At 69.5% G+C, this 56,684-nt stretch carries 52 protein-coding genes (2 of these 52 running past the window's edge); 36 read left to right on the top strand and 16 right to left on the bottom strand.

Features of this window, described 5'->3' with window-relative positions; all coding sequences use genetic code 11:
• Positions 1-482, top strand: the 3' portion of a protein-coding gene (folP, locus tag ACZ6O0_RS27960; RefSeq protein ID WP_465767955.1) for a dihydropteroate synthase. The gene continues 322 nt to the left of window position 1, outside the view; the window shows 482 of its 804 coding nt (coding positions 323-804); its start codon lies off the left edge, out of view; its stop codon occupies positions 480-482.
• Between the two features lie 83 nt (positions 483-565).
• Here the strand turns inward: folP and ACZ6O0_RS27955 are convergent, their stop codons facing one another.
• Positions 566-4,942 (bottom strand): S8 family serine peptidase, encoded by a 4,377-nt coding sequence (locus ACZ6O0_RS27955; protein ID WP_465767954.1) that lies wholly within the window; start codon positions 4,940-4,942, stop codon positions 566-568.
• Between the two features lie 312 nt (positions 4,943-5,254).
• Here ACZ6O0_RS27955 and ACZ6O0_RS27950 point away from each other — a divergent pair, with 312 nt between their 5' ends.
• Positions 5,255-5,863, top strand: a complete 609-nt coding sequence (locus ACZ6O0_RS27950) for a winged helix-turn-helix domain-containing protein (protein WP_465767953.1) — start codon at positions 5,255-5,257, stop codon at positions 5,861-5,863.
• 11 nt (positions 5,864-5,874) lie between these two features.
• On the top strand, positions 5,875-7,044 hold the full coding sequence (locus tag ACZ6O0_RS27945; RefSeq protein ID WP_465767952.1) for a threonine synthase: 1,170 nt from the start codon (positions 5,875-5,877) through the stop codon (positions 7,042-7,044).
• A gap of 332 nt (positions 7,045-7,376) precedes the next feature.
• On the opposite strand, the gene ACZ6O0_RS27940 is transcribed toward ACZ6O0_RS27945, so the two are convergent.
• Entirely contained in the window at positions 7,377-9,365 is a 1,989-nt protein-coding gene (locus tag ACZ6O0_RS27940) for an alpha-1,4-glucan--maltose-1-phosphate maltosyltransferase (RefSeq protein WP_465767951.1), read from the bottom strand.
• 257 nt (positions 9,366-9,622) lie between these two features.
• On the opposite strand from ACZ6O0_RS27940, the gene glgP reads away from it, so the two are divergent.
• Positions 9,623-12,217, top strand: coding sequence for an alpha-glucan family phosphorylase (glgP, locus tag ACZ6O0_RS27935; RefSeq protein ID WP_465767950.1), 2,595 nt, complete (start codon positions 9,623-9,625; stop codon positions 12,215-12,217).
• Between the two features lie 84 nt (positions 12,218-12,301).
• Positions 12,302-13,171 carry an alpha/beta fold hydrolase gene (locus ACZ6O0_RS27930; protein WP_465767949.1) on the top strand — a complete coding sequence of 290 codons (870 nt, stop codon included), beginning with the start codon at positions 12,302-12,304 and terminating at the stop codon, positions 13,169-13,171.
• A gap of 5 nt (positions 13,172-13,176) precedes the next feature.
• Here the strand turns inward: ACZ6O0_RS27930 and ACZ6O0_RS27925 are convergent, their stop codons facing one another.
• Genes ACZ6O0_RS27925 through ACZ6O0_RS27910 form a run of 4 tightly spaced genes read right to left on the bottom strand, consistent with a single transcriptional unit; the run spans position 13,177 to position 15,710 of the window.
• Positions 13,177-14,052 carry a transglutaminase-like domain-containing protein gene (locus ACZ6O0_RS27925; RefSeq protein ID WP_465767948.1) on the bottom strand — a complete coding sequence of 292 codons (876 nt, stop codon included), beginning with the start codon at positions 14,050-14,052 and terminating at the stop codon, positions 13,177-13,179.
• On the bottom strand, positions 14,052-14,876 hold the full coding sequence (locus tag ACZ6O0_RS27920) for a MerR family transcriptional regulator (RefSeq protein ID WP_465767947.1): 825 nt from the start codon (positions 14,874-14,876) through the stop codon (positions 14,052-14,054). Before ACZ6O0_RS27920 ends, ACZ6O0_RS27925 begins: the two co-directional genes overlap by 1 nt.
• A gap of 40 nt (positions 14,877-14,916) precedes the next feature.
• Complete coding sequence (locus ACZ6O0_RS27915) at positions 14,917-15,303, bottom strand: hypothetical protein (protein ID WP_465767946.1); 387 nt, start codon at positions 15,301-15,303, stop codon at positions 14,917-14,919.
• On the bottom strand, positions 15,300-15,710 hold the full coding sequence (locus ACZ6O0_RS27910; protein ID WP_465767945.1) for a MarR family winged helix-turn-helix transcriptional regulator: 411 nt from the start codon (positions 15,708-15,710) through the stop codon (positions 15,300-15,302). Before ACZ6O0_RS27910 ends, ACZ6O0_RS27915 begins: the two co-directional genes overlap by 4 nt.
• Before the next feature lie 111 nt (positions 15,711-15,821).
• Here ACZ6O0_RS27910 and ACZ6O0_RS27905 point away from each other — a divergent pair, with 111 nt between their 5' ends.
• Positions 15,822-16,415, top strand: a complete 594-nt coding sequence (locus tag ACZ6O0_RS27905) for a PadR family transcriptional regulator (RefSeq protein WP_465767944.1) — start codon at positions 15,822-15,824, stop codon at positions 16,413-16,415.
• A 13-nt stretch (positions 16,416-16,428) separates the two neighbouring features.
• Here ACZ6O0_RS27905 and ACZ6O0_RS27900 read toward each other — a convergent pair whose 3' ends face one another.
• A complete protein-coding gene (locus ACZ6O0_RS27900; RefSeq protein ID WP_465767943.1) occupies positions 16,429-17,199 on the bottom strand; it encodes an SGNH/GDSL hydrolase family protein in 771 nt (256 codons plus the stop codon).
• A 63-nt stretch (positions 17,200-17,262) separates the two neighbouring features.
• Positions 17,263-19,359, bottom strand: a complete 2,097-nt coding sequence (glgX, locus tag ACZ6O0_RS27895) for a glycogen debranching protein GlgX (protein WP_465767942.1) — start codon at positions 19,357-19,359, stop codon at positions 17,263-17,265.
• A 146-nt stretch (positions 19,360-19,505) separates the two neighbouring features.
• Between glgX and ACZ6O0_RS27890 the strand changes: the two genes are divergently transcribed.
• Both ACZ6O0_RS27890 and ACZ6O0_RS27885 read left to right on the top strand, forming a co-directional pair.
• Positions 19,506-20,528 carry a Gfo/Idh/MocA family protein gene (locus ACZ6O0_RS27890; RefSeq protein ID WP_465767941.1) on the top strand — a complete coding sequence of 341 codons (1,023 nt, stop codon included), beginning with the start codon at positions 19,506-19,508 and terminating at the stop codon, positions 20,526-20,528.
• Complete coding sequence (locus ACZ6O0_RS27885) at positions 20,525-21,568, top strand: Gfo/Idh/MocA family protein (protein WP_465767940.1); 1,044 nt, start codon at positions 20,525-20,527, stop codon at positions 21,566-21,568. The genes ACZ6O0_RS27890 and ACZ6O0_RS27885 overlap by 4 nt, the downstream gene beginning before the upstream one ends.
• Before the next feature lie 37 nt (positions 21,569-21,605).
• Here the strand turns inward: ACZ6O0_RS27885 and ACZ6O0_RS27880 are convergent, their stop codons facing one another.
• Positions 21,606-22,241: a GntR family transcriptional regulator gene (locus ACZ6O0_RS27880; protein ID WP_465767939.1), complete on the bottom strand. Its 636-nt coding sequence runs from the start codon at positions 22,239-22,241 to the stop codon at positions 21,606-21,608.
• A gap of 208 nt (positions 22,242-22,449) precedes the next feature.
• Here ACZ6O0_RS27880 and ACZ6O0_RS27875 point away from each other — a divergent pair, with 208 nt between their 5' ends.
• From ACZ6O0_RS27875 to ACZ6O0_RS27820, 12 genes are all read left to right on the top strand, one after another.
• Positions 22,450-23,481: an ABC transporter substrate-binding protein gene (locus tag ACZ6O0_RS27875; protein WP_465767938.1), complete on the top strand. Its 1,032-nt coding sequence runs from the start codon at positions 22,450-22,452 to the stop codon at positions 23,479-23,481.
• Positions 23,478-24,434, top strand: coding sequence for an ABC transporter substrate-binding protein (locus ACZ6O0_RS27870; RefSeq protein WP_465767937.1), 957 nt, complete (start codon positions 23,478-23,480; stop codon positions 24,432-24,434). Before ACZ6O0_RS27875 ends, ACZ6O0_RS27870 begins: the two co-directional genes overlap by 4 nt.
• Positions 24,431-25,279 (top strand): amidohydrolase family protein, encoded by an 849-nt coding sequence (locus ACZ6O0_RS27865; protein WP_465767936.1) that lies wholly within the window; start codon positions 24,431-24,433, stop codon positions 25,277-25,279. Before ACZ6O0_RS27870 ends, ACZ6O0_RS27865 begins: the two co-directional genes overlap by 4 nt.
• Positions 25,276-26,103, top strand: a complete 828-nt coding sequence (locus ACZ6O0_RS27860) for a substrate-binding domain-containing protein (protein WP_465767935.1) — start codon at positions 25,276-25,278, stop codon at positions 26,101-26,103. The genes ACZ6O0_RS27865 and ACZ6O0_RS27860 overlap by 4 nt, the downstream gene beginning before the upstream one ends.
• Positions 26,100-26,900 carry an ABC transporter ATP-binding protein gene (locus ACZ6O0_RS27855; protein ID WP_465767934.1) on the top strand — a complete coding sequence of 267 codons (801 nt, stop codon included), beginning with the start codon at positions 26,100-26,102 and terminating at the stop codon, positions 26,898-26,900. Before ACZ6O0_RS27860 ends, ACZ6O0_RS27855 begins: the two co-directional genes overlap by 4 nt.
• Positions 26,887-27,717, top strand: a complete 831-nt coding sequence (locus tag ACZ6O0_RS27850; protein WP_465767933.1) for an ABC transporter permease — start codon at positions 26,887-26,889, stop codon at positions 27,715-27,717. The genes ACZ6O0_RS27855 and ACZ6O0_RS27850 overlap by 14 nt, the downstream gene beginning before the upstream one ends.
• Positions 27,696-28,727: an amidohydrolase family protein gene (locus tag ACZ6O0_RS27845; RefSeq protein WP_465767932.1), complete on the top strand. Its 1,032-nt coding sequence runs from the start codon at positions 27,696-27,698 to the stop codon at positions 28,725-28,727. The genes ACZ6O0_RS27850 and ACZ6O0_RS27845 overlap by 22 nt, the downstream gene beginning before the upstream one ends.
• Positions 28,717-29,400, top strand: a complete 684-nt coding sequence (locus ACZ6O0_RS27840) for a 4-carboxy-4-hydroxy-2-oxoadipate aldolase/oxaloacetate decarboxylase (protein WP_465767931.1) — start codon at positions 28,717-28,719, stop codon at positions 29,398-29,400. The genes ACZ6O0_RS27845 and ACZ6O0_RS27840 overlap by 11 nt, the downstream gene beginning before the upstream one ends.
• A gap of 81 nt (positions 29,401-29,481) precedes the next feature.
• Positions 29,482-30,261, top strand: a complete 780-nt coding sequence (locus tag ACZ6O0_RS27835) for an enoyl-CoA hydratase/isomerase family protein (RefSeq protein WP_465767930.1) — start codon at positions 29,482-29,484, stop codon at positions 30,259-30,261.
• Positions 30,261-31,208, top strand: a complete 948-nt coding sequence (locus ACZ6O0_RS27830; RefSeq protein ID WP_465767929.1) for a class I SAM-dependent methyltransferase — start codon at positions 30,261-30,263, stop codon at positions 31,206-31,208. The genes ACZ6O0_RS27835 and ACZ6O0_RS27830 overlap by 1 nt, the downstream gene beginning before the upstream one ends.
• Positions 31,209-31,217: 9 nt before the next feature.
• The gene (locus ACZ6O0_RS27825) at positions 31,218-32,147 is read left to right on the top strand and encodes an acyltransferase (protein ID WP_465767928.1); all 930 of its coding nucleotides are present in this window, start codon (positions 31,218-31,220) and stop codon (positions 32,145-32,147) included.
• Between the two features lie 190 nt (positions 32,148-32,337).
• Positions 32,338-33,282, top strand: coding sequence for a hypothetical protein (locus ACZ6O0_RS27820; protein WP_465767927.1), 945 nt, complete (start codon positions 32,338-32,340; stop codon positions 33,280-33,282).
• Here ACZ6O0_RS27820 and ACZ6O0_RS27815 read toward each other — a convergent pair.
• Positions 33,257-34,003, bottom strand: a complete 747-nt coding sequence (locus ACZ6O0_RS27815) for a class I SAM-dependent methyltransferase (RefSeq protein ID WP_465767926.1) — start codon at positions 34,001-34,003, stop codon at positions 33,257-33,259. The two genes, ACZ6O0_RS27820 and ACZ6O0_RS27815, sit on opposite strands and share 26 nt — an antisense overlap.
• A 191-nt stretch (positions 34,004-34,194) precedes the next feature.
• Here ACZ6O0_RS27815 and ACZ6O0_RS27810 point away from each other — a divergent pair, with 191 nt between their 5' ends.
• From ACZ6O0_RS27810 to ACZ6O0_RS27790, 5 genes are all read left to right on the top strand, one after another.
• On the top strand, positions 34,195-34,989 hold the full coding sequence (locus tag ACZ6O0_RS27810) for an electron transfer flavoprotein subunit beta/FixA family protein (protein WP_465767925.1): 795 nt from the start codon (positions 34,195-34,197) through the stop codon (positions 34,987-34,989).
• 14 nt (positions 34,990-35,003) lie between these two features.
• Positions 35,004-35,951 carry an electron transfer flavoprotein subunit alpha/FixB family protein gene (locus ACZ6O0_RS27805; protein ID WP_465767924.1) on the top strand — a complete coding sequence of 316 codons (948 nt, stop codon included), beginning with the start codon at positions 35,004-35,006 and terminating at the stop codon, positions 35,949-35,951.
• A 348-nt stretch (positions 35,952-36,299) separates the two neighbouring features.
• A complete protein-coding gene (locus tag ACZ6O0_RS27800) occupies positions 36,300-38,045 on the top strand; it encodes an epoxide hydrolase family protein (RefSeq protein WP_465767923.1) in 1,746 nt (581 codons plus the stop codon).
• Positions 38,046-38,099: 54 nt separating this feature from the next.
• A complete protein-coding gene (locus ACZ6O0_RS27795; RefSeq protein WP_465767922.1) occupies positions 38,100-38,894 on the top strand; it encodes an NAD-dependent epimerase/dehydratase family protein in 795 nt (264 codons plus the stop codon).
• Positions 38,864-39,553: a nucleotidyltransferase domain-containing protein gene (locus ACZ6O0_RS27790; RefSeq protein ID WP_465767921.1), complete on the top strand. Its 690-nt coding sequence runs from the start codon at positions 38,864-38,866 to the stop codon at positions 39,551-39,553. The genes ACZ6O0_RS27795 and ACZ6O0_RS27790 overlap by 31 nt, the downstream gene beginning before the upstream one ends.
• Positions 39,554-39,717: 164 nt before the next feature.
• Here ACZ6O0_RS27790 and ACZ6O0_RS27785 read toward each other — a convergent pair whose 3' ends face one another.
• Positions 39,718-40,194, bottom strand: a complete 477-nt coding sequence (locus ACZ6O0_RS27785; RefSeq protein ID WP_465767920.1) for a pyridoxamine 5'-phosphate oxidase family protein — start codon at positions 40,192-40,194, stop codon at positions 39,718-39,720.
• Positions 40,195-40,275: 81 nt separating this feature from the next.
• On the opposite strand from ACZ6O0_RS27785, the gene ACZ6O0_RS27780 reads away from it, so the two are divergent.
• The 6 genes from ACZ6O0_RS27780 to ligA all read left to right on the top strand — a co-directional run bounded on the left by ACZ6O0_RS27780 (position 40,276) and on the right by ligA (position 48,462).
• The gene (locus ACZ6O0_RS27780; protein ID WP_465767919.1) at positions 40,276-40,647 is read left to right on the top strand and encodes a response regulator transcription factor; all 372 of its coding nucleotides are present in this window, start codon (positions 40,276-40,278) and stop codon (positions 40,645-40,647) included.
• Between the two features lie 60 nt (positions 40,648-40,707).
• Positions 40,708-42,894, top strand: a complete 2,187-nt coding sequence (locus tag ACZ6O0_RS27775; protein ID WP_465767918.1) for an ATP-binding protein — start codon at positions 40,708-40,710, stop codon at positions 42,892-42,894.
• A 48-nt stretch (positions 42,895-42,942) separates the two neighbouring features.
• On the top strand, positions 42,943-44,145 hold the full coding sequence (locus ACZ6O0_RS27770) for a cysteine desulfurase family protein (protein ID WP_465767917.1): 1,203 nt from the start codon (positions 42,943-42,945) through the stop codon (positions 44,143-44,145).
• Positions 44,145-45,236, top strand: coding sequence for a tRNA 2-thiouridine(34) synthase MnmA (gene mnmA, locus ACZ6O0_RS27765; protein ID WP_465767916.1), 1,092 nt, complete (start codon positions 44,145-44,147; stop codon positions 45,234-45,236). The genes ACZ6O0_RS27770 and mnmA overlap by 1 nt, the downstream gene beginning before the upstream one ends.
• Positions 45,233-46,210: a uroporphyrinogen decarboxylase/cobalamine-independent methonine synthase family protein gene (locus ACZ6O0_RS27760; protein WP_465767915.1), complete on the top strand. Its 978-nt coding sequence runs from the start codon at positions 45,233-45,235 to the stop codon at positions 46,208-46,210. The genes mnmA and ACZ6O0_RS27760 overlap by 4 nt, the downstream gene beginning before the upstream one ends.
• A 122-nt stretch (positions 46,211-46,332) precedes the next feature.
• Entirely contained in the window at positions 46,333-48,462 is a 2,130-nt protein-coding gene (gene ligA / locus ACZ6O0_RS27755) for an NAD-dependent DNA ligase LigA (protein ID WP_465767914.1), read from the top strand.
• A gap of 98 nt (positions 48,463-48,560) precedes the next feature.
• Here ligA and ACZ6O0_RS27750 read toward each other — a convergent pair whose 3' ends face one another.
• Positions 48,561-48,980, bottom strand: a complete 420-nt coding sequence (locus tag ACZ6O0_RS27750; RefSeq protein WP_465767913.1) for a hypothetical protein — start codon at positions 48,978-48,980, stop codon at positions 48,561-48,563.
• Between the two features lie 87 nt (positions 48,981-49,067).
• Between ACZ6O0_RS27750 and ACZ6O0_RS27745 the strand changes: the two genes are divergently transcribed.
• Both ACZ6O0_RS27745 and ACZ6O0_RS27740 read left to right on the top strand, forming a co-directional pair.
• Entirely contained in the window at positions 49,068-50,042 is a 975-nt protein-coding gene (locus ACZ6O0_RS27745; protein ID WP_465767912.1) for a hypothetical protein, read from the top strand.
• A 24-nt stretch (positions 50,043-50,066) separates the two neighbouring features.
• Positions 50,067-50,291, top strand: coding sequence for a hypothetical protein (locus tag ACZ6O0_RS27740; protein WP_465767911.1), 225 nt, complete (start codon positions 50,067-50,069; stop codon positions 50,289-50,291).
• Positions 50,292-50,351: 60 nt separating this feature from the next.
• On the opposite strand, the gene ACZ6O0_RS27735 is transcribed toward ACZ6O0_RS27740, so the two are convergent.
• The gene (locus ACZ6O0_RS27735) at positions 50,352-50,996 is read right to left on the bottom strand and encodes an ACT domain-containing protein (protein WP_465767910.1); all 645 of its coding nucleotides are present in this window, start codon (positions 50,994-50,996) and stop codon (positions 50,352-50,354) included.
• Positions 50,997-51,231: 235 nt separating this feature from the next.
• On the opposite strand from ACZ6O0_RS27735, the gene gatC reads away from it, so the two are divergent.
• From gatC to gatB, 3 genes are read left to right on the top strand one after another with little or no spacing between them, the layout of a single operon-like run.
• A complete protein-coding gene (gatC, locus tag ACZ6O0_RS27730; protein WP_131355449.1) occupies positions 51,232-51,528 on the top strand; it encodes an Asp-tRNA(Asn)/Glu-tRNA(Gln) amidotransferase subunit GatC in 297 nt (98 codons plus the stop codon).
• Entirely contained in the window at positions 51,528-53,033 is a 1,506-nt protein-coding gene (gatA, locus tag ACZ6O0_RS27725; protein ID WP_465767909.1) for an Asp-tRNA(Asn)/Glu-tRNA(Gln) amidotransferase subunit GatA, read from the top strand. The genes gatC and gatA overlap by 1 nt, the downstream gene beginning before the upstream one ends.
• On the top strand, positions 53,030-54,526 hold the full coding sequence (gene gatB / locus ACZ6O0_RS27720) for an Asp-tRNA(Asn)/Glu-tRNA(Gln) amidotransferase subunit GatB (protein ID WP_465767908.1): 1,497 nt from the start codon (positions 53,030-53,032) through the stop codon (positions 54,524-54,526). Before gatA ends, gatB begins: the two co-directional genes overlap by 4 nt.
• A 55-nt stretch (positions 54,527-54,581) precedes the next feature.
• On the opposite strand, the gene ACZ6O0_RS27715 is transcribed toward gatB, so the two are convergent.
• From ACZ6O0_RS27715 to ACZ6O0_RS27705, 3 genes are all read right to left on the bottom strand, one after another.
• Positions 54,582-55,097 carry a hypothetical protein gene (locus ACZ6O0_RS27715; protein ID WP_465767907.1) on the bottom strand — a complete coding sequence of 172 codons (516 nt, stop codon included), beginning with the start codon at positions 55,095-55,097 and terminating at the stop codon, positions 54,582-54,584.
• Positions 55,098-55,222: 125 nt separating this feature from the next.
• Positions 55,223-56,176: a PQQ-dependent sugar dehydrogenase gene (locus tag ACZ6O0_RS27710; protein WP_465767906.1), complete on the bottom strand. Its 954-nt coding sequence runs from the start codon at positions 56,174-56,176 to the stop codon at positions 55,223-55,225.
• Between the two features lie 206 nt (positions 56,177-56,382).
• A protein-coding gene (locus tag ACZ6O0_RS27705; RefSeq protein WP_465767905.1) for a class I SAM-dependent methyltransferase crosses the window boundary here: on the bottom strand, positions 56,383-56,684 show its final stretch. The gene runs 985 nt beyond the window's last position; only the last 302 of its 1,287 coding nucleotides appear in the window; the start codon falls outside the window, past its right edge; the stop codon is at positions 56,383-56,385.

Genomic DNA, 56,684 nt, shown 5'->3' with positions numbered 1-56,684 from the left:
CCCGCGAGTACGACGAGTTGGTCGGCCTCAAGTGTCAGCTGGTGGTCATGCACTCGGTGCAGCGCCTCGGACCGGCAACCCGGGTCCGGACCGACCCACAGTCGATCTGGACGTGCATCGAGGACTTCTTCGACCAACGGATCGCCGCCCTCGAGTCCGCGGGCATCACCCGCGACCGACTGATCCTCGATCCAGGACTCGGCTACTTCCTGGGCAGCACCCCAGAGCCGTCGCTGGCGGTCCTTGCGAATCTCGGACGGCTGAAGGCCCGCTACGGGTTACCAGTCCTCGTCTCGCCCTCCAGAAAGTCGTTCCTGCGCGCGCTGACCGGCACCGACCTCAGTGCCATCGCACCGGCGACTCTGGCCGCGGAACTGCACGCGGCGGGCCAGGGCGCTGATTTCGTGCGCACCCATGACCCCGCCGCACTGGCAGACGCGTTGCTGGTTTCGGCGGCCCTGAGGCGTCGGTCGACGCACTGATCGACCAGCCCGCGTGGGCTCGACCCGGTACGTGGACCGGCCCCCGTCCGTGAAGGGCGGGGGCCGGCCTGGTTAGTGCGGGGTTACTTGATGGACTTCAGGGCGAAGTCTTCGGTGACAGGGGTGCCGGCTACCAGCTTGGTGGTGCGGGTCTGGGGCTTGTAGCCGTCCTTGGCGGCGATCAGGGTGAGTGGGTTGTTGCGGCGGTCCAGCCAGTAGGCGTACTGGCCGTTGTTGTCGGTGATGAAGGTGTAGGACTGGGCCCACGAGTCCACCTCGACGATCGCGCCGGCGAGCGGAGCGCTGACGCCGGACGAGCTGACGCCCGTGACGGTGCCCTGCAGCTTGCTCCAGGTGTTCGGCGGGGTGACGTTCATCGTCACGCCGACCGGTGCGACCGAGTAGGGGGTGTTCTCGCCGACCGTGACCGCCCCGGAGTACGTACCGGGCTGGTCGACGTTCGCGGTGAGCGTGACCTTGACCGTCGTCGACGCGCCCGGGGCCAGCGTGGCCTCGGTCTTGTCGATGGACAGCCAGCTCACGTCCGCCGACGACTCGGCGCAGTCCTCGAGACCCGGCAGGGCCTCACTGTCGACCGTGGCGGTGAAGCCACCGGACGAGCCACCGACCTTGTAGAAGCCGCAGGCCGCGCCACCGCGGTACCGCGGCAGGTTGGCGTTCGGCAGCGCGGTCCAGCTGTCCGACGACGGGTCGTACGAGAACCCGGCGTTGGTCACGGCACCGGCCTGCACACCGCCGACGATCAGCAGCTTGCCGCCGGCGACGGCGTACGACGCCGCCCAGTGGTCGGACGGGGCGTCCGCGACCGCGGTCCAGGAGTCGGCTCCCGGGTCGTAGACGTACGCCGACTTCAGCGAGTTCGTACCGTCGTTACCACCGGCGCAGTACACCTTGCCGTCGATGGCACCGCAGGACGCGAACGCGACCGACTTCGGGTAGTTCGCCAGCGTCTCCCACGCGTCGGCGGCCGGGTCGTACCGGACCACCGTGTTGCTCATCGGGAGGCAGCTGGCGGTCGTGCAGCCACCGACGGCGTACAGCTTGCCGTCCGCGACGGCCTGACCGGCCGCGGCCCGCGGGGCCGGGTTGGCGGCCGCCGGGGTCCAGGCGTTGGCGGCCGGGTCGTAGGCCCAGGTCGCCGCGTCCGGTCCGGAGGCACCCCAGCCGGAGCTGGCGATGATCTTGCCACCCACGGCGCCGACGGTGACGGCGTTGCGGGCGCCCGGCAGCGGGGCGATGGCGGTCCAGGCGAGGGCGGCCGGGTCGTACACGTAGCTGTTCCCGGTCGAGGCCGAACCGTTGCCACCGGCAATCGAGTAGATCTTGCCGTCGAGGTTGACCACCCGGTTGTCCATCACGGTCGACGGGTAGTCGGCGATGTCGGTCCACGGCGCCGCGAGCGGCTTCGCGGCGGCCGGCGTACCGGTCGTCTTGCCCGACAGCATCTTGGCGAACGAGGTCTGCACCGCGAGCCGCTGCAGCGGGGCACCGGTGCCGTTCAGCACCTGCGCCTGGGTGGTCTTGGTGCCGTTCGCGTTCTCCAGGACGAAGCCGCCGTCCTTCTCACCGAACTTCACCTCGACGTCCGCGCCACCGGTGTTGGTGACGGTGAACGACTTGGTGACCTTGCCGGTGGGCAGCTTCAGGTTGCCCGTCACGCTGCCCGGCGTGACGCTCAGCCGGCCGGCCTTCAGGGAGTAGTCGGCCACGGTGGTCCAGTCGGCCTCGACGCCCACGGTCGCCGTCGCGGTGACGTAGTTGCCGGCCTTGGCGGTGAAGCCCTGGTCGCCGTCCGCGGACGAGTACAGCCAGTAGAAGCCGTCGTTCAGGCCGGTGTCCTCGGGCGTCGCCACGGTGGTCGCGGACTCGGAGCTGCCGTCACGGGTGACGACCGCGCCGTTCACGAAACCGTTCGTGTTGGCGTCCTTGACGTTGCCGACGACGATGCCGCCGCCGGTCGGCACACAGGTGACCTGGCTGCCGATCAGCACGCTGTCGACGATCCACCACCACTCGTACGAGGCGTCGTAGTAGTGGAACCGCACCTGTACGGCGGACTTGCCGGCCGCCTGCGGGATCGCGACCTCCTTGACCCCACGGACGTCCGTGGCCTGGGCCAGCACGTTGGACCAGGTGGCCCCGCCGTCGATCGACAGGTCCACGTCCGCCTTCTCGCCGCCGAGCCAGTTGAGGTCCTGGTTGAACCGGATCACCGGAGCGGTGACCGAGCTCAGGTCCACGACCGGGCTGACCAGCGAGGTGTCCTGGGATCCACCCGGACCGTAGTTGTCGCTGTCGATGACCGCGAACTTGCCGCCGCCACCGGACAGGTTGCCCCGGTTGCCGGGGTCGTCGAACTTCCAGACCTGGCCGTTGCTCTTGTTGTCGACCACGGTCCAGCCGCTCGGGACCGCACCGGAGTCGAACGTCTCGTACACACCGTCGGAGCCGTACTTGTAGCCCGGCGCCGTGGTGCAGGAGTCGGTCAGGACCGGTACTGCGATGTTCTTGGTCAGGTTGCCCGAGCCGACCGTGATCGGCTGGCTGACCGTCTGGTAGCCCGGGTACTGCGACTCGACCTTGAGCGAGTACGCGGCACCGGCCGGAACCTTCAGGCTGTAGCGGCCGTTGCTGGGCGTGGTGTAGTCGAACACACCGCCCGGACCCTCGACGCTCACCTTCGCGTACAGCGGCCAGCCGTGGCCGGAGCCGTCCGAGATGGTGCCGCCGACGCTCACCTGCGGCGTGCTCACCAAGGCGAAGTCCTTGGTGGTGGTCTGACCGGTGGTGATGGTGACCGTGGCCGTCTGGGTCTGGTACCCGAACGACGCCACCGTCAGGTCGTAGCTCCCGGCCTGCAGGACCGACGAGAACGTGCCGGTGCTGCTGGTGGTCAGGACCTTGTCGGGCTGGCCGGCCGCCTTCACCGTGACGCTGGCGCCGGCGATCGCGGCACCACCGGTGGCGGCGGTGACCTTGCCGGTCAGGGTGCCGGTGTCGCCGATCGGCGCGGCGTTCAGCAGTGCGAGCGCGTCGAGACGGCCCTGACCGAAGACGTTGTTGTTCTCCGGGGTGCCGCCGCACTGGCTGTTCGGCGTGTCGATCGCGGTCTGGTTCAGCAGCGCCCGCGTCGCGTTCACGTCACCCTTGAGGGCCGGCGAGGCCGACCAGAGCAGCGCGATCGTGGCCGCGAGGTGCGGGGTGGCCATCGACGTACCGTTGAAGCTGCCGTAGGTGTTGCCGGGCAGGCTGGAGCGGACGTTGACGCCGGGGGCCGAGATGTTCGGCTTGATCGTGCCGTTCTGACCGACACCACGGCCGGAGAACGACGCGATGTTGTTGTTGATGTCGTAGGCGCCGGCCGAGTAGTTGCTGGTCAGGCTGCCCGGAGAACCGGAGGTGTTGCAGCCGCCCTCACCACTGTTGCCGTTGGCGAACGCACCGAAGATCCCGGACGCGGTCCAGGCCAGGGTGATGTCCTCCATGAACGGGTCGTTCGACGGCAGCGTCGAGCCCCACGAGTTGTTGATGACGTTCGGCCGCTTGCTCGCGTCCGGGTTCTGCCCGGCGAGGTTGGTCGGCTCGAGCATCCACTGGCCGGAGCTGATCAGTGCCTCGTCGCTCGGGCAGCAGCCGTTCGCGGCGATCCACTTCACGCCCGGCGCGACACCGACCTGGTTGCCCGCGCCGTCGTCGCCGACCATGGTGCCCATCGTGTGGGTGCCGTGGCCGTTGCCGTCGGCCGGCTGGGTCGGCGAGGTGCCGGCCGCGTCGAACCAGTTGTAGTTGTGGTCGAAGGTGCCGTCGCCGTTGTTGCCGCGGTACTGCTTCACCAGCGCCGGGTGGTCGAACTGCACCCCGGTGTCGATGCTGGCGACGACGATGCCCTCACCCTTGTCGCCGTACTGCGACCACACCTGGTCGGCCTTGATGTTGGCGATGCCCCACTCGACCGCGTTGATCTCGTGCTCGGTCGTGCCCTGGGTGACTTTGGGCACCTCGATCGCGACCGGGGCGTACAGGCCCTCGACCTCGGTGTGGGTGGCCAGGTTCTGGGCCAGTGTGAGCGACCCGCTCTGGATGCGGATCGCGTTCGTACCCCAGAACGCGGTGTACTTCACGTGCTGTGCGTCCAGTTCGGCGCGGATCTTCGCCTGGCTGTCCGCGGCGGTCTTGCGCAGCGCGGCGGCCACGGCGGTGCCGCGCTCGTTCCAGTCGGTGATCTTGCTGGCGGCGGTCAGATCGGCCTTCGGTGCGAACCGGACCCAGTAGTCCGTCGCGGCCTTGGCGTCCTTGCCCTCCAGCTTCGCCATCAGTTCCGGCTTGATCTTGGCGGCCGGTTCCGGCGTGGCTTGAGGTTTGGTGGGTGGCGACGCCTGCGCCTGGCCGGCGGCTGCCAGCCCGGTCGCCAGCACGGCCACCGTCGCCAGGGCACCCACCAGAGATCTGGCGAGTCCCCTTCGTGGTTGATGTGACATCTCTGCAGCCCCTCACTTGGAAGACCCCGAGTCGACTCCCCCGAGTCATGCGTGCAGAGGTGCATGGGGGTTCGCGTTGGGCGAACGCTCCGTGCCCCCCAGGTCGCGGCGTGTGACACCGCGAGCCTGACGTGGAGCCTATGTGTCAGAACAACGTGGTAACAAGCACAGTTGGTGAGCAGGATGTGACTATCTGTCGCACGGATCGAGGCAACGTGGTCAAACGTTGGCAGTCCGTTGACGATCCCGGGCAGAGGTTGACATCGTGATCGGATGGTCACCGCCCGTGTCCCCGCCCCAGCGGACGTCGATCTGACCACGACCGGTCCCGAGCCGTTCCCGCTGCTGATCGCGGTCGCGGCCTCGGCCGAGCAGCGTGTCCGGCTCGCCGAGCTCGTCGACGACGTCGCGCCGCTGCTGCTGGTCTCCAGTCTCGACGAACTTCGCAAGCTGCTCGTGCCCGTGCAGCAGCCACCGCCCGCCGCCCCCGAACACCCCGAGCCACCCGAGCCCGACGCGGTCGATGCCGCCGCGGCCCGGACCCCGGGGGAGCAGCCGGAGGCCGACGTCCTGACGATCGACCGGGCCCGCTCGGTCGCCCGCTGGCGCGGCCGCGAGATCCAGCTCACCGAGCTCGAGCACGACCTGCTCACCCGGCTGATGTCCGTGCCCGTGCGGGTCTGGACGTACGACGCTCTGCACCACACCGTGTGGCGCAACCGCGACCTCCGCGGCACAGCCGACGTGCACTCGGTGGTGAAGCGCCTGCGCCGCAAACTCGACGAGCTCGGCACCACAGTCACCATCGACGCGGTCCGCGGCATCGGGTTCCGTCTCACGGATCACCAGCGCCCGGCGATCACCAGTCTCCGGGCGGGGTAGTTTCTGCAGGTGTGACGTTCTCTGCGCTGAGCCATCTCGAGTGCCCTCGTTGTGGATCCGTCCACGACGCCGACCAGATCATCGGTCTCTGCCCGTGCGGATCGCCCCTGCTCGCCAGGTACGACGCCGGCGCGGTGACGCTGACCAAGGACGAGCTGGCCACCCGGCCGCCGGACCTGTGGCGGTACCACGAACTGCTCCCGGTGCGGTCCGCGGACAACGTGGTGAGCCTGGGGGAGGGGATGACGCCGCTGCTGCCGTTGCCGCGGTACGGGCGTGAGCTCGGGGTCGACCGGCTCCTGATGAAGGACGAGGGGCTGATCCCGACCGGTACCTTCAAGGCCCGGGGTGCCGCGGTGGGCGTGTCCCGCGCGTACGAGGTCGGCGTACGGAAGATCGCGATGCCGACCAACGGGAACGCCGGGTCCGCCTGGGCCGCGTACGCCGCCCGGGCCGGGATGGAGGCGTTGATCGCGATGCCGATCGCGGCGCCGGAGATCTGCCGGCGTGAGGTCAGCGTGGTCGGCGCCGAGCTGCACCTGATCGACGGACTGATCGGCGACGCCGGTGCGTTCATCCGCGCGGAGCTGGAGACGCGCGAGGGCTACCTCGACGTGTCGACGCTGAAGGAGCCGTACCGGATCGAGGGCAAGAAGACGATGGGCCTGGAGATCGCCGAGCAGCTCGGCTGGCAGTTGCCCGACGTGATCCTCTACCCGACCGGCGGCGGTGTCGGCATCATCGGGATCTGGAAGGCGCTCGTGGAGCTGCGCGAGCTCGGGTGGGTAGACGGTCCACTGCCGCGGCTCGTCGCCGTACAGTCCACCGGCTGCGCGCCGATCGTCCGGGCGTGGGAGAAGGGTCTGCCGGAGAGCGAGCCGTGGCCGGACGCGCGGACCATTGCCTTCGGCATCACCGTGCCCAAGGCCCTCGGCGACTTCCTTGTCCTGCAGGCGATCGCGGAGACCGACGGTTGTGCCGTTGCCGTCGACGACGAAGACATCCTCGCCGAGCAGCACCTCGTCGCCCGGCTGGAAGGCGCGTTCATCTGCCCCGAGGGCGCCGCAAACTTCGCCGCCGTCCGCCGCCTCCGAGAGTCCGGCTGGCTCCGCTCAGACGACCAGGTCGTCGCCCTCAACACCGGCGCGGGCCTCAAATACCCGGAGACCGTCCCGCTGTAGTCCGTCCCTCGCGCGGACGTGGTCCAGCCCTCGCCCGCTACGCAGCCGCTCCCCTCGTCGCTCCGCTCCTCGACGCGGCTGCTCCGCGCGCGACCAGCCGCCTCGTGGACCGCGCTCCCGCGGAGGGTGTGTCAGTCCACTCATCACGGCACAGCGTGAAACGGTCGCAGTTGATCGCGCGCGGAAGCGCGCACACGGCGGGCGCCAGCCCGCAGACCGCCGCGGTAGCCGCAGCTAGAAGGCCGGCGCCAAGCCGGGGGCGGGTGGGAGCGGCGCGCAGCACGGCGACGAAGGAGCCGCGCGTAGCACCGCGTGGGTCAGACCCGTTTGCTTCAGGCCTGGCCGCGGCGGACGGCGAGGATGTGGCAGGGCTCGCCGTTGGGGTCGAGCTTGACGTAGTTCTGCTGGCCCCAGCGCCAGGTCGCGCCGGTGATCTCGTCGTACACCGTGAAGGTGTCCTCGGGGCGCATGCCGAGCGCGGGCATGTCGAGGTGCACCATCGACTCGCGGACCGAGTGCGGGTCGGTGTTCACCACGATGATGACGGTGTCGCTGTGCCCGTCGGGCGCGGTCGTGCGCTTGGAGTAGCACATGATCGCCTCGTCCTCGACCGAGTGCAGCGACAGGTTGCGCAGCTGCTGCAGGGCCGGGTGCCGGCGGCGGACCGTGTTCAGCAAGGTCAGGTACGGCGCCAGAGTGCGACCCTCCGCCGCGGCGGCATCCCAGTCCCGCGGACGGAACTGGAACTTCTCCGTGTCGAGGTACTCCTCCGAGCCCGGCCGCAGCGCGACGTGCTCGAACAGCTCGAACCCGGCGTACACACCCCAGGTCGGGGACGCCGTCGCCGCGATCGCCGCCCGGATCTTGAACGCGCCGGGACCGCCGTACTGCAGGTACGCGGTGAGGATGTCCGGCGTGTTGACGAAGAAGTTCGGCCGCAGGAAGTGCGCGGTCTCCTTGGTCAGCTCCTGCAGGTACTCCTCGAGCTCCCACTTCTCGTTGCGCCAGGTGAAGTACGTGTAGGACTGGTGGAAGCCGACCTTCGCCAGCTCGCGCATCATCGGCCGGCGGGTGAACGCCTCGGACAGGAACACCACGTCCGGGTCGGTCTTGCGGATCTCGCCGAGCAGGTACTCCCAGAAGTTCACCGGCTTGGTGTGCGGGTTGTCGACCCGGAACACCGTGACGCCGTGGGAGATCCACAGCCGCACGATCCGCAGCACCTCGGCGTAGATGCCTTCGGGATCGTTGTCGAAGTTGATCGGGTAGATGTCCTGGTACTTCTTCGGCGGGTTCTCGGCGTACGCGATCGAGCCGTCCGCGCGGACGCTGAACCACTTCGGGTGCTCGGTGACCCACGGGTGGTCCGGCGAGGCCTGCAGGGCCAGGTCGATGGCGACCTCGAGGCCGACCTCGCGGGCGCGGCCGACGAAGTAGTCGAAGTCCTCGAAGGTGCCGAGCTCGGGGTGGATCGCGTCGTGCCCGCCCTCGGCCGAACCGATGGCCCACGGCGAACCCGGGTCGCCGGGCTTCGGGTCGAGCGTGTTGTTCGGACCCTTGCGGAACGCGTGCCCGATCGGGTGGACCGGCGGCACGTAGAGAATGTCGAAGCCCATCTTCGCGACCGCCGGGAGTCGCTCCGCCGCGGTCCGGAAGGTCCCGGACGTCCACGTCCCGGATGCCTCGTCGTACGACGCTCCCTCGGACCGTGGGAAGAACTCGTACCAGCTGCCGTACAGCGCGCGCTCGCGGTCGACCCACACCGGGTAGGTCTCCGACGACGTGATCAACTCGCGCACCGGGTACCGCCCGAGCGACGCTCGCACCTGTGGCGAGATCCCCGCGGCCAGCCGGGCTTCCGGCGGCAGCGCGCCGTTGGCCAGCGCGTGCGCGGCATCGCCGAGCGTGGCCCGATCAGCGCGTACGGCGGGAGGCACGCCGGCGGCCGCGCGGTCGAAGAACGCGGCGCCCTCGGCGAACATCAGGTCGACGTCGAGGCCGGCCGGCACCTTGATCTCGGCGTTGTGCCGCCACGTCCCGTACGGGTCGCTCCAGCCCTCGACCGCGAACGTCCACGCGCCCTGCTCCTGCAGCGTCACGTCCACGGTCCAGCGGTCGCTGCCCTGCCCGACCGGAGTCATCAGCATCCGTCTGGTCTGTCCCGACGGCGAGGTCAGTACGACGTTCGCGTTCACCGCGTCGTGGCCTTCGCGGAAGACCGTTGCCGCGATGGTGAACGTCTCGCCGACCGACGCCTTGGCCGGATACGCGCCGGCGTCGACGGTCGGGGTGACGTCGGTGATCGGGATGCGCCCAGTCATGGCGTAGACGAACCTTCCCTTCGAAAGGAGAAACCGCCCGATTGCGGATCCGGCGGGTTGGGTAACTACGTCGAGAACTACAGGATGACGTTATCGGTTCCCAGTGCGTACCTGTGACATGCAGTGGTCACGGTTCGGTCCACAGCGTGGAACTTCGGTGACCGGCCTCCGGAAAGTGTCTGCAAAATCTTGCTCGTGTTGCAAGATCGATGCACGTCGAGGGTGATCTCCGACCTGTGGCCTTGTACGGTGTCCCGGTGCGAGCGATACGACGATTCTCCGTCCGCCCTGTCCTGCCCGAGCCGCTGACCGGCCTGGGCACCCTGGTGAACAACCTCCGCTGGGCCTGGCACCCGGAGACGCAGGACGTCTTCGAGGCCGTCGACCCGCAGCTGTGGCGGAGCACCGGCGGTGACCCGGTCAAGCTTCTCGGTGAGGTCCCGGCGGCCCGGCTCGACGAGCTGGCCAACGACCAAGCCTTCCTCCGCCGGCTCGAGCTGGCCGTAGCCGACCTGAACGGCTACGTGTCCGACGACCGCTGGTTCCAGACCGAGGCCGGCTCGCCGGTGAGCTCGGTCGCGTACTTCTCCCCGGAGTTCGGCATCACCCACGTCCTCCCGCAGTACTCGGGCGGCCTGGGCATCCTGGCCGGTGACCACCTGAAGGCGGCCAGCGACCTCGCCGTACCGCTGATCGGTGTCGGACTGCTGTACCGGCACGGCTACTTCGCGCAGTCGCTCAACGCCGAGGGCTGGCAGCAGGAGCGCTACCCCCTGGTGGACCCGGATGGGCTGCCGATCAGCCTGCTCCGGGATGGTGACGCCCCCGCGACCGTGACACTGACCCTTCCGGGCAACCGGCAGCTGCATGCGCAGATCTGGGTCGCGCAGGTCGGCCGGGTGCCGCTGCTGATGCTCGACTCCGACATCGAGGAGAACGAGCCGTCCGAGCGCGAGGTGACCGACCGGCTGTACGGCGGTTCCACCGAGCACCGGCTGCTCCAGGAGCTCCTGCTCGGCGTCGGCGGCGTCCGCGCGGTCCGCACGTACTGCCGGATCACCGGCCACCCGGCGCCCGAGGTGTTCCACACCAACGAGGGCCACGCCGGCTTCCTCGGGATCGAGCGGATCCGCGAGCTCGCGGCCGACCAGAGCCTGGACTTCGACACCGCGCTCGAGGTCGCCCGCGGCGGCACCGTGTTCACCACCCACACGCCGGTGCCGGCCGGTATCGACCGGTTCCCCGTCGAGCTGATCCAGCAGCACTTCTCGCCGGACGCGTTCGGCCAGGGTGTCCCGATCGACCGCATCCTCGAGCTCGGTGCCGAGGACTTCGAGGGCGGCGACCCGGGTGTGTTCAACATGGCGATCATGGGTCTGCGGCTGGCGCAGCGGGCCAACGGTGTGTCCAAGCTGCACGGCGTGGTCAGCCGCGGGATGTTCTCCGGTCTGTGGCCGAGCTTCGACGCGGTCGACGTACCGATCACCTCGATCACCAACGGCGTGCACGCGCCGACCTGGGTGGCGCGCGAGATCCACGACCTGACCTACGCCAACTACACCGCCGAGGGCGACACCGTCTTCGAGGGCCTGGACAAGACCACCGACCAGCAGATCTGGGAGACCAAGCGGATCCTGCGGCAGCGGTTCATCGACGACACCCGGGCCCGGGTCCGGCAGTCCTGGATCAACCGCGGTGCCAGCGAGGCCGAGCTCGGCTGGGTCGACTCGATCCTCGACCCCGACGTCCTGACGATGGGCTTCGCCCGGCGGGTCCCGTCGTACAAGCGGCTCACGCTGATGCTGCGCGACCCGGCCCGGCTGAAGGCGCTGCTGCTGCACCCGCAGCGGCCGGTCCAGATCGTCATCGCCGGCAAGGCGCACCCGCACGACGAGGGTGGCAAGAAGCTGATCCAGGAGATGGTCCGCTTCGCCGACGACCCGGAGATTCGGCACCGGATCGTGTTCGTGCCGGACTACGACATCGCGCTGGCCCAGCCGATGTACCCGGGCTGCGACGTGTGGCTGAACAACCCGCTGCGTCCGTACGAGGCGTGTGGCACGTCCGGGATGAAGGCCGCGCTGTGTGGCGCGCTCAACCTGTCCATCCGCGACGGCTGGTGGGACGAGTGGTACGACGACGAGTTCGGCTGGGCGATCCCGTCGGCCGAGGGGATCGAGGACACCGACCGGCGTGACGACCTCGAGGCGCACGCGCTGTACGACCTGATCGAGAAGCAGGTCGCGCCGCGGTTCTACGACGGCGCGGTGCCGGGCCGATGGATCGAGATGCTCCGGCACACGATCAAGGAGCTCGGCCCGAAGGTGCTCGCCACCCGGATGGTCCGCGACTACGTCGAGCAGCTGTACGTGCCGGCCGCGAAGTCGTCGCGGTCGTTGAACTCGACGTACGACGGTGCGCGTGAGCTGGCCGCGTGGAAGAAGAAGGTCCGGGCGGCGTGGCCGCAGATCCGGGTCGACCACGTGGAGCTCCAGGGCCTGGGCGACGTACCGCAGCTCGGGACCACGGTCGGCATCCGCGCGTTCGCGGCGATCGGCGACCTGACCCCGGCCGACCTCTGCGTCGAGGTCCTGCACGGCCGCGTCGACACCAACGACGAGATCACCGATCCCGTGCGTACGGCGCTGTCGCTCGCGGAGACGTACGACGGCAACCGGCACCGGTACGAGGGCGAGCTGAAACTCGACCGCACCGGCCCGTTCGGCTACACCGTCCGCGTCGTCCCCAACCACGCGGGCCTGGCCAGCCCAGCCGAAATGGGCCTGGCCGCCGGCCCGTCCGACCCCGACGACCCGTCGGCCCCCGACCTCCCCGCCGGCTCCGAGTTCTAACCCCCCGGCCCCGCCTGCCTCACCAGGCGGGGCCGTTTCTCATTCCCCCACCCGCCCGCTTTCGTGGGGTTCTAGGCTGCGGGCATGGAGATTGTGCGGCTGGCTGGTGGGCGGGAGCTGGAGTATTTGGTTGAGGGGCCGGCGGATGGGATGCCGCTGGTGTTTCATCACGGGACCCCGGGTGGTGCCGTGCGGCTCGCCCCTTTGGCTGAGGCTGCCGGGCGGCACGGGCTGCGGTTGGTCAGCCCGGGCCGGCCGGGGTACGGCGCGTCGACGCCTGACCCAGGGCGCTCGGTGGCTGACGTCGCCGCGGACATCGCCGGACTGCTGGATGTGATCGGTGCCGACCGGTTCCTGAGCGTCGGGGTGTCCGGTGGTGGGCCGCACTCGCTGGCTTGTGCCGCGCTGCTCCCGGGACGTTGTGTCGCGGCGGCCTCCATCGCCGGCGTCGGCCAGGCCGGCGCGGACGACCTCGACTTCGTGGCCGGCATGGGCGTGGAGAACATCGCCGAGTTCGGCGCCGCGTTCCAAGGGCCGGAAGTGCTCGAGCCGCTGATCGAAGAGGAGGCGAAGGGCCTGGCCGGTGCTGCCCCGTCAGACCTCGCCGCCGCCTTCGGTGACCTGGTCAGCGAGGTGGACAAGGCGGCAATGACCGGCCCGATCCTGGACTGGCTCGCCACGTCGGCCCGGCACGCCGTCTCCGAGAGCATCGCCGGCTGGCGTGACGACGACCTGGCCTTCGTCAAGGACTGGGGCTTCCGCCTCGATCAGATCACCACCCCGGTCGCGATCTGGCAGGGCGACCAGGACCGGATGGTCCCCGAGGCGCACGGCCATTGGCTGGCCAAGCACGTCTCGGGAGCCACCTTCCACTTCCAACCGGGGGAGGGCCACCTCTCCCTACTGAACTCCATCGACCGGGTCGTCGCGGATCTGGTGACCCAGCTCGACTGACCTCCCTAGGCCGGCTTCTGCAGGTCGATCCACGCGAACTGTCCGCCGGCCGCCGGGGACGTGACGAAGGAGCGGCCGGTGAAGGTCAGACCCGGGTCGGTGCGGTAGAGCTCGGCAAGTTCCTTGCCGGCCGCATCGTCTCCGTTGTCGGAGGCAACCATCAGGGTGGCGATCCGGTCGGTGAGGTCGACGTCGGCGTCGTCCAGGGTGCCGGACATCGCACCCCAGTTGTCCCAGAGCAGGAGCTCGTCGCCCTGCAGGTGGGCGAGCTGGAGGTGCACGTAGTTGCGGACGAACCAGCCGCCGCGGATCGGCATGCTCGGGTCGACGCCGAAGAGATCCGGGTCGAGGTCGCCGGAGCGGATGCCCAGCCAGGCGTCCGCGGCCGAGCGGAACAGACCGGCGGGCATGTCCTGGACGTCGAACGGGCGGTCCTCGGCCGGGTCCAGCTGGGCATCGACCATCACCCAGCGGTCGCCGTTCCAGTACTCCGCGACGACGTGATCGTGGTTGAACCCGGTGGTGAAGTAGCCGGCGAACCCGACCCGGCTGCGGGCCGGGATGCCCTTGTGCCGCAGGGCGGAGACGAACAGCAGCGTGTAGTCCCGGCAGCACCCGACAATCCGGTCGGCCGGCTCGCGGCGTACGGCGAGCGCCGTGCCGTTCCGCTTCTGGTCGGTCGTGAGCATCGCCGACACCCAGCGGTGGTCGATCTCGGCCAGCCGGTCGCCGGTGAACTCGATCCCGGCCTCGTTGTAGTGGTAGTGGATCACGAGACCGCGGGTCACCGCCGAGGTCCCGGCCACGTCGTCGGGCAATGCGTCGAACAGAGCGGCATGTACGCCGGGATCGCTGAACGAGGTCTGAATCGCGTAGTCCATCAGGGCTTCCTCTCGAGAAGGGGCACGGCGACGTCGACCGCCGGCTGGTCGCGTGGGATCAGGTGACAGTCGGGGAAGTAGACCTCCCGCGGCGGACCGGCATCCGGTACGCCGGACGACCGGACCCAGTCGTAGACCAGGTCGTAGGCGAGCATGATCCGCGGGTACGCGCACTCGTTCATCGTGATCGTGCAGTACGCCTCCCGGTGGGCCGGCTCGACCCGGATCCCGATCGGCCCGGACGGATCGACCAGACCGTCGAACGGCACGCACACCTCGACGGTCGCCTCGGCTTCCGGCGTCACCGATCCGTGGAAGATCACCCACGATCCGGCGGTCAATGTCGCGCCGGCGCTCCGCAGGTACGACGTGATCTCGTCGGTCGAGGTCACGATCACACCCACCAGCATCTGCTGGTCGGTGTCGGTCCGGATCGACGCGATCTTCGTCGCCGGTACGTCGCGGGTGAGCACCGGACGCGGCGTCAACCCGGGGGATCCGGACCGCGAGAGCCGGTCCCGCAGGTACTTCAGCGTCGCCCGCCGAGCCGCGGTGGTCGCTTCCTGCGCGGCCCACCACCGGTCCAGCCGGATCAGCGCCTCGTCGTCGGACACCGCGAGTACCTCGGCGATCGTGGTCAGCGGCATGTCCAGTTGCCGCATCACACTGATCCGCCGGGCTCGCTCCAGCTGCTCCTCGTCGTACAAGCGGTAGCCGTTGGCCGGGTCCACCTGGGCCGGCGGCAACAAACCGGACACGTCGTACAACCGCAGCGCCTTGTGCGAAAGCCCGGTCCGCCGCCCGAACTCACTGATCGTCAACACGCGACCATCAAACCCCCTGCCCTTGGGGCAAGGTAAAGCATCAGATCGGGAAGGCCTTCACATCGGGCTCGACCCAGCCCGTACGCGCGGCCTGCGAGGCCAGCGTGCGCGACGAGTAGAAGCGCGTCAGCAGCCGTTTGTCGAGCAGTCCCGGGTTGCGCCGTACCAACTCGTCGAAGCTCTCGTCCGGCGCCTCGGCCATGTGGTACGCCGTCAGCTCCACCCAGGCCCTGCTCACCGTCGCGTTGTACTTCTGCGGCACGCCCGCGTACCGAGCGGTCCGCTGGATCCCGTCGCTGACCAGCTCCACCGCGCCGGCCGTCCCACACCGCCGTACGGCGAGCCACGTCAGCCGCACGTGCTCTCGGTGCCCGAACCGCTCACCGGTCGCCATCACCTCACCCATCAGCTCGGCGAAGGTGCTCATACCGCCGCCAATGCGGTGAGCACCCGCCGAGCCTGGCCCAGGGCGCCGGCGGGCATCCCGGCCAGCGCTCGTTCCTCCACGGCAGCGAAGGCTCGCTGCACCTGTCCAGCACTCTTCACTCCAACCTCCGTCAGTGCGATCTCCACAGCCCGCCGATCACCCGGCCGCGCGGCCCGCGTGATGTGCCCCTTCTGCTCCAGCCGATCCAGTACGCCGGTCAGCGTCGTCGGCCGCACCCCGGCGGCGACCCCGAGCTCGGACACCGTCCGCGCCCGCCCGTCGGCCAGATTCGCCAGCACGTTGATCTCGGAGGCACTCAGGCCCAGCTCGGCCAGCTCCGTCCCCAGCACCTGCAACGTCACGTGCGTCGCTCGCTGCAGCACCACCAGCAACAACTCATTTTCCACGGATCCAGATTATCCGGATCCGTAGTATTTGACTACCGCAGAGGAGAGAGGTTGTATTCGGGACGGTAACGATATATCGTTAGTGTCATGAAATATATCGAGGAGGATACTATGAACACCCCCAACGAACTTCGAGGCCGCCGACGCGGCCACCACCACCCCCGGCGCGGCGGACCGCGCATGGGCGAAGGCATGCCGATGCACCGCGGACGCGGTGGCCGGGGTCCGGGACGCGGCGCAGGCCGCGGTCGCGCCCCGCGCGGCGATGTCCGAACGGCCGTCCTGATGCTGCTCGCCGAGGAGTCGATGCACGGCTACCAGTTGATGCAGGCCATCGCCGACCGCAGCGGCGGACGCTGGACCCCCAGCCCTGGCGCGATCTACCCGACCATCAACCAGCTGGAGGACGAGGGCCTGGTCACCGTGACCGCGGAGGCCGGCCGCAAGCTCGTCACCCTGACCGGCGCGGGCCGCGAGTATGTCGAGGGGCGTCGCGAGACGTCGGTCGACCCGTTCGCCGGATTCGCGAACGCCGAGCCCGCCAATGATCTGCGCGGACTGGTCGAGGAGTTGCACTCAGCAACTCGGCAGGTCGCCCGCAGTGGCTCGGAGGAGCAGCGCGCCGCGGCCGCCAAGATCCTGGCCGATGCCCGCCGCTCGCTCTACCTGCTGCTCGCCGACGGCCCGCAGACCCCCGACGCCTGACCGGCGACCTTGATCAGTGCGGCGCGACCGTTGCCGGCAAGGCGGCGAGCAAGGCGTCCGCGTGACGGCGGTACCCGAGGTTGTTCGGGTGGAAGCTGTCCGGCGCGAGCATGCCACGCCACGGCGGCCGGGCGTGCCGCGAGACCTCGGCCACCGGGAGACCGCGGGATGCCGCGGTGGTGCTGATCAGCTGGTTGATACCGGTGACGTAGGGGCTGACCGCGCCGCCGATCCGCCAGAGGCGGTCGGGGACGGTCAGGTCCATCACCACCGACGAGGACGGCAGTCGCTCGATCACCTGGCGCAGGTGGTCGCGGAACCGCTTCGGCGGAGTCGCGAGGATGTCGTTGTTGCCGATGCCGCACGTCACCAGCGCGGGCGTCAGCCCGTCGAGCAGTGGGAGCTGGTCCTCCAGCACGTGCCGGGTCTGCGCACCGGACCGCGACAGATTGAGCACCCGCCACGGAGTCCCCGGCCGGCGGAGTGCATTCAGCACCTGACCGACGTACCCGTGCAGTGGTGACGACGCGCCGAGTCCCTGCGCGGTCGAGTCACCGAGCACAACCCAGAGCGGCCCGTCGGCGGCGAGCGCCTTCTCGTTCTGCCGCGTCCAGAAGTCGGCATACGTCCGAGCTTGTACGTCGACGTACGCCACGCCGTCCACCCACCGCTGCAGCGCCAGCCGTGAACTCGTCCGCTCAGCTTCACCCCACCGCATGATCGCGCGATGCAGCGCCCCGATCGGCGTCGTCCGCTCACGCACCCCACGACGCAGCAAAAACATCGGTCCCCCCAGACGTGAACACCAGGTGACCAGTGAATGTACTGCAGGAAGGTTAACGACCCGTCAGAGTGCGCGGAGCAGCACCAGACACCGTGGGGCGAGGGGGACTGTGGCGCCGGCTTCTACTTCGGTGACCATGCTGTTGCTGGTGTCGAGGACTACCTCGTAGGCGGGGGCCCAGGAGGCGTCGGGGACGACGACCTGGCGGGTTTCGGGGGTGGCGTTGAGGGCGAGGAGGAAGGAGTTGTCGGTGAGGGCGTTGCCTTCGGCATCGGTTGCGCGGAGGGCGTCGCCGGCCAGGAACATGCCGATGGTCCGGAGGTTGCCGTCGTACCAGTCGGCGTCGGTCATCTCGCCGCCGTGCGGTGCGATCCAGGACAGGTCTTTCCGGCCGCCGGGGACGACGGGGCCGCCGGAGAAGTAGTGCCACTGGCGGAGGACGGGGTGCGCGGCGCGCAGTGCGATCAGCTTCTTGGTCAGCTCGAGGTGGTCGGACCAGGCGGCCGGTAGCGACCAGTCGAACCAGGAGAGCTCGCTGTCCTGGCAGTACGCGTTGTTGTTGCCGTGCTGTGTCCGTCCGCACTCGTCCCCGGCGGTGAGCATCGGTACGCCGGTCGACAGGATCAGCGTGGACATCAGGTTCGCCATCTGCCGCTTGCGCAACGCGATCACGCGTCGGTCGTCGGTCTCGCCCTCGAAGCCGCAGTTCCAGGACCGGTTGTCGTCGGTGCCGTCCCGATTGTCCTCGTGGTTGGCCTCGTTGTGCTTGTGGTCGTAGCTGACCAGGTCCCGCAGGGTGAACCCGTCGTGCGCGGTGACGAAGTTGATCGACGCGTACGGGTACCGCCCGTCGTCGCCGTACAGGTCGCTGGACCCGGACAGCCGGTAGGCGAGGTCCTTCACACCGTCGGAGGTGTTCCGCCAGACATCGCGGACGCTGTCGCGGAACTTCCCGTTCCACTCCGACCACGGCGTACCGAAGTTGCCGACCTGGTAGCCGAACGGGCCGACGTCCCACGGCTCGGCGATCAGCTTGACCCGGCCCAGCACGGGATCGGCGGCGACCTCGGCGAGGAACGGGTGGTCGGCCGTGTCGACCTCGTGCCGCTCGTTGCGGATCAGCGTCACGGCCAGGTCGAACCGGAACCCGTCGACCCCCATCTCCTCCACCCAGTACCGCAGCGAGTCCATGACGAGCCGGCGGACCCGGGGGTGCGAGGTGTCGACCGAGTTGCCGGTGCCGGTCACGTCGTACATCGCCGCGCCGTGCGCGAGCCGGTAGTACGCGCGGTTGTCGATGCCGCGGAAGCTCAGCGTCGGGCCGTCGAACCCGCCCTCGGCGGTGTGGTTGTAGACCACGTCGAGGATCACTTCGATGCCGGCGGCATGGAACGCGGCGACCATCGCCTTGAACTCCGCCACCTGCTCACCCCGCGAACCGGACGACGAGTACGGCGCGTGCGGCGCGAAGAACCCGAGGGTGTTGTAACCCCAGTAGTTCGGCAGGCCGCGGGCCGAGATCGAGGGCTCGGTGAGGAAGTGGTGGATCGGCAGCAACTCGACCGAGGTCACGCCGAGCTCGGTCAGATAGTTGATCACCGACGGATGCGACAGACCGGCGTACGTACCGCGCTGGTGCTCGGGTACGTCGGGATGCAGCTTGGTGAAGCCCTTCGTGTGGAGCTCGTAGATGACCGTCTCGCCCCAGTGCACGGGCCGGCTGATCGGCGGTGGCGGTTCGGAGTCGGCGACCACGACGCCGACCGGGACATGGCCGGCCGAGTCGCCGTCGGAGGAGTCGTAGATCAGCGGACTGGCGAAGTCCAGCGACCCGTCGACGGCCCGCGCGTACGGGTCGAGCAGGAGCTTGGACGGGTTGAAGCGGAGCCCGTGGGACGGGTCGAACGGACCGTGCACCCGGTACCCGTACCGCTGGCCGGCGCCGACGCCGGGGACGAAACCGGTCCAGAACTCACCGGTATGGGCCAGATCCAGGTTCCGCTGGCTGCCGTCGTCGGCGACCAGGGCCAGCTCCACCCGCTCGGCCGCCGGGGCCCAGAGCGTGAACGTCGTCCCATCGGTCTGGACCACTGCGCCCAACCGCGGTTCGATGTCGGGAGTCTGGCCGAGAGCACTCGGGGCGGCGGTCGCTTCGGTCACCGGCACATTCTGCACACCCGAGCCTAGGTTATCGATAAGGAAGGTGGTTATGTTCGTGAGACGGTAGTTGCGAACGTCTGTGCGCAGTGATACGCAAGGACCGTTACTAATTTTCCGGACTTCGGCAGCGCCGAGTAGGGGATCACATGTCGGAACAGTTGGCCGGTCTGACCGTCGGTCTGATCGGCGCGGGCAACATCGCCCACGTCCACGTCGCCGCGTGGAAGGCACTCGGCGCGCGGGTGCTGGTGCACTCGCTCGAGGGTGCCGAGGAGCTCGCCGAGCAGTACGGGCTGGAGGTCACGGCGTCCCTCGAGGGCTGCCTGGCCGAGGCCGAGTTCGTCGACATCGTCACACCGTCGCCGACGCACAAGGAGATCGCGCTGGCCGCGATCAAGGCGGGCAAGAACGTGATCTGCGAGAAGCCGCTGACCTTGACGGCAGCTGACTCGCACGAGGTCATCGACGCCGCGGCGGCCGCCGGCGTCCGGCTCTACCCGGCCCACGTGGTCCGGTACTTCCCGGCGTACAAGGCGGCGTACGACGCGATCCAGGCGGGCCGGATCGGCGAGGTGGCGGTCGCGCGGTTCTTCCGGCAGGCGTCGTCGCCGGCCGGCGCGGGGTGGTACCGCGACGTGGCCCACTCCGGCGGCGTGATCATGGACCTGATGGTCCACGACCTCGACCAGGCCCGGTGGCTGTGCGGCGAGGTCACCAGCGTGTACGCCGTCCAGAACCCGCCGACCGTGGACGGCATCAGCCCGGTCAACGTGGCGGCGCACGTGACGCTGACCCACGACACCGGCGCGATCAGCCACTGCCGGGCGACCTGGGGTGCGACGGGGACGACGTTCCAGTCCGGGTTCCAGGTGGCCGGATCGAGCGGCGTACTGAAGTTCACCTCCAACAGCGACCTGGGCTTCAGCGAGGAGCTGCAGGACGGTGGAGCGGGCGGTGACCTGCTGATCCCGGCCTCGACGCTGGGGGAAAGCCCCTATCTGACCCAGCTCCGTGAGCTTGCGATCGGTCTGCGCGGCGGACCGGAGCCGCGGGTGCTCGCCTCGGACGGCGCGACCGCCGTCTATCTGGCCGAAGCCGCGCGGGCCTCGATGGAGTCCGGCCGCGCGGTCGACATGAAGACGTTCGTCACGACGGGAGCAGTGGCATGAGCCTGAAGGTCGCGATCGCTTCGTTCGCGCACACCCACGCCGCGTCGTACGCCTACCTGCTGGGCTCGATGCCGGACGTCGAGGTGCTGTCCGCCGACCCCGACGGTGCGGCCGCGCCCGACGCCGGTCCGCGCGGTGCCGCCTTCGCCGAGCGCCTCGGCATCCCGTACGTCGACTCGTACGACGAGCTGTTCGCCTGGGGACCGGATGCCGTCGTGGTGACGTCGGAGAACGCCGGTCACCGCGCACTGGTCGAGCGGGCGGCCTCCGTCGGTGCGCACGTGCTCTGTGAGAAGCCTCTGGCCACAGAGGTCGAGGACGGCGAGGCGATGCTGGCTGCGTGTGAGGCGGCCGGGTCGATCCTGATGATCGCGTATCCGGTCCGTTTCGCGCCGTCGTACCTGCGGCTGCGGGCCATGGTCGAGGCCGGCCGGCTCGGCGACGTGTTCGCCGTCCTCGGGACGAACAACGGGAAGATCCCGTACGACCAGCGCCAGTGGTTCACCGACGCGAAGCAGGCCGGTGGGGGCGCGCTCGTCGACCACACCGTGCACTGTGCCGACCTGATCGACGGTCTGACCGGTGGTGCGTCCGCGACACGTGTGTACGCCGCGGCCAACCACGTGCTGCACCAGGACAAGGGTGTCGCCGTGGAGACCGGTGGGCTGGTGACGGTCAACTACGACAACGGGCTGCTGGCAACCATCGACTGCTCGTGGAGCGTGCCGGACAACGGACCGACCTGGGGTGGCGTCTCGCTGCAGGTCACCGGGACCAACGGATCGGTGGAGATCGAGCCGTTCCTGCCGCACGTGGGCGGCACGGATGCGTCCGGCGAGGTCTTCCTGCCGATCGGCGGCAACCTGGACGAGTCGCTGCTCGCCACGTTCCTGGCCGCGGTCCGGGAGTCGGGCCCGGCGAAGCCCGGTACGACGCCTGCCGTCGTGCCGCAGCCGGACGGCGCGGTCGGTCTCCGCACCCTCCGCATCGTCGACGCCGCCCGCCGCTCGGCGGTGTCGGGTCAAGCCGTAGAACTCTGACAAGCGTGCCGGTCGCCCCAGGGCGACCGGCACCGCTTCAGGATCGCTGCGTCGCGGCCATCAGATGCTCGATGACGTCGCTCAGATGCTCCGTCATCGCCGCGCTGGCCGCGGCAGGATCGCGGTCGGCGATCGCCTTGATGATCCGCAGGTGGGCCTCGAGTGACGTCTGCGCGCGGCGGGGGAGCCGGGTCATCCGGAAGTGGTGCCGGATGTTCAGCACCCGCAGCCGCTCGATGATCAGGGTCGCCGTCTGCTGACCGCTGAGCTCCCGGATCATCCGGTGCAGCGCGTCGTCCAGCTCGGCGTACTCCAGGTCGTCCCCGTCGGCGACGGCGCGCGTCATCCGGTCGCCCAGCGCGGTCAGGTCCACGACGCCCTGATCGGTGATCCGGGACGCCGCCTTTCCCGCGCACAGCGACTCCAGCACCATCCGCGCCTCGGTCACCTCGATGGCCTCTTCCAGCGACAGCGTCCGCACCCGCGAGCCGCGCTGCGGGATCCGCTCGACCAGTCCCTCCGCCGACAGGTCCAGCAGGGCCGCGCGCACGCCGCTGCGGACCACGCCGTACTGCTCGGCCAGGTCCGCCTCGACCAGTCGCTGTCCGGGCGCCAGCCGGCCGGACGCGATGTCCTCGCGGACCGCGTCCCGGACGTACTCCTGCCCGGCCATCCCGCCGCGTTCCAGGGTCTTCTTCGCGCTGATGGTCGTCCTCCCGTCTCGTATCTCAGCCCAGTGTGACGGCTGATCGGTCCCGAACCGTCACCAGAAAGTGTAGACGAAAATGTTGACATTTTTGTCGACACATTTCTAGGATCCCGAACCAACAGCCCTCGCCCCGGGCGCCACTGGCTCTTCCCGAACCCACCGGAGAACGACCATGTCCAAGGCACTCCCCGACCACTTCGCCCGCCCGTCGCGCCGGACCGTGCTCAAGCTCGGCGCGCTCGCGTCCGTGGCCGGCCTGACCGGCTGCGGCCCGAACGCCGGCGCCGCCGGTGACGCCAAGTCCGTCACGATCGTCAACACCGGCTCGAACAGCACGCTCGTGCTGCAGGAACTGCTGCAGGCCCAGAACTACTTCAGTACCGTCGACCTGACCGCGAAGACCCAGAACGTCTCCGACGGCTCCAAGCTGATCGCCAGCCTGCTCAACGGCAGCAACGACCTCACGCTGCTGTCCGGCTTCGGCCAGGTGCTGCCGGCGATCGAGAAGGGCGCCAAGCTCAAGATCGTCTCCGGCTCCGGCCTGCTGCTGGCCCACGCGGTCTACGCCAAGTCCGAGTCGATCAAGTCCGCCGAGGACCTGGTCGGCAAGACGATCGGCACCGGCCCGGTCGGTGCCCTGCTGCACCAGATCATGATCGCGTTCCTGGCCAAGAACGGGATCAAGCCGGAGCAGGTCAAGTTCGTCAACATCGGCTCCAGTGCGGACGTGTTCAAGGCGATCGCCGCCGGCAAGGTGGATGCCGGCCCGTCGCTGGTCGACGTGTACGACGAGCAGGACAAGTTCGGCGTCCACGCGATCGCGGAACTGTGGAAGGAACTGCCGGAGTACACCTACCAGGGCGCGTACACCTCGGACACCGCGATCTCGAAGCGCCGCGACGTCCTGGTCCGCAGCCTGGCGGCGTACGCGAAGCTGTTCCGGTACATCTCCTCGCCGGAGTCCAAGGACGCCTACCTGAAGGCGTACCAGAAGGCCGTGCCGAACAGCGATCCCAAGGAAGCCGGATCGCTGTGGAACTTCGCCCAGCAGCCCGGTGCGTACGCCGTCGACCTGGTCCTCGACGAGAAGCGGCTGACGTACATGCAGGAGCTGAACGTCGCGCAGGGCGTGCAGTCCAAGGTGCTGCCGTTCGACCAGGTCGCCGACATGTCGATCGCGTCCGACGCGGTGAAGCTGCTGTGACCGGTCTCGCGCTCCGGGCGGCGATCGGCCGTTACGGGCACACCGAGGACCTGCTGAACGGCCGCATCCTGGTGGACGGCTGCACCCTCGAACCGGTCGAGTTCGCGTCGATGATCACGGCGTACCGGCGGATGGTCCGGTCGGTCGAGTTCGATGTCTGCGAGCTCGCCCCGACGACGTACCTGATCGCGCGTGCACTGGGTGCGCCGTACGTCGCTCTGCCGATCTTCCTCAGCCGGCGCTTCCACCACGAGGGCCTCGTGGTCCGCAAGGGCGCCGGGATCGAGCGGCCGACCGATCTCCACGGCCGGCGGGTCGGAGTCCGCGCGTACTCCGTGACGAGCGCGGTGTGGACACGCGGTGTCCTGCAGGACGAGTACGGCGTGGATCCGGCGGAGATCGAGTGGATCGTCGACGACGACGAACACGTCGAGTCGTTGGTCCTGCCATCGAACGTACGCCGTCCCGGGCCGAAGCTGGTCGACCTGTTCCGGCAGGGCGAGCTGGACGCCGCGTTCACCCGAGGCGCCGGGATCGGCGACCCGAAGGTGACGCTGGTGTCGGGGTATCACGAGCTGCTCGCCGAGGCGGAGAGCCTGGCGGCCGACTGGTACCGGCGGACCGGCATCTACCCGATCCATGGCGTCGTGGTGGTCCGCGAGCAGCTCCTGAACGACCATCCCTGGCTGGCGGGGTCGCTCCTGCAGGCCTTCCAGGACAGCCGATCGAGCTACCTGCACCGGCTCGGCGGTCCGGCCGCGAGCGCGCCGGAGGATCTTCGCTACCAACGCCTGGCGGAGATCGTCGGCAACCCGCTGCCGTACGGACTGCACGCCAACCAGGACTCGATCGGCGCACTGATCGACTACTCGCGCCGCCAGGGTCTCGTGCCGGCGGATGTCCCCACAGACCGCTTCTTTCCTGATCTCCTCCCAGTGAAGGACTTTCGATGACCATTGACGCGCACTGCCACGTGATCGCGGTGGACCGCGACCGGTACCCGCGCAACCCACTGGGCGGCGTGGAGTCTGCTTGGTCGCAACAGCGGCCGGTCGGCGCCAAGGAACTGATCGCTGCGATGGACGAGGCCGGTATCGACCGAGCCATCGTGGTGCAGGCATCCACGGCCTACGGGCACGACAACAGCTATGTGGCCGACTCCGTTGAGCAGTACTCGGACCGGTTCGCCGGTGTGTTCTCCGTGGACATGCTTGCCCCCGACGCACCGGAGCAACTGGCGCACTGGGTGTCCCGCGGACTGCAGGGCGCCCGCCTGTTCACCACCGGCAGCACCATGCCCGGTCAGGCGTCGTGGCTGTCCGATCCGCGGCTGCACCCCGCGTGGGCGTGGGCCGAGGAGAACAACCTCCCGCTCTGCCTGCAGATGCGTCCGGAAGGCATTCCGGCTCTGCGTGACCTGCTGGACCGCTTCCCGGGCGTCAAGGTGCTGCTCGACCACGCGGCCCGACCCGATCTCACCGGGGGAGCGCCGTACGACGAAGCCCGGGAGCTCTTCGACCTGGCGCAGTACGACGGTGTGTACCTCAAGCTCACCGAGCGGACGCTGGTGTCGGCGACGAAGACCCCGGCCGACCCCGAGTCGTTCCTGGGTCGGCTGCTGCTCGACTTCGGCGCCGAGCGGCTGATGTGGGGATCGAACTACCCGGCCGCGGAGGACGACCTGCCCACGCTGTACGAGCGCAGCCGCGACATCCTCTCGATCCTGCCCGCGGCGGCCCGCGAGCAGATCTTCACCGGTACGGCGGACCGCCTGTACCCGGTCCGGACCGGCTCGTGAAGGCCGTACTGGCGGACTACCCCCACGTCCGCGCGCTGAAGGAGCGGTCCGCGTTCGACTTCGTCGAGGTGGACCCGGTGCACAAGGCGTTCGCGGCGATGGTCCGCGAGCAGGCGTACGACGTGTGCGAGATGGCGATCGTGACCTACCTGCAGGCTCGGGCCGAGGGGAAGCCGTTGCTCCTGCTGCCCGTCGTCCTGCGGTCGCGGTTCCAGCACGACCACATCGTCTGCCGCGCCGGCGACCCGCTCGACGTGAGCGATCTGGCCGGCAAGCGGATCGGCGTCCGGACCTACGCCCAGACCACCGGCCTGTGGTTGCGCGGCATCCTCGGCGACGAGTACGGCGTACCGCTCGACAAGGTCCAGTGGGTCAGCATCGAGGACGGCCACCTCGCCGAGTACGCCGATCCGCCGCAGGTGGAGCGTGCTCCGGTGGGCTCCAAGCTGATCGACCTGCTCCACGCCGGCGAGTTGGACGCGGTGATCATGGGCAACGACCTCCCCGACGACCCGCGGCTGCGTCCGCTGATCCCGGACGCGAAGGCGGCCGCGCGCGGCTGGTACGAGCGCACGCACGCCGTCCCGATCAACCACATGGTGGTGATCCGGGCCGAGCTCGCCGACCGGCGCGAGGAGCTGACCCAGATGTTCGCCGAGGCCAAGCAGGACGCCGCCGCCGGCTCCATCGACATGACCCCGATCGGCCTGGAGGCCAACCGGGCCGCTCTCGAACTCATCACCCGCTACGCCCACGAGCAGGGGCTGGTCTCGCACCGGCTCGCCGTGGACGACCTGTTCTCGCTGAGAGGAGCCGGATCATGATCGACGCTCCGGAGAAGTTGCGCGTCGAAGGACTGAGCAAGACCTTTCAGACCAACCGCAAGGCGCACACCGTGCTGCACGGGCTGTCGTTCGGGGTCGCCGAAGGCGAGTTCGTCAGCCTGATCGGCGAGAGCGGGTGCGGCAAGACCACCGTGCTGCGGATCGTCCAGGGCCTGCTCGGCGCCGACGCCGGCCAGGTGGTTGTCGACGGCAACGTCGTGAGCGGGCCCGGCCGTGATCGCGGGCTGGTGTTCCAGCAGGCCAACCTGCTGCCGTGGCGGACCGCCCGCCGCAACGTGGAGTTCGGCCTCGAGCTGCAGGGCCAGTCCCGGTCCCAGCGGTCCGCGCGGGCGGGCGAACTGCTCGACCTGGTCGGGCTCGGCGGATTCGCCGACCACTACCCGCACCAGATGTCCGGCGGCATGCAGCAGCGCATCGGCCTGGCCCGGGCGCTGGCCATCGACCCCGCCGTACTGCTGATGGACGAACCGTTCAGCGCGCTCGACGCGCAGACCCGCGAGGTCCTGCAGAAGGAGCTGCTGCGGATCCACGCGGAGACCCGCAAGACGGTCCTGTTCGTCACCCACGACCTGGACGAGGCGCTGTACCTGAGTGACCGGGTGGTGATCCTGGCCGCGAACCCGGGGCGGGTCAAGCAGGTCATCGACATCCCCTTCGAGCGGCCGCGGGCGGAGCTGACCGAGCTGCGCGGGTTGCCGGAGTTCCAGCAGTTGCGCAGCCAGGTCTGGCAGCTGATCCGCTCGACGAACGCAGGGAGCGACCGTGTCCAGGACTGAAGTGCAAGCCCGGGTGGCTGTGGTCTCGACGGCCGATGTGGAGCCTGTGGACCAGCTGGGGCGGGCCCGGCGGAAGTACCGGGTGATCCGGTTCGTCTCGATCGTCGTGGTGCTGGGGGCCTGGGAGCTCGTCGGTCGCCAGATCGATCCGCTCTTCATGTCGTACCCGAGTGCGGTCGCGGAGGCCGCCGTACGACTGACCAGGACCGGTGAGTTGCCGACCGCTCTGGTCAGCAGTCTCACCACGCTGGCGCTGGGCTTCGCGATTGCCGCCGTACTGGGTGTGCTGGCCGGGCTGGTGATCGGCCGCTACCGCACGGTCGAGGTGGCGACCGACTGGCTGGTCAACGCGCTCTACGCGACGCCCCTGGTGGCCGTCGTACCGCTGGTCATCCTGTGGTTCGGTCTGGGCTTCGGCGCGAAGCTGTTCGTGGTGGTGCTGCTCGCGATCTTCCCGATCCTGATCAACACGGCCAGCGGGGTGCGGAACGTGCCGCCGGCGCTGATCGACGTCGGCACCGGGTTCGCGGCGAGTGAGTGGCAGGTGTTCACCAAGGTGATCCTGCCCGCGTCGCTGCCGTACACGATGACCGGTCTGCGGCTCGGTGTCGGCCGCGCGATCATCGGCATGGTGGTGGCCGAGTTCTTCACCGCGATCACCGGGCTCGGTGCCCTCGTGGTCAAGTACGGCAACCAGTTCGACACCGCCTCGATGCTGGTCCCGGTGCTGGTGCTGATGGTGCTCGGCGTCGGACTGACCGCGGGGCTGCGGCAGGCCGAGGCGCGGATCGCTCCGTGGAAGGCAGACGAGCGGTGATCATCGACATCCACGGCCACTACACGACGGCCCCGGCGGCGCTGAACGCCTACCGGGGCCGGCAGATGGCCCTGCAGAACAAGCCGGTCCGCGGTTCGCTGTCGATCACCGACGATCAGCTCCGCGCTTCCCTCGCCGGGCACCTCGAACAGATGGGTGCCCGTGGCATCGACGCACTGTTGTTCTCGCCGCGCGCGTCGGCGATGGGGCACGACGTCGGCGACGAGACGATCAGCCGGCACTGGACCGAGATCAACAACGACCTGATCGCGCGAGTGGCCGGCTTGTACCCCGGCCAGTTCGTGCCGGTCGCCCAGTTGCCGCAGAGCCCCGGCGCCGGGCTGGACGGCGTACTGCGGGAACTGCGCCGGACTGTCGAGGAACTCGGGTTCGTCGGATGCCTGATCAACCCGGACGTGTCCGGCGGGCTGCAGCCGTTCACACCGTCGCTGGGGGACCGGTGGTGGTACCCGCTCTGGGAGGCCATGGTCGATCTGGACGTGCCCGGCATGATCCACGCCAGCTCGACCCGCAATCCGGCACTGCACCTCAACGGATCGCACTACATCGCGCAGCACTACGCCGCTGTGGTCGAGCTGTGCTCGTCCGCGGTCTTCACCGACTTCCCGACGCTGCGGCTGATCGTGCCGCACGGCGGCGGTGGCATCCCGTTCCACTTCAACCGCAGCCGCGCACTGCACGTGGCTGAGTCGCTGCCGCCGTTCGAGGACGCAGTCCGCAACCTCTACTTCGACACCGCCGTGTACGACGCCGACTCGCTGGCGATGCTGGTCCGCAAGATCGGCCCGGACAACGTGCTGTTCGGCTCGGAGATGTTCGGTACGGCGAAGACGCGGGACGCGGCCACCGGCCGGTTCTTCGACGACATCCTCGGTGACCTCGACGGACTCGGTCTGGAGCCGTCCGACCTGACCAAGATCCTGTCCGGCAACGCGCTCCGCCTGTTCCCGCGGGCCGCGGCGCATCTGGGAGCAGCCCGTGTCCAGTAGCCCCACCGTCGTACGCCGGATCACCCGGCCGGATCCCGAGATCGTCAAGGCGGCAGCGCAGTACGGCGTCGCCACACTGCACGAGGCGAACCTCCGGCGCGGACTGATGCTGGACATCCACCCCGTCGTACCGGGCACCCGCGTGTGCGGTCCTGCGGTGACCTCGCTCAACCACGCGGGTGACAACCTGATGCTGCACGCTGCTGTGGAGGTGTGTGAGCCAGGGGACGTGCTGGTGGTCGCCACGCTGAGTCCCTCGACGCATGGGATGTTCGGTGAGTTGCTGGCGACGCAGTGCCAGGCTCAGGGCATCGCAGGCGTCGTACTGGACGCGGGCGTGCGCGACAAGCGGGATCTGCAGGAGATGTCGTTCCCGGTGTGGTCGCGGGCGGTGAGCGCCGCGGGCACGGTCAAGGCGACGCCGGGGTGGGTCAATACGCCGGTGGTCTGCGGGAGTGCGACCGTGAACCCGGGTGACCTGGTGATCGCCGACGACGACGGAGCGATGGTGATTCCCCGCGCCGAGGTCGCCGCGGCGGTCGAGGCCGCCAGGGTCCGCGAGGACCGGGAGGCGGCGAACCGAGCCCGCTTCCAGGCGGGCGAGCTGAGTCTCGACGTCAGCAACCTGCGTCCGCTGCTGGAGCGGCTCGGGGTGACCTACACCGACGCCTGATGACCCGGATCCTCCACTTGTCCGGTACCGTGCCGATCTGATGTGACCCGCGGGTAGTCCCGACGAGTGGAGGAGCCAGGCATGGGCGAGTTCGTGAACCTCACCGTGAGCGACGGTGTCGGCACGATTCGGCTGGATCGGCCCAAGATGAACGCGCTGAACGTCCAGGTGCAGGAGGAGATCCGGGCCGCCGCACTCGAGGCGACCGCGTCGGACGAGGTCCGCGCCGTGGTGATCTACGGCGGCGAGAAGGTCTTCGCGGCCGGTGCGGACATCAAGGAGATGGCCGACATGTCGTACGCCGACATGGTCAAGCGCTCCGGCCCGTTGCAGTCCTCGCTGTCCGCGGTCGCCGCGATCCCGAAGCCGACCGTCGCCGCCGTCACCGGGTACGCCCTCGGCGGTGGCTGCGAACTGGCCCTGTGCGCCGACTACCGGATCGCCGCCGATGACGCCAAGCTCGGCCAGCCGGAGATTCTGCTCGGCATCATCCCCGGCGCCGGCGGCACCCAGCGGCTGTCCCGGCTGATCGGGGCGTCCAAGGCCAAGGACCTGATCTACACCGGCCGCTTCGTCGACGCCGCCGAGTCGCTCGCGATCGGCCTGGTCGACAAGGTCGTGCCGGCCGCTGAGGTCTATACCGCGGCGGTCGCCTGGGCGTCGCAGTTCTCCGGGGGTGCCGCGCTCGCGCTGCGGGCCGCCAAGGAGGCGATCGACTCCGGGCTCGGCGTGGACCTGCAGACCGGGCTGGAGATCGAGCGGCAGCAGTTCGCCGCCCTGTTCGCCACCGAGGACCGCGCGATCGGGATGAAGTCCTTCGTCGAGAGCGGCCCGGGCAAGGCCGAGTTCAAGGGAATCTGATGACCACGTCCGCTGAGAAGCCGGCCGCCACCGCCGAAGAGGTCGAGGCGGCCTGGAACGACAACAAGCTCGCCCAGGTCCTCTACCACGACTGGGAGGCGTCGACGTACGACGAGAAGTGGTCGATCTCGTACGACGAACGCTGCGTCACCTACGCCCGCGACCGCTTCACCGCGATCGCCGGGTCGTCCGGCTGGCCGTACGGCAAGTCGCTGGAGATCGGCGCCGGCACCGGCTTCTTCACCCTGAACCTCAAACTCGCCGGAGTCCTCGACGAAGCGCACGTCACCGACCTCTCTCCGGGCATGGTGGAGGCGGCGAAGAAGAACGCGGCCACCCTCGGCTTCGCGGTCGAAGGCCGGGTCGCCGACGCCGAGAAGCTGCCGTACGACGACGACTCCTTCGACCTCGTCATCGGGCACGCGGTGATCCACCACATCCCGGACGTCGAGCTCGCCTTCCGGGAGATGCTGCGCGTGCTCAAGCCCGGCGGCCGCTTCGTCATCTGCGGCGAACCCACCCGGTACGGCGACTACGTGGCGCGACGGTTGTCCCGGTTCACCTGGTGGGCGACCACGAACGTCACCAAGCTGCCGGCGTTGGCCGAGTGGCGCCGGCCGCAGGCGGAGCTGGAGGAATCCTCGCGGGCGGCAGCCCTGGAGGCGGTGGTCGACCTGCACACGTTCGACCCGGACACGCTGGCCCGGATGGCCGGTCGCGCCGGGGCGGTCGACGTACGGACTGTCACCGAGGAGCTGTTGGCGGCGTGGGTCGGGTGGCCGATCCGGACGTTCGAGGCCGCCGTACCGGAGCAGAAGCTCGGGTTCGGCTGGCGGATGTTCGCGTACAAGTCGTGGCTGCAGCTGTCGAAGGTGGACAAGGTGCTGTCGGCCGTCGTCCCTGACGAGCTGTACTACAACGTCTCGATCACAGGTGTCGCGCAGTAGGGTGTTCTGATGCGGTTACTCACCGCGGCGAATCTGCGCTGGGTGGTGCGCCATCGAGCGTGGACGCCGTACTACCTGAAGCGCTACTGGCGGTTCGCCTGGTTCAAGCTGCGCCACCCCCAGGTGATCACCGAGGGATTCGTCTTCCTGGGCAAGCATCTGGAGATCGTGGCGCGACCGGGCCATGGCCGGATCGTCCTCGGGAAGTGGGTGCACCTCGGTGACGAGACCCGGCTGCGCGCGCACGAGGGCACGCTGCGGATCGGCGACAAGGTCGTGTTCGCCCGCGATGTCACGGTGAACTGCTACCTCGACATCGAGATCGGCGCGTCCACGCTGATCGCGGACTGGACCTACATCTGCGACTTCGACCACAAGACCGAGGACCTGGACCTGCCGATCAAGGACCAGGGCCTGGTGAAGTCGCCGGTCCGGATCGGGCCGGACTGCTGGCTGGCGACGAAAGTCACCGTGACCCGGGGGACCGACATCGGGCGCGGCGTGGTGATCGGCGCCAACAGCGTTGCCCGTGGCAACATTCCGGACTACGCCATCGCGGTCGGAGTGCCGGCCGTGGTGGTGGCCGACCGCACCGCCAGGTACGCGTCCGGTGCCGCGCGTCGTGCGTACCTGAGCGGCTTGGCCGAGGCCAACGATCGCATCACCGCCCGCCTGCACTCCGGCGAGCCGGCTCCGGAGCAGGCGACCGCGCCCGAGCGGGGCGTCGTACCGGAGCAGACCGTCGTACCGGAGGAAGTCGCTGCCGCCGAGCGGAGCGTCGTGGCGGAGGAAGCTGGGAGTGATGAGGTAGAAGCAGATGGTGAGAAAGAGAGCGACGAGGGGTTCTCAAGTTACTCACCAGTCGGGCACTATGGCCCGCACACCCGGTTGGACGCCCCCGACCGCATGACCGTCGGAGAGGAGACGCAGCGTGGCTGACCAGACCGGAACCGATCGGTCGTCGCTCGACCAGGCCGCGGCCGACGGTTCGATCACGCAGGCGAGGACCCGCGCGGTCGACCCGGTTCCGCTCGTGACGGAACCCGGTGGCGCTACGTTGGAACCAGTGCTTCAAACGAATGATCCGGATGTGGGCGTGAATCGCAGGTTGGACCCAGAAGGACAGGCAGTGGACGGCAGGACGGCGGCACCGGCCCCGATCGCGGGTGCCCGGCGCAGGCTGTCGCCGCGCCCGGTCCCGGTCAGCCGGCGCAGGAGACCGCCGGCCCCGGCGACGGCGACGGACGAGGAACCGACCCCGGCTGAGGAGATGGACGACGTGGGTACGCACGACGAGAAGGCGACGGCCGCCGAAGCCGATAAGGCTGCCGCGACCCCGGAGGCCGGCACCGGCACGCCGGTTGGCACGGGGTCGGCGGCCGGTGCCGGGACGACCAGCGGTGCCGGGACGACAAGCGGTGCTGGGACGACGAGCGGTGCCGGGACGACGGCCGGTGCCGGGACGACCGCCGGTGCTGGGATGACGGCCGGTGTTGGGGCGACGGCGACCGCGACCAGGACCGCGCGGCCGAAGACGGCGGCGGAGATCGTGGCGGAGCAGCGGGCCCGGGAGAAGGCCGCGGCCGAGACCCCGGCGGCAGGCACTGGTGCGGCCGGCTCGGGGGATGCCGCACCGTCCGCCGCCCAGGATCCGGCCGCGACGACGGTGAGCAAGGTGCCGGTCGCAGCCGCCCCGACTGGTGCCTCGGGCAACAGACCTGCCGGTGGCAAGAGGACGGCCGCGGCGGGCTCGGGCAAGGGCAAGCAGGCGCTGACCTCGGTGGGCTCGGGTGTGCGGAAGCTGCGCAACCTGATCGCCTCGCTGATCTGGCTGATCGCCGTGCTCGCGGCCGCCGTACTCGCGCTCGGCGCGCTGTTCACCGCGCTCGACCAGACCAACCAGAGCAACGAGATCGTGCGCTGGATCCTGGAGCGCGGGCACGACCTGGTCGGCCCGTTCAAGGACCTGTTCCGGCTCGAGACCGCGAAGAACACCCTGCTGGTGAACTGGGGGATCGCGGCGCTGGTCTACCTGATCGCCGGCAAGATCATCGAACGCTTCGTGCGTCCTTAGGTCTCGCGACGAGGATCAGATCGAGAGATTCGTCCAGCTCGCCTGGGCGAATCTCGAAGTCCTCGTACCGTGTGCTCCGCACGAGCCCGGCCAGATCCTCGTCCCACTTGTCGTGCCCGGCCGCCAGTTGAGCATCCACGGCCGAGCCGTACTGCGCCTCCCACGTGCGCAGGCGCTTGCCGTGGTGGAGACCGAGCGCGTGCATGATGTCGAACGCCGGCTCGACGAGCTCGACGAACTCGGCGGCGGTGACTTCGCGGGTGTGGTACCAGTTCCCGCTCGGGAAGGTCAGGCGGTTCGGCGTACTCAGGATCAGCGTGCCGTGCCGCCGGAGGATGCGCGCGCACTCGAAGACGAACCGCGGCTGCTCCCAGAGGTGCTCGATCGTCTGCAGCGACGTGACAACGTCGAAGGTGTGATCGGCGAAGCCGGTCTGCACGAGATTGCCGCGCACCACCTTGAGCTGTGGATAAACCCGGCGGAGGTGGCGCAACGTCGTATCTTCATAGTCGAGACCGGTCACGGAGTCCGCCCCCGCCAGGCGGAGCAGCTCCGCACCGTAGCCCTCGCCGCAGCCGGCGTCGAGGACGCGGCCGGTCCGTCCGATCGCCAGATTCGCCGTGATCCAGCGGTAGGCGGCCTCGTGGCGCGCGAACCAGTAGTTCTCGTGCCAGATCCCGGGCGCTGTTCTCTCGCCGGTGAGCGGTAACGTCTCGGTCACCTGAGTCAGCCTAGTGTGGTTCGACGTCACAGCCGTGTGCCCTTGTTCTGCGGAGTCCGGTTCGGATAAGCAGGTCAGGGTTCGCGCGCCGTGCCGGACTGTGATGGGACTCGCACGCATCTTATGTTTCTCGTGAGTAACATCCGTGGCAGGCTTGGAGCGACCGTTAACCAGAAGGGGTCCCACACGCTATGAAGATCGTCGTCTGCGCGAAGTTCGTGCCGGATGCCACCGCGGACCGCCGCTTCCGCTCGGAGGACAACACGGTGGATCGTGCCGGTGTCGACGGGCTGCTGTCCGAGCTGGACGAGTATGCCGTCGAGACCGCTCTGACCGTCAAAGAAGGGGACGGCGACCCTGGTGACACTGTGGTGACGGTGCTGACCGTCGGCCCCGAGCAGGCCGCCGACGCGGTGAAGAAGGGTCTGCAGATGGGCGCCGACGCCGGTGTCCACGTTCTCGACGACGCGATCCACGGTTCGGACGCGCTCGCGACCTCGCTGATCCTGGCGAAGGCGCTGGCCCGGCTGGAGGCGGATCTGGTCGTGTTCGGGATGGGTTCGACCGACGGTGGCATGGGCGTCGTGCCGGCGATGGTGTCGGAGCGGCTCGGCCTGCCGGCCGTGACGCTGGGCTCGGAGGTGACCGTCGACGGGCAGACCGTCCGGATCCGCCGCGACGGCGACACCGCGAGCGAGACGATCGAGGGCACGCTGCCGCTGGTGCTGTCGGTGTCCGACCAAGCCAACGAGCCGCGGTATCCGTCGTTCAAGGGGATCATGGCCGCGAAGAAGAAGCCGGTCGAGACCTGGTCGCTGGCCGACCTGGAGATCTCCGCCGACCAGGTGGGTCGCGCGAGCGCGTGGACCGAGGTGGTCGAGGTGACCGCCCGTCCGCCGCGCAGCGCCGGCACGATCGTCGCCGACGAGGACGGCAGCGGTGCTGCCCAGCTCGTCGAGTTCCTGTCCACCAACAAGTTCCTCTGAGGGGCGATCAGTTCATGTCCAACGTTCTGGTTCTCGTTGACCACACCGGCGGCACGGTCCGCAAGACCACCGCGGAGCTCCTCACCATCGCGCGCCGGCTCGGCGAGCCGGTCGCCGTCTACATCGGCGACGGCGTGCAGGAGGCGCTGCCGGCCCTGGGGCAGTACGGCGCGACCAAGGTGATCGCGCTGACCAACCCGGACCTGACGCAGTACCTGGTGGCGCCGAAGGCCGAGGCGCTGCAGCAGGTCGCGGAGAAGATCGAGCCGGCCGCGATCCTGATCTCGTCGAGCGCCGAGGGCAAGGAGATCGCCGCCCGGCTCGCGGTCAAGCTCGACTCCGGCCTGATCACCGACGCCGTCGACGTCCAGGCCGGCGCGGTCACCACGCAGTCGGTGTTCGCGGGCAACTTCACCGTCCGGGCCAAGGTCACCAACGGCACGCCGATCATCACCGTCAAGCCGAACGCGGCGACCCCCGAGGCCGCGGAGACGTCGCCGGAGGTGGAGGAGTTCGACGTGTCGATCTCCGACGTCGCGAAGACGGCTCGCATCACGGACTCCAAGCCGCGTGAGGCCACCGGCCGCCCCGAGCTCACCGAGGCCGCGATCATCGTCTCCGGCGGCCGCGGCACCGGCGGCGACTTCGGCCCGATCGAAGCCTTCGCCGACTCCCTCGGCGCCGCCGTCGGCGCCTCCCGCGCCGCCGTCGACTCCGGGTGGTATCCGCACGCCTACCAGGTGGGCCAGACCGGCAAGACCGTCTCCCCGCAGCTGTACGTCGCCGCGGGCATCTCCGGCGCCATCCAGCACCGGGCCGGCATGCAGACCTCGAAGACCATCGTCGCCATCAACAAGGACGAGGAAGCCCCGATCTTCGAGCTGGTCGACTTCGGTGTGGTGGGCGACCTCCACAAGGTCCTCCCGACCGCCACCGAAGAAGTCACCAAGCGCAAGTCCTGAAGCTCGACCGGTTCACGCCGGTCCGCCCGGCTCGGTACCCCTCCCGAGCCGGGCTTTTCACTCCCACCGAGCCACGTCCTTCCAGTCCGTCGACCGGGTGCGACCCGGCGGACCCGTGGTTTCCACGGACGCGACGGGGCGAGCGGTCCGAGCAGGCTTTGGATCATTACCGAAGCTCGACGGATCGTGAAAAGGACACCCATGCGCTCACCATCAACTCGACGCCACCACACGAACAGATCCGGACCCGCCCCCGACGCGGCCCACGGTTCGAAGGTATCCACCGACACGGGTTCGGGGGTGTCCGCCGACACGGGTTCGGGGGTGGCCGTCGACACGGGTTCGGGGGTGGCTACCGACACGGGTTCGGGGGTGGCCGTCGACACGGGTTCGGGGGTGGCTACCGACGCCGTCGCCCGCGGTTCGGGGGTGTCCGCCGACACGGGTTCGGGGGCGGCCGTCGACATCGCCGCCCACGGTTCGGGGGTGGCCGGTGACACCGCCGCCTACGGTTCGAGGGTGTCCACCGACACCGCCGCTCACGGTTCGGACGTTTCCAGCGACACGGGTTCGGGGGTTGTCACCGACGCCGCCGCTCACGGTTCGGACGTTTCCAGCGACACCGGTTCGGGGGTGGCCACTGACGCCGCCGTCGGCGGTTCGCGGGTGGCCGGTGACACGTCCGGGCCGACGCGGCGCAGGCTGCTGCAAGGCGGGCTCGCGGCGGGTCTCGTCGGCGCCACCATGGCCGCGCTCAGCGACGCACCGGCCAGCGCGACGCCGACGACCGCGCCGTCGGCGAGCGCGACGTCGACAACTGCGACGTCGACAACTGCGACGTCGACAGCCGCGACGGCGGGGAGCGTGACGTCGACGACTGCGCCGCCGACGTTCGGGGCGCCGCGGCTGCGGGATGGATCGGTTGGTCCGGCTGGGATCCATCCCTTTCGGGTTGTGGTTCCGGGTGGGCAGCTCGCCGTGTTGCGTCGGCGGGTGGCCGAGACCCGTTGGCCTACGAAGGAGCTTGTCGGCGACCGGTCGCAGGGTGTGCAACTGGCGACGACCAAGGCGGTGGCCGGCTACTGGACGTCCAGGTATGACTGGCGCAGGTTCGAGGCGAAGCTCAACAAGCTGCCGCAGTTCACCACGGAGATCGACGGCGTCGACGTGCACTTCATCCATGTGCGGTCGCGGCACCAGGCCGCCTTGCCGCTGATCATGACGCACGGATGGCCCGGCTCGATCGTCGAGTTGCTGGACAGCGTCGGCCCGCTGACGGACCCGACCGCGTACGGCGGCCGCGCCGCGGACGCGTTCCACCTCGTGCTGCCGTCGATTCCCGGCTACGGCTTCTCCAGCCAGCCGACCGAGACCGGCTGGGACACGGGCCGCACCGCGCGGGCCTGGGCCGAGCTCATGCGGCGCCTCGGCTACACCCGGTACGTCGCCCAGGGCGGCGACGTCGGCGCCGGAGTGACCGACAACCTCGGCCGCCAGGCGCCGGCGGGGCTGGTCGGCATCCACCTGAACCTGCTCGTCACGGCGTTGAGCGGAGTAAGCCTGCCCACGAACACCGCCGAAGAGCGCGCCGCGGCCGCCGCGCTCAAGGAATTCACCACGACCGGCAACGGCTACCTGATCGAGCAGTCCACCCGCCCGCAGACCATCGGCGCCGCGCTACTGGACTCACCCGTCGCTCTGGCCGCCTGGATGCTCGATCACGACACGGATAGCTACTACAAGATCTCCCGCGCCTTCCTCGGCGGACCGGCCTCGGGCAACCTCACGCGTGACCATGTCCTCGACAACATCACGCTCTACTGGCTCACGGGCACCGGCGCCTCCGCGGCACGCTCGTACTGGGAGAACGCGCAGGCACGGGCAGCGGGCCAGGTTCCGCCGCCGGTGGACGCCCCGGTCGCGTTCAGTGCCTTCCCCGGCGAGATCTTCCAGGCACCGCGCACCTGGGTTCAGAACAGCTACCCGACGCTCACGTACTACAACCAGCCGGCCAGAGGCGGCCACTTCGCCGCCTGGGAGGAGCCCGACCTGTTCGCCCGCGAGCTCCGCGCAGCGTTCCGGCCAGTCCGCTAGCTCCGTCCTTCGAAGTTCCGCAGGCTCGGTGGCTAGCATGCCGTGGGTGCGGGTTTGGGTGAGTGGGTCCAGTGGACGGTTGGGGAGCGAGGTCTGCCGGCAGTTGCGGGCGGCGACGACGTGGTCGAGGCCGATCTGGTCGGAGCGAAGGCTGTTGATCTGAAGGATCGCGAGGCGGTCGCACGGTCCCTCGAGGGTGTGGACGCGATCGTGCACTGTGCCGGGATCGCGAGTCCGGAGAACATCACGCCGGTGCGGCTCCTCGAGGCCAACGCGATCACCACGTTCAACGCGCTGGAAGAGGCATGGACGCAGGGGATCCGGACTGCCGTGCTCGCGTCCAGCGGGTCGATCTACGGGACCGCGTGGTCGCCGGAGGAGATCGGCGTACCAGAGGTGCCGATCGATGAAGAGACCGCGTTGCGGTACGTCGACCCGTACGCGCTCACGAAGGACATCCTCGAGCGCATGGGCCAGATGTACGCGCGCCTCGGCATGCAGGTCACCGCACTCCGCTTCCACTGGATCCTCCCGCCCGACGAGGTGCGCGAGTACATCGCCGAGGCCCCGCCTGAGGACAATCGCCGCAACCTTTGGGGGTACGTCGACCTCGCCGAGGCGGCCCGTGCCTGTGTGCTCTCACTGCGTCCCCGGGCGACCGAACGCTACGAGACGCTGGTGATCGCCGCGGAAGACACCGGAATGCATCAGCCGACCGCCGAGCTCCTGGCCCGCTATTCACCGGAGACTGTGGTCCGCGGCGACCTGCCGGGGACGACGTCGCTCTTCGACTCTCGCCGTGCCGCCGAGGTGATCGGGTGGACGCACCGCAGCCGCTGGAGGGACTGATGGACGAGTCGATCTGGTATCCGGAAGGCCTGGACGCGGAGGAGTTGGCGTTCCAGCGGTTGTACGGACCCTGGAAGGTGTCGACACCGGCGGATGCCCGACAGTTGATGGACGGGTACGACGGCGTCTGGTGGATCACCGGTGGATGGGCGATCGAAGCGTTCACCGGCGTACGCCGGGAGCACGAGGACGTCGACGTATCACTCTGGCGCCGCGACATCGAGAAGCTGCGGACCCACCTCAAGGACCGCTACGACCTGTGGTCGAACGCGGGCGGCCGGCTGCAACCGCTGACCGACGAACGACCGGAGCAGCCGCCGGACGCCGTACAGATCTGGCTGCGACGGCACGCGCTGGCCCCGTGGGAGTTCGACCTCCAACCCAACCCCGACCGCAACGGCCGCTGGATCTTCCGCCGCGACCCGAGTGTCGACTTCGCCCTCACGGACGTCACGTGGCTGGCTCCCGACGGCATCCGCTACATCAATCCGGAGATAGCCCTCGCTCACAAGGCGATGCACACCCGCCCCAAGGACAACCACGACCTGGCTGCCGCACTCCCACGCCTGACCCCACCCCGCCGCACCTGGCTCGCCAACACCATCGACCACCTGCACCCCAACCACCCCTGGCCCGAGAAGATCCGCAGCTACGAGTAGCCCGCAAGGCCAAGCAGACAAGCCAGCCGGGTGAGGTGACGCGGTGGACTGGCCGGGGCGGGGTGAGGCGATAGGCCGACCGGGTGAGGTGAGGCGGCAGGCTGGCCGGGTGGGGTGAGGCGGCCGGGCGAACGCGGCGCGGCTGAGGCGGCGGACGGTGGTGGTCAGGTCCAGACTGGGTGGCGGGAGTCGGTGCCGGTGCCGTAGTCGGGGTCGCTGCCGCGGACGAGGATCCAGTGGGCGGTCGCCCGGGCGCGGTAGAGGCGGAGGTCGGCGGGAGCTCGTAGCTCGTCGATGGTGAAGGCGCGGAGTTCGGGGTAGCGGGAGGCGTAGAAGGCGGAGCGGGCTTCGAGCTCGTCGTCGGGGACGAGGGACGCTCGGGCGCGGAGGTAGACGGCCGAGGCGCCGCCGATGCGGACGGTCGAGTCGAAGATCGCGATGCTCACGTCCGGGGTCGTCGCGATGTTCTTGGAATGCAGGGCTTCCGGAGACGACGCCCAGTAGAAGTCGGTGTGGCCGTCCGGCGTGAAGTAGACCGGGGTCACCCACGGGAGGCCGTCCGCGCCGATCGTTCCCAGGATCAGGTACTTGTTGGCGTCGATGACCGCCGCCGCGCGCTGGTCGAGAATCTCTTGTGACATGGTCACCAGACTGCCGGTCGGGGGTACGGATAGTCCTCCGTGGCAACCACTGAAGCACCACGGAAACGGCATGATGGGCGGATGGCTGGTCCGAAGGAGGTGTCCGCGCGGGAGGCCGAGGTGCTGGCCGCGCTGGCCGGCGACCGGTCCAACGCGCAGATCGCGCGGCAGTTGCACATCAGCATCCGTACGGTCGAAAGCCACGTCTCCGCCCTGCTGCGCAAGTACGGCGTCTCCGACCGCCACGAGCTCAGCAAACTGGCTGGAGTCACCGACACACCTGGGTTCATCACCCCGACCGGTCCCGGTACGAGCTTCGTCGGCCGCGAGCAGGACCGCAGCGAACTCCTCACAGCGCTCGCAAGCAACCGCCTGGTGAGCCTGCTCGGCCCCGGCGGCGTCGGCAAGACCCGCCTGGCGTTACGCGTAGCGGCGGAGGTCGGAGAGAACTAGCCGTACGGCGGTGCCGTCGTCGACCTCGCCCCCGTACGAGCCGGCTTCGTCGTGGCCGCAGTGGCCGAAGCACTCCAGGTCCGGGAGCAGCCGCCACAGACCGTCCTCGACGCAGTGCTCGAACGCCTCAAGCAGGGCCGGACCCTGCTCGTGCTGGACAACTGCGAGCACGTGGTGGAGGACGTGGGCAGTCTGGTCGCCCGCATCCTCACCGACGCTCCGGAGACCGCCGTACTCGCGACCAGCCGCGAACGGCTCGGTGTGCCGGGGGAGCGGCCGCTGCAGCTCGGTCCGCTCAAGCTGGGCGCGGAGGCGGAGCTGCTCTTCCATGACCGGGCCGCACTGGTCGCACCGGAGCTGGCTGCCGACGAACTCCTGGCACAGAAGGTGTGCGCCGAGCTGGACGGCGTACCGCTGGCGATTGAGCTGGCTGCCGCTCGAGCAGGGTCGCTGGGACCGGATGGCTTGCTGGCGGCGCTTGATGATCGCCTACGGCTGCTGGCCGGCGGGCGTGGGCCGAATGAACGGCATCACTCGCTGGCGCAGGTGATCGGCTGGAGCTACGACCTATTGGACGACGACGAGCGCAAACTGTTCCGGCGGCTCGGTGTCTTCGTCGGTGGGTTCGACCTGGCTGCTGCGTCCGGTGTGACGCCCGGCCGTACGAAAGGCGAGCTGAGTGACCTCCTGGGTCGACTGACAGACAAGAGCCTGCTTCAGCGCAGCCAGCAGGCCGGTACGAGCAGGTGGCGGATGCTGGAGACAGTCCGCGTCTTCGCGCTGGACGCGCTCGGCCGATCCGGTGAGTACGACGAGGTCGCCGTACTGCATCTCGCGTGGGCCGACACGACGGCCGCGCACCTCGAGGACCGGCTGGAAAGCGGCGATGACTGGCGGACCGAGTTCGACCAGGTCACACCGGACCTGCGGGCAGCCATGGCTCGTCCGAACGCCGACGTACGCCGGTTGGCGCGCAGACTGGCTCACCTGACGTTCGCCCGGAAGCGGTTCATCGAAGCGCACGACCACTACCTCACGGCCGCGGCGCACGCCGCCGACGCGGTCGAGCTGTACGACGATCTGCGTGACGCATCCGACGCGACGCTGGTCGTTGCGGACGGCACGGAGTCCTACCACCTCATGCTGCGCGCGGCGGACCGTGCCGAGGCGGAAGGCAACCACGAGCTCCGGCAGGAGGCCCGGGCCCAAGCGGTCATGATCGTCAACCGTTACGAGGTCGAGCCGCCGCTGCCCGCCGATCGTGGTGCGAGCCTGCTCGCGGCAGACGCCGACACCGTGTCGGTTCGGATCGCCCGAGCCTGGGTGGCTCGCGGCGAGATCCAGGCCGCGGAGGCCGCCGTCGAAGCGGCTCGCCGGTCCGGGGATCCGCTGGCCATCATGAATGCGCTGGATGCCTACAGCACCGCCGTCGCCGGTGTGCTGCGTTTCCACGACGCCCGCCAGGCATCCATCGAGCGGATGGCCTTGGCGGCGGAGCTGCCCGAGCACGACCCGCGGGCGGTCGCCGAGATCGTGGATGCCTTCCACGTCGCCTCCACCACGGCCGTGGCCGTCGGTGACGTGACCGAGGCGGTCCGGCTGGCCCGGCTCACCGACGACCCGGCGCACGGGCATCCATTCATCACGGCTCCGCGGAAGGTCCGCGCCTTCGCCCTCAGCGGACTGCTCGACGAGGCAGTGCGGACGGCAGACGTGATGTGGACTGGTTGGCGTGCGGCTGGCTGCCCGCCGCACGCGTGGATGGCCTCAGGTGCGTCCACCGCCGCACTGGCCCACGGCTTACTCGGCACCGGCCAGGAAGCGATCTGGCAGGCCCGCGCCCTGGAGATCGCCCGGGTGGACGATCCGGCGGACGCTCCGTCGCTGGCCGCGACCGCTGCCTTCGTCACCGCCCGCCTGGCGGTCCACAGCCTCGAATCGGGCACCATTACGGCGGGGGTGGCCCAAGCCGTCGAGCGGGCTTTCGGGGAGTTCCCCGAGCAATGGTGGGTCCCGTACGCGCGTGCCGCCGGGGCCGAGTTGGCGGTCGTGGCCGGCTTCCATGACGCCGAGCAGTACGTCGAACGCGCGGTGACCGAGAACTCCTGGTCGGACGCCGTACTGCTGCGGGCCCGGGGCCGCCTGGCCCGGGACCAGGGTCTGCTGACGGGGGCGGCGGCCCGGTTCGAGCGGATCGGGGCCGCTTTCGAACACGCCCGTACGCTCCGGCTGCTGTCCGGCGGCTGAGCCTCGATGCGCGGGAACAAGCGCGTCGGACATACCCTTGAAACCGATATGACTCCTTCCGAGCGCCGCACGGTGTATCTGGACCACGCGGCGACGACTCCGATGCTCCCGGCCGCGATCGAGGCGATGACGTATCACCTCGCCCGGACCGGCAACGCGTCGTCCCTGCACGGATCCGGCCGGTGCGCCCGGCGGACGGTGGAGGAATCGCGCGAGACCATCGCCGCGGCGCTCGGGGCGCAGCCGAGTGAGGTGGTGTTCACCTCCGGCGGCACCGAGGCGGACAACCTCGCGCTGAAGGGCCTGTGGTGGGCCCGCCTGGCCGAAGAGCCGCGCCGCCGCCGGATCCTGCTCAGCGGCATCGAGCACCACGCCGTCCTCGATCCGGCCGTCTGGCTGGCGCAGCACGAGCGGGCGGAGATCGAGTGGCTGCCGGTCGACGAGCTCGGCCGGGTGCGGCCGGACGACGTACGCCGGGCGATCGAGAGCGACCCGGAGTCCGTGTCGTTCGTCACGTTGATGATGGCGAACAACGAGGTGGGCACGCTCCAGCCGATCGGGGAGATCGCGGCGATCGCCCGGCAGTACGGCGTACCCGTGCACACCGACGCCGTCCAGGCGATCGGGCAGGTGCCGGTGGACTTCGCCGAGCTGGGGGTGGACGCGATGACCGTGTCCGCGCACAAGCTCGGCGGTCCGTACGGGATCGGCGCGCTGGTCGTGCACAAGGAGACCAAGCTGACACCGATCCTGCACGGCGGCGGGCAGGAGCGCGACGTCCGCTCCGGCACGCTCGACGCGCCGGCGACCGCTGGGTTCGCGGTCGCCGCGGAGCACGCGATCAAGCACCAGGCCGACGAGGCGCGGCGGCTGACCGAGCTGCGGGACGCGCTCATCCACGGCGTCGTGAGCACGGTCGAGGGCGCCAAGCTGTCGGGTGACCCGGCCGGCCGCTTGCCCGGTAACGCACACTTGTCGTTCAGCGGTTGCGAGGGCGACTCGCTCCTGCTGCTGCTCGACGCACGCGGGATCGAGGTCTCCACCGGGTCCGCGTGCAACGCCGGGGTCGCCGAGCCGAGCCATGTGCTGCTGGCCATGGGCTACGACGACCAGCGGGCGCGCGGGTCGCTCCGGTTCACCCTCGGGCACACGAGTACGCGCGCCGACGTCGACGCCGTACTGGAGAACATCGGGCCGGTGGTGGAGCGGGCGAAGTCCGCCGGACTGCAGAACGTGGGAAGGAACAACTGATGCGGGTACTCGCAGCCATGTCCGGCGGGGTCGACTCCGCCGTCGCGGCGGCGCGGATGGCCGAAGCCGGGCACGACGTGGTCGGAGTGCACCTGGCATTGAGCCGCAACCCGCAGTCGTACCGCAGTGGCGCGCGCGGCTGCTGCACCATCGAGGACTCCCGCGACGCCCGCCGGGCCGCGGACGTGATCGGCATCCCGTTCTACGTCTGGGACCTGGCCGAGCGGTTCCATGCCGACGTGGTCGAGGACTTCGTCAGCGAGTACGCCGCCGGCCGGACGCCGAACCCGTGCCTGCGCTGCAACGAGAAGGTCAAGTTCAGCGCCGTCCTGGAGCGGGCGCTCGCGCTCGACTTCGACGCGGTCGCGACCGGGCACTACGCGCGGATCGTGGACACGCCGTCCGGTCGCGAACTGCACCGGGCCGTCGATCCGGCCAAGGACCAGTCGTACGTGCTCGGGGTGCTCACGCAGCAGCAGCTGAAGCACGCGTTCTTCCCGCTCGGTGACACCGTGAAGACCGAGGTGCGGGCCGAGGCCGAGCGGCTGGGGCTGTCGGTGGCGGCCAAGCCGGACAGCCACGACATCTGCTTCATTGCCGATGGCAACACTCCGGGCTTCCTCAGCAAGCACCTGGGCGAGGCGCCCGGTGACATCGTCGATGCGCAGGGCAACAAGCTGGGCGAGCACAACGGCACGCACGGCTTCACCGTCGGTCAGCGCAAGGGCCTGCGGATCGGTACGCCGGCCGCCGACGGCAAGCCGCGGTTCGTGCTGGACATCAGCCCGGTCGACCGCACGGTGACGGTCGGATCGCGCGACGAGCTGGCGGTCTCCCGGTTGACCGCGTCGAAGCCGCGCTGGTGCGGCCCGGCGCCGGCGTCGGAGCTGCAGGTGAAGGCGCAGCTGCGTGCGCACGGTGAGGAAGTTGCCGTCACCGCGCGCGTCGAGGGTGAGCTGGTCACGGTCGACTTCGACGAGCCGACCTCCGCGGTCGCGCCCGGTCAGGCAGTGGTGCTGTACGACGGCACGCGGGTGATCGGATCGGCGACGATCGACACGGTCTCGCGGGTCGCGGCGCAACACGCATGACGACAACCGGCCTGGGGTCGCTCCCGGGTGAGGACATCCGCGAGTGGACGAAGGTGCTGCTCGAGGCGGTCGACATCCCGTTCCTGGCCGAGCTGCCGGCGCGTCCGTACGGCGACATGCTGAGCCGGGCGATCGCCGTACTCACCGAGCTGGCCGCCGACCTGCAGCCGGCCGGGTGGCGGCTGACCGGGGGGAGTGATCCGCGGGCCAGCCTGGACCAGCGACGGGCGCGGTCGCTGCTCGCCGAGGATCTGGATGTGCTCGAGGAACTGGCGGACGGGTACACCGGGCCGTTGAAGGTGCAGCTGACGGGGCCGTGGACTCTCGCGTCGACCGTCGAGCTGCCGCGGGGTGACAAGGTTCTGGCGGACCACGGTGCCCGGCGGGATCTGGCCGAGGCGCTGGCGCTGGGGTTGGGCGACCATGTGGCCGAGGTCCGGCGCCGGGTGCCTGGCGCTGAGGTCGTCGTACAGATCGACGAGCCGGGGCTGCCTGCTGTACTGGCTGGGGCCGTCCCGACGGCGTCGGGGTGGGGCAAGCACCGGTCTGTGGACGGTCCGGGGGCCGTCGAGCTGTTGAGCTTGGTGACGATTGCGGCACCCACAGTGATCCATTGCTGCGCCGCGCGCCCGCCCATCGAGGTCTTCACGAAGTCCGGCGCCACTGGTGTTGCCGTCGACATCTCCCTGCTCGGTGCACCCGCCTGGGACCAGATCGCCGTCGCCGCCGAGGCCGGTACGACGATTTACGCGGGCCTGGTCCCCACCACCGGCACCATCCCGAACCCGGAGCAGGCCGCGGCCCCCTTGATCCGCCGCTGGCGCGAACTCGGTCTGGACCCGGAACTCCTCAAGCAGATCGTCATCACGCCCGCCTGCGGACTCGCCGCCTCCCCGTCACCCTCCGACGCCCGTGCGCGCCTGGACCTCCTCCGCCGAGTCGTCGACGCGGTAGGCGAAGCCGCCGACGCCTGACCGCACCCGCCTCCCGCCTTCCGCGGTGACCCGAAACGTCGGTGGTCGCCCCCACCACCCCCGCCGCCGCGGGCGGCGTCTTTCTTCACCGAAACGTCGGTTGCCGGTTGTAAGTTTTGTGCATGAGCGCCGAGATTCCCGAGACGACTGCCGCTGATCAGCCGGCCGCGCCGCCTGAGGTGCGGGAGCGGCACGCCGCCTTGAGCAAGGAGATCGAGGACCACCGGGTGCGGTACTACCTGGCCTCCTCGATCATCTCGGACGCGGACTTCGACGCGCTGATGCACGAGCTGCAGGCGATCGAGGAGCAGTACAACGAGCTCCGCACGCCGGACTCGCCGACCCAGAAGGTCGGCATCCCGATCTCCACCCTGTTCACCCCGGTGCAGCATCCGATGCGGATGGAGAGCCTGGGGAACGCCTTCTCCGCCGAGCAGATGGAGGCCTGGGCCAAGCGGCTGGAGCGGGAGGTGACGCTGCAGCAGATCCACGACAGCGGGTTCATCTGCGAGCTGAAGGTGGACGGGCTCGCCCTCGACCTGGTTTACGAGAACGGCACGCTGGTCAGTGGCGCCACCCGCGGTGACGGCCGCACCGGTGAGGACGTGACCCTCAACGTCCGCACTATCAAGAGCATCCCGAACGAGCTGGACGGCAAGGACCTCCCGTCCTTCCTGGAGGTCCGCGGCGAGGTCTACTTCCGCGTCGAGGACTTCGAGGAGCTGAACGCGCAGCTGGTCGAGGCGGGCAAGGACCCGTTCTCCAACCCGCGCAACAGTGCGGCCGGATCGCTCCGCCAGAAGGACCCCCGCGTGTCAGCGAGCCGCCCGCTGCGGTTCGTCGTCCACGGCCTCGGCCGGGTCGACGGCTACCACGTCGACCGGCTGTCCTCGGCGTACGAGCAGCTGAAGGCGTGGGGCCTGCCGGTCAGCGACCGCGCCCGCAAGGTCGACACGCTCGACCAGGTCAACGAGTTCATCGCGTACTACGGCGAGAACCGGCACTCCGTCGACCACGAGATCGACGGTGTCGTGGTGAAGGTGGACGAGGTCGACCTGCAGCGCGCGCTCGGTTCGACGTCGAGCGCCCCGCGCTGGGCGATCGCGTACAAGTACCCGCCGGAGGAGGTCACCACTAAGCTCCTCGACATCGAGGTGAACGTCGGTCGCACTGGCCGCGTCACGCCGTACGGACGGATGGAGCCGGTCCGGGTGGCCGGGTCGACGGTCGAGTTCGCGACCCTGCACAACGCGTCCGAGGTGAAGCGCAAGGGCGTGTGGATCGGCGACACCGTCGTCCTGCGCAAGGCAGGTGACGTGATCCCGGAGATCCTCGGCCCGGTGATCGACCTGCGGCCGGACGACGCCCGCGAGTTCGTGATGCCGGTGAAATGCCCATCCTGCGGGACGACGCTGCGCCCGATGAAGGAGGGCGACGTCGACATCCGCTGCCCGAACACGAAGTCGTGCCCCGCGCAGCTGCGGGAGCGGTTGTTCCACCTGGCCGGGCGGTCGGCGTTCGACATCGAGGCGCTCGGTTTCAAGGGCGCCGACGCACTGATCGCGGACGGTCTGATCGTGGACGAGGGCGACCTGTTCGGGCTGACCGAGGAGGACCTGGCCCGGAGCTCGTTCTTCACGACCAAGGCCGGGTCGCTGTCGGCGAACGCCCTGCGCCTGCTGACGAACCTCGAGCAGGCCAAGACCCAGCCGCTGTCCCGCGGTCTCGTGGCGCTGTCCATCCGGCACGTCGGCCCGACCGCGGCGCAGGCGCTGGCAGCGGTGTACGACGACATCGAGGCGATCCGGGCCGCGAGCGAGGAGGAGCTCTCGGAGATCGAGGGCGTCGGCCCGACCATCGCGCACGCGGTGATCGAGTGGTTCGCGGTCGACTGGCACCAGGCGATCGTCGACAAGTGGAAGGCGGCCGGCGTCCAGCTCCGCGAGGAGCGCACCGGCCCGACCGTGGCGCAGACCCTGACCGGACTGTCGATCGTCGTGACCGGCACCGTCGAGGGCTTCAGCCGCGACGAGGCCACCGAGGCGATCGTGTCGCGCGGCGGCAAGGCGGCGTCCTCGGTCTCGAAGAAGACGTCCTTCGTCGTCGTGGGCGACTCGCCGGGATCGAAGTACGACAAGGCCGTGCAGCTCGGCGTACCGATCCTGGACGCGGCCGGATTCCAGGTGCTGCTCGACCAGGGCGCCGAGGCGGCGTCCGAGGTCGCCACCAGACCCGATCCCGGGGACGCGTAGCTCCCGCGTCAGGTGATCGTCGCCACGCCGTCGTACGGCGTGGATCCGAAGGCTGTGCTGAGCCGTCGGACTGTTAACTTTGCACGTCCACACGTGGGTCAGAAGGAGCGCATATGACGACGCCGCCGCAGGGACCGTGGGGTCCTGGGCAGCCGGGGGGCCAGCCAGGCGGGCAGCAACAAGGGGGACAGGGAGGTCAGGGCGGCTGGGTCCAGCAGCCTCCTCCGGGCCACGGTGGTGGCGGTTGGGGGCAGCGCCCGCAGCAGCCGCCGCAGCAGGGCCAGCCCCCCTACCAGGGTCAGCCGCCGCAGCAGGGTGGTTGGGGACAGCAGCCGCCTCGCCCGCAGCAGGGACAGCCAGGCCCCGCGCAGCAGGGCCGGCCGGGGCAGCCTCAAGGGCAGCCGGGTCAAGGGCAGCCTGCGCAGGGTGGTTGGGGTCAGCGCTCCACGCAGCAGCAAGCCGGGCCGTACCAGCAGCAGTCCTGGGGTCAGCAGGGCCAGCAGCAAGGTGGCTGGCACCAGCAGCAGGGCGGTCAGCCTCAGTGGCAGCCGAGTGGACCCGGCGGCCCCCGAGGTCCCGGTGGCATCAAGGACAAGCTGCCGCTGGTGATCGGCGGCGGTGTCGTCGGCATCGTGCTGATCGGCCTGCTCGTGTTCCTCGGCATCCACGCGTTCGGCGGTGACGACGCGCCCGAGTCGGGGCCGACCACGTCGCAGCAGCCGACCGGCAACCCGAGCAACGGCGGGGACAACAACGGCGAGCTCGGCAACGCGACCGGCCAGGCGAAGACCGCGACCGAGAAGCTCCAGGGCATCGGGTACGGCTGCAGCGACCTGTTCAACACCGCGCAGGGCGCGCACCGCGGCTGCTTCAAGTACGAAGGCGCCACCGAGGCCGAGGCGGTCTTCCAGTTCCAGGCCGACGGCACGATCATCGGCGTCGAGCTGACCTCGCAGAACGAGGACAACGTCAACAACGCCAAGGTCACCTTCGACGCGGCGTTGCAGGCGCTCGGCAACGACACCTTCGGCGGTGACCAGGTCAAGAAGATCCAGGACGCGGTCGGCAACGGCCAGAAGTCGCAGAAGGTCGGCAGCAGCTGGGGCGAGTTCCAGCTGCGCAACGACGGCGACACGGTCGAACTGTCCGGCGGCAAGTCCGGCGAGGACTCGCTCGACCTGCCGAAGAAGACCTTCGACACGACCGAGCCGCAGATGGTCGCCGCGCTGAAGGCCAAGAGTTACGTCTGCACGAGCTCCTGCAGCAAGCAGGTCGGCAAGTTCGGCTCACAGCGGGTGTACTTCTACGCCAGCGAGGGCGAGGGCATCAAGCAGATCGAGATGAGCGCCTCGGGTGACCCGGGCGACGTGAAGAAGTCCCTGCCGGCCGCGGTGAACGACGCGTTCGGCGCCCTCAAGGGCGGGGATGTCGCGGCGCTGAAGTCGTACATCCAGGCGCACAGTGACGGGAAGTCGTACGCTTCCTATGTGGCCGGCTGGCGGGTCGAGATCACCGGCAACGCCACGGACGACTACGCCTCGCAGCGGATCAACATCTCGTACGAGACGTTCTTCGTCTGAGTCTCGTCGAGGTCAGGAGTCTGGATGAAGTTCCCCCGGGAGAAGCGCGAGTCGCGGACGGTGGTCACGCCACCGCCGGAGGCCGTCCAGCGTGTCGACGGCGGTGGGGCCTGGGGCCCCACCCAGTTCGACCTCCCGGACCGCAACGGCAGCAACAGCCAGGCGATCCTGATCGTGATCCTGGTCGGCGTCGTCGTCCTGCTGGTGATCGCCGGGCTGTGGGTGCTCGCCTACTTCCAGTTCACCTAGACACACACCAGAAAGCCCCGCTCGAGGAGCGGGGCTTTCTGCATGTCTGGAGGTGCTGGGTCAGGCGGTGGCGCGGATAGTGACGGCCAGGGAGGCGAGGTAGCTCAGGCGGGCGACCTCGGAGCCGAGGAACTCGGGACCGCCGCGGCGGCCGATGACCAGGATCCGGCGCTCGGACTCCAGCGGGGCGGCGACCAGCACGGACTCGGACAGGCCCTTGTGCTCGGGCGCGTCCAGCGTCGTCGCCTTGTGCATCGGCAGCCACCGGCCGGCCATCTCGCCGAACTCCGGGGTGGCGCTGGTCTCCAGCGCGACCTTGACCTCACCGCCGGTGCCGTCCAGCAACGCGGCCCAGTCGGCGTGCAGCACGGCCGGCGACTGCTCGACCAGGATGTCGATCGCGTCGGCCGGAGCCGACGTCATCTGCTCGACGGCTTCCAGATCCATGTGCAGTCCGCCGCCGGCGCCGTACCGCGAGAACCAGATCACTTCGACGTCCGGGACGCCGTTGCACGCCGAGACGAGGCGGTCGGGCAGGACGCCCTGCGGCAGGTCGACCACGATGTCGTCGACGGCGGTGCCGTTCTCACGACGGTGTTCGACGATCTCGATGGCGTGGATGTCGGCGTTCACCTCACCGAGCGCGGTCGCCACGGTGCCCAGCGAACCGGGCCGGTCCGGGATGATCAATCGCAGCAGGAACACCGAACGATCATCTCCCAGCCGATCACCATGCGTATAACACCCTGTCGCCGCCAATGTTACAGAGCGGAACGCGAAGACACGCCCGGCCCTCTCGGCAGTTGAGCACAGAGCGTTGTCCACAGGCAGGGGGACCGAGGAAACGCGAGCGTCACAGCCGCCCACTAGGATGGCTCGGGTCACGCAGAGAACCTCTCTGCCTGGCTCTCTCGGCAACTTGCAGACATTGGATCAGTTCATGCCATCGATTACCCGCGAAGAGGTCGCGCACCTGGCGCGACTGGCGCGGATCGAGCTCACCGACGACGAGCTCGACCACCTCGCGCCACAGCTCGACCAGATCATCACCCTGGTCGGGCAGGTCAGCCAGGTGGCCGCGGACGACATCCCGCCGACCTCGCACGCCCTGCCGCTGACCAACGTGATGCGCGCGGACGAGAACGTCCCGTGCCTCACGCCGGAGCAGGCGCTGTCCGGCGCGCCGGCCGCGGAGGAGCAGCGATTCCGGGTGCCGCGGATCCTGGAGGAAGACTGATGAGCGACCTGATCCGCAAGACCGCGGCCGAGCTCGCGGAGTTGATGACGTCCGGCCAGGCCAGCTCGGTGGAGATCACCCAGGCGCACCTGGACCGGATCGCGGCGGTCGACGGTGCCGTGCACGCGTTCCTGCACGTCGACACCGAGGGCGCGCTGGCGCAGGCCGCCGCCGTGGACGCCAAGCGTGCCGCGGGCGAGCAGCTCGGCCCGCTGGCCGGAGTCCCGCTGGCGCTGAAGGACGTGCTGACCCAGCAGGACGTGCCGACCACGGCCGGCTCGAAGATCCTCGAGGGCTGGAAGCCGCCGTACGACTCGACGGTCGTGAAGCGGCTCAAGGCGGCCGGCATCGTGATCCTCGGCAAGACCAACATGGACGAGTTCGCGATGGGCTCCTCCACGGAGAACTCGGCGTACGGCACCACCCACAACCCGTGGGACCTGGGCCGGATCCCCGGTGGTTCCGGCGGTGGGTCGTCGGCCGCGATCTCGGCGTACGAGGCGCCGCTCGCGATCGGCACCGACACCGGCGGCTCGATCCGGCAGCCCGGTGCGTTCACCGGCACGGTCGGCGTCAAGCCGACGTACGGCGGGACCTCGCGGTACGGCCTGATCGCGCTGGCGTCGTCGCTGGACACGCCCGGTCCGTGTGCGCGGACGACGCTGGACGCGGCGCTGCTGCACGAGGCGATCGCCGGGTACGACCCGATGGACTCCACCTCGATCAACCAGCCGGTCCCGGCCGTGGTCGAGGCGGCACGCAACGGTGACGTGGCGGGTCTGCGGATCGGCGTGGTCAAGGAGCTCGGCGGCGAGGGCTACCAGCCGGGCGTCGAGGCGCGCTTCCACGAGGCGGTCGAGCTGCTCACCAAGCTCGGTGCCGAGGTGGTCGAGGTCTCCTGCCCACACTTCGAGTACGCGCTGCCGGCGTACTACCTGATCCTGCCGAGCGAAGCGTCGTCCAACCTGGCCAAGTTCGACGCCATGCGGTACGGACTGCGCGTCGGCGACGACGGGACGAACAGCGCGGAGACGGTGATGAGCCTGACCCGCGAGGCCGGCTTCGGCGCCGAGGTGAAGCGCCGGATCATGCTCGGCACGCACGCGCTGTCGAGCGGGTACTACGACGCCTACTACGGGCAGGCGCAGAAGGTGCGGACGCTGATCGCCCGCGACTTCGCCAACGCCTACGAGCACGTCGACGTGCTGGTCTCGCCGGCCACGCCGACCACGGCGTTCGCGATCGGCGACCGGATCGACGACCCGATCGCCATGTACAAGAACGACCTCTGCACGATCCCGTCCAACCTGGCCGGCAACGCGGCCGGGTCGTTCCCGTGCGGCCTGGCCGACGAGGACGGCATGCCGGTCGGCTTCCACGTGATGGCGCCGGTGATGCGCGACGACCTGTGCTACACGGTCGGCGCCGCGCTGGAGTCCGCGCTGGCCGAGCAGTGGGGCGGCGTGCTGATGACCAAGGCTCCGGAGCTGGAGGTGACCCGATGACCGCAGACGTCCTCGAGATCGACGACGCCCTGACGCAGTACGACCCGGTGATGGGCCTCGAGGTCCACGTCGAGCTGAACACCAAGTCGAAGATGTTCTGCGGCTGTCCGACCGAGTTCGGCGCTCCGCCGAACACCCAGACCTGCCCGGTCTGCCTCGGTCTGCCCGGCGCGCTCCCGGTGATGAACCGGCGCGGCGTCGAGTCCGCGATCAAGATCGGCCTCGCGCTGAACTGCGAGATCGCCGAGTGGTGCCGGTTCGCCCGGAAGAACTACTTCTACCCGGACATGCCGAAGAACTTCCAGACCTCGCAGTACGACGAGCCGATCGCGTACAACGGCTGGACCGAGGTGGTCGTCGACGGCGAGACGTACCGGATCGAGATCGAGCGCGCCCACATGGAGGAGGACACCGGCAAGTCCACCCACGTCGGTGGCGCGACCGGCCGGATCCACGGTGCCTCGCACTCGCTGGTCGACTACAACCGGGCCGGTATCCCGCTGATCGAGATCGTCACCAAGACGATCGAGGTGCCGGGGGACAAGGCCGCCGCGGTGGCGCGGGCGTACGTGAGCATGCTGCGGGACCTGCTGCTCGCGCTCGGCGTCTCCGACGTCCGGATGGACCAGGGCTCGCTGCGCTGCGACGCCAACGTGTCGCTGAAGCCGCGAGGTTCGTCGACCCTCGGCACCCGGACCGAGACCAAGAACGTGAACTCGTTCCGCTCGGTCGAGCGCGCGGTGACCTACGAGATCACCCGGCAGGCGGCGGTGCTCGCCGCTGGTGGCAAGGTCGTGCAGGAGACCCGGCACTGGCACGAGGACACCGGTATCACCACCTCCGGCCGGGAGAAGTCCGACGCCGAGGACTACCGGTACTTCCCGGAGCCCGACCTGGTCCCGGTCGCCCCGTCCCGCGAGTGGGTCGAGGAGATCCGCTCTTCGTTGCCCGAGGCACCTTCTGTACGCCGGGTCCGCCTGCAGGAGGAGTGGGGTTTCACCGACCTGGAGATGCGCGACGTCGTCAACGGCAACGCGCTCGAGCCGATCGTGGCGACCGTCGAGCTCGGGATCACCCCGGCCGCGGCGAAGAAGTGGTGGCTGGGTGAGCTGGCCCGGGCCGCGAACGAGTCGGGCCAGGACCTCGACGCGCTGGGTGTCGGTCCGGCCGAGGTCGCCGAGGTGCAGAAGCTGGTCGACGAAGGTTCGCTGAACGACAAGCTCGCGCGCCAGGTGTTCGACGGGCTGATCAAGGGTGAGGGCACGCCGGCCGAGATCATCGAGAAGCGCGGTCTGGCGCTCGTCTCGGACGACTCGGCCCTGATCGAGGCGATCGAGCGGGCGATCGCGGCCAACCCGGACGTGGTCGAGAAGGTCAACTCCGGGAAGCCGGCCGCCGCCGGTGCGCTGATCGGCGCGGTGATGAAGGACATGCGCGGTCAGGCCGACGCGGCTAAGGTCCGCGAGCTCCTGAACGCGAAGCTGGGTATCTGACGGCTGCTGAGGTTGATGCCGGGCCCGGGTGCTGTCACCCGGGCCCGGCCCGGTTTCAGGCGGCGTCCTTCTGGGGCGCGTCCTGCTGAGACGCGTCCTGCTGAGGCTGTTCCTGCTTGGGTGCGTCCGCGATGACCTCGCGCTCGACGCGACCGTCGTCGATGTCCGTGGCATCCGCGAGCAGGGTCTGGGCGACCGACAGCTCCTCGGGTGGGCAGCGGACCTCGAAGCGGGTCGGCACGACCTCGGTCGTGACCGCCTCGGGCCGGTTGCGGACGAGTCCCCGGAACAAACCCCACAGCGCTCCGAGCAGTACGCCGTACACGAAACCCCAGACGACGACGGCCAGCCCGTTCAGGGTGGTCTCGGCGACGAGCGTGACGAAGATCGCCGCGAGGACTCCGAGCAGCGCGCCCTGTAGCGCGCCGACGCCGGTGAGCCGCGCGACCGGGATGACCCGGTGTCTGTCCGCCTGCCGGAGCTCGGCACCGACCACCTCCAGGCTCGCCGCGTCCATCCCGTAACTTCGCAGGTACCCGACCGTCCGCTGAGCATTCTCGAAGCTGCTCACCGAAGCGATCACACTGCTGGGAACTACGGACGGCTGGCCGGTCGGCATGCCGATCTCCTCCTCTGGTGGTTGCGGGGTTCTCCCCACAAGTACCAGACGGCCGAAGCTTCTAAACGGTTGGCAGGTCAGCGGCTGATCGTCACCCGGAGGATCCGGTCGTCGCCGTCCCGCGTGTCGCCGCGGCCGTCGGTGTTCGACGTGGTCAGCCACAGCGAGCCGTCCGGCGCCACCTCGACCGTGCGCAGACGCCCGTACCGATTGGTGAAGAACGCCTGCGGCTCGCCGACTCGCTTGCCATTGGCAACGGGTATCGCCCAGAGCCGCTGACCCCGCAGCGACGCCATGAAGACATGCCCCTGGGCGAACGCGATCCCGGACGGCGAGGCGTCGGAGGTGTGCCACTGGGCGATCGGGTCGGTCATCCCGTCCAGGTTGCTGATCCCCTCGGCGGCCGGCCAGCCGTAGTCCGCGCCGGGGGTGATCGCGTTCAGCTCGTCCCACGTGTTCTGGCCGAACTCCGCGGAGTACAACTGGTTGCCGTCGAAGGCGAGACCCTGCACGTTCCGGTGGCCCTTGGTGACCCAGACCCGCCCGTCCGGGTTGCCCGGCGCGGCCTTCCCGTCGGTGGTGATGCGCAGGATCTTCCCGCCCAGCGACCCGTCGTCCTGCGAGTTCGGCCGATCGGCTCCGTCGCCGGTCCCGGCGTACAGGAAGCCGTCAGGGCCGAACCGCAGCCGCCCACCGTTGTGGATCGCGGCCGACGGGATCCCCTCGAGGATCACCTGCTGGTCGGACAGCTTGTTGTCCTGGTAGGTGATCCGCGCGATCCGGTTGTCGTCCCCGCCGGAGTAGTACGCGTAGATGTAGGGCCGGCCCGGATACCCGGGATCGACGGCCAGCCCCAGCAGCCCGCCCTCGGCGGACGCATTCACGTCATCCACCTCGCCGACGTCACTCACCTGCCCGTCGGCGACCCGCTTCACCTTCCCCGAGTCCCGCTCCGCCACCAACGCACTCTTGTCCGGCAGAAACGCCAACCCCCACGGCACCTCGATCCCGGTCGCCACCGTCGAAGCCACCGCCAACCGCACAGTCCCCACCGACTCCGAGCCGATCGGCGCGGACGCACTCCCACTACTGCTCGGCGTGTCCTCAGAACACCCCGCGACCAACGCCACCGCGGCCAGAACCGCCGCCCCGCGCCCCCGTCGCCTGACCGCCGTACCGCGCACACCGTCTCCTCAGTTAGTCCTGTCCAGTACTACACCGCAGGTCCCGCAGAGGTTCAGCTGCCCCAGGTGGGTCTCAACGGGAAGTGGGCGTCGGCGTTCTCGTCCAGCTTTACGGCGAGGAACTGGTGGAGTTGGGTGTTGTTGCGTTCGAAGCCGACGCGGCAGGCGGCCAGGTAGAGGCCCCAGATCTTGGCGGTGGGGTGGCCTACTTCGGCGACGGCCTCGTCCCAGTGGGCGACGAGGTTGTCGGACCAGGCGGCCAGCGTGAGGGCGTAGTGCTCGCGGAGGTTCTCCTCGTGGCGGACCTCGAAGCCGGCGTCCTGGGCCTCGGCGATGATGCGGCCGGAGCCGATCA

Source organism: Kribbella sp. NPDC048837 (assembly GCF_055586945.1).
Note: the sequence above shows the minus strand (reverse complement) of the source record. Positions and strands in the feature narration are given on the sequence as shown.

Bases quoted from the DNA above. Each gene is read 5' to 3' on its own strand.
- ACZ6O0_RS27950 (WP_465767953.1), top strand. From the start codon at position 5,255: ATGGTCACCGCCCGTGTCCCCGCCCCAGCGGACGTCGATCTGACCACG.
- ACZ6O0_RS27940 (WP_465767951.1), bottom strand. From the start codon at position 9,365: ATGACTGGGCGCATCCCGATCACCGACGTCACCCCGACCGTCGACGCC.
- ACZ6O0_RS27930 (WP_465767949.1), top strand. From the start codon at position 12,302: ATGGAGATTGTGCGGCTGGCTGGTGGGCGGGAGCTGGAGTATTTGGTT.
- ACZ6O0_RS27925 (WP_465767948.1), bottom strand. From the start codon at position 14,052: ATGGACTACGCGATTCAGACCTCGTTCAGCGATCCCGGCGTACATGCC.
- ACZ6O0_RS27915 (WP_465767946.1), bottom strand. From the start codon at position 15,303: ATGAGCACCTTCGCCGAGCTGATGGGTGAGGTGATGGCGACCGGTGAG.
- ACZ6O0_RS27905 (WP_465767944.1), top strand. From the start codon at position 15,822: ATGAACACCCCCAACGAACTTCGAGGCCGCCGACGCGGCCACCACCAC.
- ACZ6O0_RS27900 (WP_465767943.1), bottom strand. From the start codon at position 17,199: ATGTTTTTGCTGCGTCGTGGGGTGCGTGAGCGGACGACGCCGATCGGG.
- ACZ6O0_RS27890 (WP_465767941.1), top strand. From the start codon at position 19,506: ATGTCGGAACAGTTGGCCGGTCTGACCGTCGGTCTGATCGGCGCGGGC.
- ACZ6O0_RS27885 (WP_465767940.1), top strand. From the start codon at position 20,525: ATGAGCCTGAAGGTCGCGATCGCTTCGTTCGCGCACACCCACGCCGCG.
- ACZ6O0_RS27880 (WP_465767939.1), bottom strand. From the start codon at position 22,241: ATGGCCGGGCAGGAGTACGTCCGGGACGCGGTCCGCGAGGACATCGCG.
- ACZ6O0_RS27875 (WP_465767938.1), top strand. From the start codon at position 22,450: ATGTCCAAGGCACTCCCCGACCACTTCGCCCGCCCGTCGCGCCGGACC.
- ACZ6O0_RS27865 (WP_465767936.1), top strand. From the start codon at position 24,431: ATGACCATTGACGCGCACTGCCACGTGATCGCGGTGGACCGCGACCGG.
- ACZ6O0_RS27855 (WP_465767934.1), top strand. From the start codon at position 26,100: ATGATCGACGCTCCGGAGAAGTTGCGCGTCGAAGGACTGAGCAAGACC.
- ACZ6O0_RS27835 (WP_465767930.1), top strand. From the start codon at position 29,482: ATGGGCGAGTTCGTGAACCTCACCGTGAGCGACGGTGTCGGCACGATT.
- ACZ6O0_RS27830 (WP_465767929.1), top strand. From the start codon at position 30,261: ATGACCACGTCCGCTGAGAAGCCGGCCGCCACCGCCGAAGAGGTCGAG.
- ACZ6O0_RS27825 (WP_465767928.1), top strand. From the start codon at position 31,218: ATGCGGTTACTCACCGCGGCGAATCTGCGCTGGGTGGTGCGCCATCGA.
- ACZ6O0_RS27810 (WP_465767925.1), top strand. From the start codon at position 34,195: ATGAAGATCGTCGTCTGCGCGAAGTTCGTGCCGGATGCCACCGCGGAC.
- ACZ6O0_RS27805 (WP_465767924.1), top strand. From the start codon at position 35,004: ATGTCCAACGTTCTGGTTCTCGTTGACCACACCGGCGGCACGGTCCGC.
- ACZ6O0_RS27785 (WP_465767920.1), bottom strand. From the start codon at position 40,194: ATGTCACAAGAGATTCTCGACCAGCGCGCGGCGGCGGTCATCGACGCC.
- ACZ6O0_RS27780 (WP_465767919.1), top strand. From the start codon at position 40,276: ATGGCTGGTCCGAAGGAGGTGTCCGCGCGGGAGGCCGAGGTGCTGGCC.
- ACZ6O0_RS27770 (WP_465767917.1), top strand. From the start codon at position 42,943: ATGACTCCTTCCGAGCGCCGCACGGTGTATCTGGACCACGCGGCGACG.
- mnmA (WP_465767916.1), top strand. From the start codon at position 44,145: ATGCGGGTACTCGCAGCCATGTCCGGCGGGGTCGACTCCGCCGTCGCG.
- ACZ6O0_RS27760 (WP_465767915.1), top strand. From the start codon at position 45,233: ATGACGACAACCGGCCTGGGGTCGCTCCCGGGTGAGGACATCCGCGAG.
- ligA (WP_465767914.1), top strand. From the start codon at position 46,333: ATGAGCGCCGAGATTCCCGAGACGACTGCCGCTGATCAGCCGGCCGCG.
- ACZ6O0_RS27740 (WP_465767911.1), top strand. From the start codon at position 50,067: ATGAAGTTCCCCCGGGAGAAGCGCGAGTCGCGGACGGTGGTCACGCCA.
- gatC (WP_131355449.1), top strand. From the start codon at position 51,232: ATGCCATCGATTACCCGCGAAGAGGTCGCGCACCTGGCGCGACTGGCG.
- gatA (WP_465767909.1), top strand. From the start codon at position 51,528: ATGAGCGACCTGATCCGCAAGACCGCGGCCGAGCTCGCGGAGTTGATG.
- gatB (WP_465767908.1), top strand. From the start codon at position 53,030: ATGACCGCAGACGTCCTCGAGATCGACGACGCCCTGACGCAGTACGAC.